This is a genomic window from Yersinia thracica (genome assembly GCF_902170565.1).
Lineage (GTDB): Bacteria > Pseudomonadota > Gammaproteobacteria > Enterobacterales > Enterobacteriaceae > Yersinia > Yersinia thracica.
The window spans coordinates 1-45,567 of record NZ_CABHXX010000032.1; the positions used below are offsets into that span (position 1 = coordinate 1).

A 45,567-nucleotide genomic window follows, 5' to 3' on the forward strand; every position below is an offset into this window, starting at 1 on the left:
TTTAGGTTCAAAAACCGGTCTTAAAGTGGCGCACTTTTAAAGCATAACTGTGGCTCATTTTTAGACCATAATTGACACACTCATGCCCCACAAGAAAATTGGATAGTGGTTTTTACTATATAATTCAATAACATTACCCACTCACACCCCCATATTCATCACGTCTTGATAAGCAGCTACCAGCTTATTACGCACTTGGATGCCGAGCTGTAAAGAGACAGATGATTTTTGCATATTCACCATCACATCATTAAGGCCAACACCGGGCACACCTAATTCAAAATTCTGCCCCAGAGTACGGGCTGTCTGCTGGTTTTCACTGATTTTACCAATAGCCGCTTTTAATTCGCTGGCAAAACCGGCTTCAGCTGGCAGTGTTCTTACTGAACCCGATGCTTGCAATGCAGTCACCTGCAATTGCTGTAAAACCCCTTCAATACCTTGAACAGACATGCTCATCCCCAAAAATGCGTCAGTAGGCCAATAACTGCGTGGCAAATAGGCGCGTTAATGCGGATATTTGCCATCCAGCAGGTATTACTTTTTTCAGGATGACACCCTAACACATCATTTTTGCGCTAAAGCGGCTAAATAGGCCCAAAAATACCGGCTTATTGAGCCATCAAATTTCCACTTACAGCAAATAATGGCATGCCGATATAGTCTAAATAATTCGAGTTGCAGGAAGGCGGCAAGGGAGAGACAAATCGGTCGGGAACCGATTTGAACAGCATTTATGCTAGCCCGCAGGGTGAGCCTCAAGGATGAAGCTCATTAATCCCGATAAGCTTACTGTAGTAAGTGATTCGGGTGACAAATCTGCCAGGAGCAGATTTGAACGCTGTTTGCAGCGGCCTCGCAGAGGCGAGGCCCATGGACGGGCCGAGTAACGAGCGCGGCCAACGCGCATGCGGCTTGAAGTATGACGAGTATAAAAGGGATATCAGCTATTGATGCGTTATCGCTCACAGCACTTGGGAGTCTGTTTTGTTCCAACACATTAGTTACATAAAAAATACTAACTCAAACGTTGTTCAGCTTGGCCAAGGACGTGTATGAATGCCTCGATAACTGGCGGTGAAAATCGTGAGAATAACTTTACGACGACACTGGCACGCCTACGCGCGAATCCGAAAATCCCACTGTTGATTGCAGCGGCTGCGGCCATCGCTATTATTGTCGCGCTGATGTTATGGGCTAAAAGTCCAGATTATCGCGTCCTTTATAGCAACCTGAGTGATCGTGATGGCGGTGATATCGTCACGCAATTGACGCAACTGAATATTCCCTATCGTTTCGCGGATAATGGCGGAGCGCTGTTGATCCCGGCAGATAAAGTGCATGAAACTCGTCTGCGTCTGGCACAACAAGGTTTACCTAAAGGTGGTGCCGTCGGTTTTGAGCTGCTGGATCAGGAAAAATTTGGCATCAGCCAATTCAGCGAGCAAGTCAACTATCAGCGGGCACTGGAAGGTGAACTCGCCCGAACTATCGGCACACTTGGCCCGGTACTGAATGTCCGGGTACATTTAGCGATGCCGAAACCCTCGCTATTTGTTCGTGAGCAAAAATCGCCAACCGCCTCTGTCACACTCGCCTTGCAACCTGGCCGTGTACTTGATGATGGTCAAATCAATGCCATCGTCTACATGGTTTCCAGCAGTGTGGCGGGTTTACCCCCTGCAAGTGTCACTGTGGTCGATCAAACTGGCCGTTTGCTAACGCAATCTGATAGCGCGGGCCGCGACTTAAATGCGGCACAACTTAAATTTACTAATGAAGTGGAAAACCGCTTCCAGCGCCGCATTGAAACTATCCTGGCACCGATGGTGGGTAGCGGTAATATTCATGCGCAAGTCACTGCGCAAGTTGATTTTGCCAGCCGTGAACAGACTGATGAAGAGTACAAACCGAATCAGGCCGCCAACCAAGGGGCGGTACGCTCTCAGCAAGTCAGTACCAGCGAACAACTGGGCGGCACCAATGTCGGCGGTGTTCCGGGGGCGTTGTCCAATCAACCGCCAATAACCCCAGTAGCACCCATTGAAGTGCCTCCAGCGACTCCTGCAGCGGGTGCCGGTGCGGCTGCGAATACCGCCAATGCAGCGAACCGCCCGGCGGCGACCACTACTGCAGCTAAACAGACTGCGACTTCAAGTAATAGCCGCCACGACCAAACCACTAACTTCGAAGTTGACCGCACTATCCGCCACACCCAGCAACAAGCAGGTATGGTGAAGCGCCTCTCCGTCGCCGTGGTCGTCAATTACGGCATGGATAAAGCGGGCAAACCTATTGCGCTGAGCAAAGAGCAATTAGCGCAGGTGGAATCACTGACGCGCGAGGCCATGGGCTTCTCCACTGACCGTGGCGACACTCTCAATGTGGTCAATACGCCATTTAGTGCCACTGGCGAAGATACCGGCAGCAACCTGCCATTCTGGCAGCAACAGTCGTTCTTTGATCAATTGCTTAATATTGGTCGCTATTTGCTCATCTTACTGGTCGCGTGGATCTTATGGCGCAAACTGGTACGCCCATTGATGGAGAAAAAACAAGTAGCGGATAAAGCAACGGCGTCGGTCAATAGCATTGTACAGACCGCGCAAGCGTCTGAAACAGCGAAACAAACTAAAGAAGAGCTGGCCCTGCGTAAGAAAAATCAGCAACGAGTGAGTGCTGAAGTTCAGGCCCAGCGTATACGCGAACTTGCGGATAAAGACCCACGTGTTGTCGCGCTGGTTATCCGTCAATGGATGAGTAACGACCAATGAGCCTGACCGGAACTGAAAAAAGCGCCATCATGCTGATGACACTGGGCGAAGACCATGCCGCAGAGGTATTCAAACACCTTTCCTCGCGCGAAGTGCAGCAACTCAGCACCACCATGGCCAGTATGCGGCAGGTTTCTCACCAACAGTTGGTTGATGTATTGGCTGAGTTTGAAGACGATGCCGAGCAATATGCTGCTCTGAGTGTCAATGCCAGCGATTATCTGCGCTCGGTGCTGATAAAAGCATTGGGTGAAGAACGTGCATCCAGCTTGTTAGAAGACATTCTGGAATCACGCGAAACCACCAGCGGCATGGAAACTCTCAACTTTATGGAGCCGCAGATGGCGGCCGACCTGATCCGCGACGAACATCCGCAGATTATCGCCACTATTCTGGTTCACCTGAAGCGCGCTCAAGCGGCCGATATTCTGGCACTGTTCGACGAGCGTCTGCGCAACGATGTCATGCTGCGTATTGCCACCTTCGGTGGGGTTCAACCCGCTGCGTTGGCTGAATTGACCGAAGTGTTGAACAACTTGCTCGATGGCCAAAATCTCAAACGCAGCAAAATGGGCGGTATCCGCACTGCGGCCGAGATTATCAACCTGATGAAAAGCCAGCAGGAAGAAACCGTTATGGACGCAGTACGCGAATACGACGGCGAGCTGGCACAGAAAATTATCGACGAAATGTTCCTGTTCGAGAATCTGGTCAGTGTCGACGACCGCAGCATCCAGCGTTTACTGCAAGAAATCGACAACGAATCGCTGTTGATTGCCTTGAAAGGTGCCGATCAGGCGCTGCGCGAGCGCTTCCTCAGCAATATGTCACTGCGTGCGGCAGAAATTCTGCGCGACGATCTGGCCACCCGTGGGCCGGTGCGGATGTCACTGGTCGAGAACGAACAGAAAGCCATCTTGCTGATTGTCCGTCGTTTGGCGGAAAGCGGCGAGATAGTCATCGGTGGCGGCGAGGATATCTATGTCTGATAGGATTAATGCCCTGCCCTGGCAGCCCTGGTCACTGAATGACTTTGCCAGCCAACCAGAACCTACCGCTGCCACTGCGCCGCCAGATATCAGTATGTTGTTTACTGATGAGCCAAGAGCGGATACCGCGCCAACGGAAAGTGATGAACAACAAACACTGATAAACTTGCAACTCGAAGCCGAGAAACAGGGCCGTCAGCAAGGGTTTGCCAAAGGGTTGCAAGAGGGCTTGGATAAAGGTTACCAAACCGGTCTGGAAGAGGGGCATCAGCAAGCGCTGGCAGATGCCGAGAAACAGTTGGCGCCGATCACCGCGCACTGGCAAACCCTAGTCGATGATTTTCAAAACACCCTGGATGCGCTGGACAGTGTGATTGCCTCGCGATTAATGCAAATGGCCTTGGCGGCAGCAAAACAGATTCTGGGGCAACCGGCAATTTGCGATGGCACCGCGTTGCTGGCTCAAATCCAGCAAATGATTCAACAAGAGCCGATGTTTGCCGGTAAACCACAATTACGGGTGAATCCGAATGATTTGGCCGTGGTGGAACAGCGCTTAGGCTCGACGTTGAGTCTGCATGGCTGGCGCTTATTGGGTGATAGTCAAATTCACCCCGGCGGATGCAAAGTCAGCGCCGAAGAAGGTGATTTAGATGCCAGCCTGGCGACGCGCTGGCATGAGCTATGCCGTCTGGCAGCACCAGGAGAATTATGATGACCGCCCGCCTTGGCCGCTGGCTTACCTCTTTAGACAAGTTCGAAGAGCGTATCAGCCAATCAACCACCATTCGCCGTTACGGGCGGTTGACGCGCGCCACCGGCCTGGTGCTGGAAGCCACCGGTTTGCAACTTCCCCTCGGTGCAACCTGCCTGATTGAACGCCATGATAACGGTGAAGTTCAAGAAGTTGAGAGCGAAGTGGTGGGTTTTAACGGCCAGCGTCTGTTTTTGATGCCGTTGGAAGAGGTCGAGGGGATTGTGCCCGGCGCCCGAGTTTATGCCCGCATCACCACCGGCGGGGCTTCTGCCAGTAAACAGTTGCCACTCGGCCCAGAATTACTGGGGCGAGTATTAGATGGCAGCGCCAAACCACTTGACGGCTTACCTGCACCGGAAACCGGTTATCGGGCCCCGCTGATGACACCTCCCATCAACCCATTACAACGAACCGCGATTGAACAGGTTTTGGATGTTGGCGTGCGCACTATTAATGCCCTGCTGACGGTCGGCCGAGGGCAGCGTATGGGGTTGTTCGCCGGTTCCGGGGTGGGGAAAAGTGTCTTGTTGGGCATGATGGCCCGCTACACCCAAGCGGATGTCATTGTGGTTGGGCTTATCGGTGAACGTGGCCGTGAAGTTAAAGATTTTATCGAGAATATTTTAGGTACCGAGGGGCGCGCCCGCTCGGTGGTTATCGCCGCCCCCGCTGACGTATCGCCGTTGCTGCGTATGCAAGGCGCAGCCTATGCCACCCGTATTGCAGAAGATTTCCGCGACCGTGGCCAGCATGTGTTACTCATCATGGATTCCCTGACGCGCTACGCCATGGCACAACGCGAGATAGCACTGGCAATCGGCGAACCTCCGGCAACCAAAGGTTATCCACCCTCCGTATTCGCCAAATTACCGGCACTGGTTGAACGCGCGGGTAACGGCGTGTCTGGCGGCGGCTCGATTACCGCATTTTATACGGTACTGACCGAGGGCGATGATCAGCAAGACCCGATTGCCGACTCCGCACGCGCCATTCTCGATGGTCATGTGGTGTTATCTCGCCGTTTGGCAGAATCCGGTCATTATCCCGCCATTGATATCGAAGCCTCTATCAGCCGAGCGATGACCTCACTGATTGATGAGAATCACTACAGTAAAGTTCGCCAATTTAAACAGTTACTTGCCAGTTTCCAGCGCAACCGCGATTTGGTCAGCGTCGGGGCCTATGCCGCCGGTAGCGACCCCTTGTTGGATAAGGCCATCGCCCTCTACCCGCAAATGGAAATCTTCTTGCAGCAAGGTATGTATGAACGCAGCAGTTACGAAGATGCCTGCCAGCATCTGAAGAGCCTGTTCCCGGGTTAATCGCTAACAACCCTGCGGCGTCAAGCACCCAATGTATGCCCAAGTGATTAGCGTTGCAGGTAGGCAGCAAGAGAAAGCACCCCGATGAGCTGACTCTCGTCAGTGATTCGGGTAAGTGAACGTAGCTAACAACCCTGCGGCGTTAAGCACCCAATGTATGCCCAAGTGATTAGCGTTGCAGGTAGGCAGCAAGAGAAAGCACCCCGATGAGCTGACTCTCGTCAGTGATTCGGGTAAGTGAACGTAGCTAACAACCCTGCGGCGTTAAGCACCCAATGTATGCCCAAGTGATTAGCGTTGCAGGTAGGCAGCAAGAGAAAGCACCCCGATGAGCTGACTCTCGTCAGTGATTCGGGTAAGTGAACGTAGCTAACAACCCTGCGGCGTTAAGCACGAAGGGCATTGAGGAATACGATGAAAAGTCAGTCACCTCTCATCACCCTGCGCGACCTGGCTCAAAAGGCGGTCGAACAGGCAACGACCCAATTGGGGCAGGTTCGCTTGTCTTATCAGAATGCTGAGCAGCAACTGAGTATGTTGCTGTCTTATCAGGATGAATATCGGGTGCGGCTGAATGACACGCTGAGTCATGGCATGGCCTCCTCCAGTTGGCAAAATTATCAGCAATTTATTCAAACATTGGAGCAAGCTATTGAGCAACATCGTCATCAGTTGGCCCAGTGGAATGTAAAAGTTGAACAAGCAGTGAAGCATTGGCAAGAAAAGCAACAGCGGTTAAATGCATTTGAAACGCTGAACGAGCGAGCTGAAACCACCGCACGTTTGCACGAGAACCGTTTGGATCAAAAACTGATGGATGAGTTCGCCCAGCGCGCCTCACAAAGGAGTCTACATTCATGAATCTATCTCTCTTGCCTACTGCTATCACTGCAAGTGAAGCCGAGGGCGCAGCATCCTCGACATCTATTGCCGCGCTGTTTACCGACGCGGGATTACCGGCCGATTTTGCCAAACTTTTGGGTGACCAGCTGGGGAAAGAACTCACCGCCCTGGATGCTTCAACCCTGAAATCATCTTTAGCCGCGGCGACTGACATCACCCCTGAAGTTGACAGTAGTCAATCAACCGCCGGTAACAGCAAGTTGAATCAGTTGTTGGCCGCATTGGGAGATATCAGTGCTACGCTACCAGCGGGTTTAACCCATGCAGGACAAACTGGCGATGCCGCGGGCATTAAGAAAACCACCATCAATGACAGCGGTAAGCCGGATAGTGCCAGTGATAAAACTCACGATAAAGTCGACCCCGCCGCATTACAAACCTTGTTGGCAATGTTGCCGCATCAAGTGGCTAACACATTGAGCGGGCAAAAAGCCCCCCTGACTGATACCAACGGCCTGACGAACAATAAAACAGCAGCCAGGCAAGATATTTCCACTCTCACCAGTCTGACCTCACAAGATAAAGGTTTAGCCGCACTGATGGGTGGCACCCTGGGCAGTATGAAAAATGATAAAACCATAAACAGTGACGATGTATTAGCGGGGGTAGCCACGAAAACAAAAATAACGGCTTCATCGGATAAGTTGGCCCCGTTGAGCGGGAAAGATGCTGACACCAGCACGCTCAATGCGAAAACCGCGCCACTGGCAGCACAAGCTGAAACCATCGCCGCTGCGGTGGATAAAACCTTGGTCAATTCAGCTACCCTGACCCATTCTCTTCCCCCGGTATCCAGCCCTGTTCTGCCGACGACCGCCAGCGCCCATATCAGTGCGCCCGTCAGTGGTTATTTAAGTGCGCAACTGGGCAGTCAAGAATGGCAACAATCACTTGGGCAACAAGTGATTATGTTCAGCCGCAATGGGCAACAAAACGCCGAGTTGCGGCTGAACCCGCAAGAATTGGGTGCATTGCAAATCAGTCTAAAAATAGAAGATAAGCAAGCACAATTACACTTCGTTTCAGCTCATAGCCAGGTTCGGGCCGCGATTGAAGCCGCCATGCCAAGCTTACGCACCGCTTTGGCCGAAAGTGGTATTCAGTTAGGCCAAAGTAGTGTCGGCAGTGAAGGTCAATGGCAACAAGCACAGCAACAGAGCCAGCAAAATCAGCAAGATTTCGCCTCGCGCGGTCAGCCAGCTTATGGTGAAGTCGCCTCTGGCGAAGCACAGGTGAGCACACCGCTGGTCACACCAGCCGCATTGCAAGCTCTGGCCAATGGCAATGGTGGCGTTGATATTTTCGCCTAAAAGGCGCTGTTAATTTCGCCAAACGGGAACAAACGGGCAAGCTAGGCCGTTTTTCTCCACCTATTCTGCCTATTGGGATTAAGGATAAGCGGGATAATCATCAGTAATAATTCGGATAGCTTGGTGTCAGTGGCCCCAGGCTGTTATACCCAAAATAATTCGAGTTGCAGGAAAGCGGCCAACGCACATGCAGCTTGAAGTCTGACGGGTATATTGTGATCCACCGGTTTGATACCAAAACAGGAATTTGCCTTCTCCATGTCTCAAAATACCTTCCCGGCCAAGCGTAAGAGTTCAATCTGGGTGATCCTGCTGGTGCTGATTGCGGTGGCAGCAACTGCGGGTGGCGGTTATAGCTGGTGGGCACTCAATAAGAGTCAACCAACCACAGCGAAAGTCGCTCCTGTCATCCCGGTGTTCATGCCCTTGGAGACCTTTACGGTCAATCTAATCACGCCGGATAATAATCTGGATCGTGTGCTGTATATCGGATTAACGTTAAGGCTCCCCGACGACAGCACGCGTGCAAAACTCAATGACTATCTGCCGGAAGTGCGCAGCCGGTTACTGTTACTGCTCTCCCGTCAATCCGCTGATAGTCTGGCGAACGAAGAGGGCAAGCAGCGCTTAGTCGGTGAAATTAAAAACGTTCTTAGCCCGCCAATGGTTAAAGGTCAACCTAATCAGGTAGTCAGCGATGTGCTGTTTACCGCATTTATATTGCGATAATCATTATGGGCGATAGCATTCTTTCACAAGCAGAGATTGACGCACTGTTAAACGGTGACAGCGGGGGTGATGAACCCGAAGCGGTCACTGGCAACGAGACAGACGTTAAGCCTTATGACCCGACGACCCAGCGACGTGTGGTGCGTGAGCGCCTACATGCGCTGGAGATAATCAATGAGCGGTTTGCCCGTCAGTTCCGGATGGGGCTGTTTAACCTGTTGCGCCGCAGCCCGGACATTACGGTTGGCCCGATAAAAATCCAGCCATATCATGATTTTGCCCGCAACTTGCCGGTGCCAACCAACCTCAACTTGATACATTTGAAACCATTACGTGGGACAGCGCTGTTTGTTTTCGCCCCGAGTCTGGTGTTTATTGCCGTTGATAACTTGTTTGGTGGTGATGGCCGCTTCCCGACAAAAGTAGAAGGGCGCGAGTTTACCCACACAGAACAACGCGTGATTAACCGGATGCTACGGCTAGCGCTGGATGCATATCGTGATGCCTGGGCTCCCATCTATAAAATTGATGTGGAATATGTCCGCTCTGAAATACAGGTGAAATTCACCAATATCACCACCTCCCCCAACGACATCGTGGTCACGACCCCTTTCCAGGTGGAAATCGGCGCGTTGAGTGGAGAGTTTAATATCTGTATTCCGTTTGCCATGATTGAGCCATTGCGCGAACTGCTAACCAACCCACCACTGGAAAACTCCCGTCAGGAAGACAGCCATTGGCGTGAAACGCTGGTCAAGCAAGTTCAGCACTCTGAGCTGGAGCTGGTGGCTAATTTTGTTGATATCCCGCTGAGATTGTCGCAGATACTCAAGCTACAGCCGGGGGATGTGTTACCCATAGATAAACCTGAGCGACTGATTGCGCATGTCGACGGCGTGCCGGTGCTGACCAGTCAGTACGGGACATTAAACGGGCAATATGCCCTACGTGTTGAACATTTGATTAACCCTATTTTGAATGCTCTGAATGAGGAACAGCCCAATGAGTGACCCTAAGTTTCCGTCTGATGATGGAAAGGAATCCGTGGATGACCTGTGGGCTGATGCGTTTAATGAGCAACAGGCAGCGGAGAAGCCAGCGGCCACTACCGAAGGCGTATTTAAATCACTGGAAGCACCCGACGCACTGGGTAACCTGCAAGATATCGATTTGATTCTCGATATTCCGGTGAAACTGACCGTCGAACTGGGCCGCACCAAAATGACCATCAAAGAATTGCTGCGCCTGTCTCAAGGTTCAGTGGTTTCTCTCGATGGCCTGGCGGGCGAACCTTTGGATATTCTGATTAACGGTTACCTGATTGCACAGGGTGAAGTCGTGGTGGTCGCGGATAAATACGGCGTGCGTATCACTGACATTATTACCCCATCAGAACGTATGCGTCGTCTGAGTCGCTAATGACCGCAGCACAAAGGGTGGCAATAACAGCAACTGAAGCAACATCGGCAGCTATTGCGCCGGTGGTGGCGAAGACTTCAGTAGCAACGGATACGCCGGTGACCTCGCCGCAAACCCCCGTCACCGGGTTTGCCGCCAGCCACCCCGGCACCGCCACGCAACAAACAGCCCCGGCAATGCCCGCAGGCTCAGTGTTGACCCAAGTCGGCACGGTGCTGGGGGGGATTTTGCTGTTGATTTTATTTGCCGCCTGGCTGGTGCGCCGATGTGGTTTTGCGCCACAAGCTCGCAACAATAAGCTATTGAATGTGCGGGCCAGTTGTCAGGTCGGCCAGCGCGAGCGGGTGGTGATTGTCGAAGTGGACAACACCTGGTTGGTATTAGGTGTCACCGCCCAACAAGTGACGCCGCTCCATACACTGGAACGCCCTCCGGTTGACGAAACCAGCACCGCGCTGTCATCTGACACAGGAAAACCGGCTGATTTTCGCCAGCTATTGAACAAGATCCTGAAACACCCGGAAAAATCGGCATGATGTCTCTGCGTCCGCTCATGAATAAAGTCCCTTTGCTGCTGCTCGCCCTGCTCTGCTCTCCGGCGGCATTGGCTCAATTACCGGGCATTATCAGCCAGCCGTTGGCGAACGGTGGGCAAAGCTGGTCTTTACCAGTACAAACGCTGGTTTTTATCACCACGCTGAGTTTTCTGCCCGCCGCATTGCTGATGATGACCAGCTTTACCCGCATCATTATTGTGCTGGGTTTGCTGCGCAACGCATTAGGCACCCCTTCTGCCCCCCCCAATCAAGTGATGCTAGGTTTAGCGCTGTTTCTGACGTTTTTCATCATGTCGCCGGTGTTTGACAAGGTTTATCAAGATGCTTATCTGCCCTTCAGTCAGGACAAGATAAGTATGGAAGTGGCGATGGATAAAGGCTCACAACCATTACGTGAATTTATGTTACGCCAGACCCGCGAAACTGACCTTGCCCTGTATGCCCGGCTAGCTAATCTGCCGCCATTGGAAGGGCCGGAAGTGGTGCCGATGCGCATTCTGTTGCCCGCCTATGTCACCAGTGAGCTGAAAACCGCTTTCCAAATTGGTTTTACTGTATTTATTCCGTTTTTGATTATCGACCTGGTAGTGGCCAGTGTGCTGATGGCCCTGGGGATGATGATGGTGCCGCCCGCCAGTATTTCGCTGCCTTTCAAGTTGATGCTGTTTGTATTGGTTGATGGCTGGCAGTTGCTACTGGGTTCTCTGGCACAAAGCTTTTATAGCTGAGGTAGATACATCATGACACCAGAATCGGTAATGGCCCTCGGCGTTGAGGCAATGAAAATCGCCCTTGCATTGGCCGCGCCATTATTACTGGCGGCATTGATTAGCGGCTTAATTGTCAGTCTGTTGCAGGCCGCGACACAAATTAATGAAATGACACTGTCATTTATCCCTAAAATACTGGCTGTTTTCGCTACTTTGGTTATCGCAGGCCCGTGGATGCTAAGTTTGATCCTCGACTATATGCGTAATTTGTTTACCAGCCTGCCAACGTTGATTGGCTGAGCATGGTCTCTCTTGATACTACTCAACTCAGCGTCTGGGTCAGCCAGTATTTCTGGCCATTGATCCGCATATTGGCCTTAATCACTACTGCGCCAGTATTAAGTGAAAAGCAGATAAATCGCAAAGTCAAAGTCGGTTTGGCGGTATTAATCACCTTTCTGGTTGCCCCCTCCCTGCCCCCGGTCAATATTCCACTCGTCTCCAGCGGTGCGGTGTGGGTCGCGGGTCAGCAGATATTGATTGGCGTTGCTATCGGCTTGACCATGCAGTTTGCTTTCGCGGCTATCCGGCTGGCTGGTGAAGTGATTGGTTTACAAATGGGATTGTCTTTCGCCACCTTCTTTGACCCTTCCGGTGGGCCAAACATGCCGGTTCTCGCCCGGTTGTTAAACTTATTGGCGATGCTGTTATTTCTCAGCTTTGATGGCCATTTGTGGCTGATTTCTTTATTAGCGGACAGTTTTCATACTTTACCGATTCAGTTCGAGCCACTGAATGGCAATGGTTTTCTGGCATTAGCACAGGCCGGTTCATTGATCTTTATGAATGGGCTGATGCTAGCCTTGCCACTGATTACCCTGCTACTCACCCTGAATATGGCATTAGGTATGCTTAACCGCATGACGCCACAACTTTCTGTTTTCGTTATAGGTTTCCCGCTGACATTGACGGTCGGTATTATTTCGTTGGGCTTAACCATGCCTCTGTTAGCCCCTTTTACCGAGCATCTGTTTGGCGAGTTTTTCGACCGGCTGGCGAGTGTTATCAGTGGGTTGGCGTATTGACTTACACCCAAGTCATTGGCGTTGCCGGTAGGCTGCCAGCAAGTATGAAGGGGATCCTGTGGGGCTAGCCCACAGGTTGAAAGCAGATTATTTATTCAGTTGGAACAGAGATAAGCCCTGCATATTGGTGAATGTGGTGTAAGAGGCCTGTAAGGCGGCCTGCTGCATAACATAGGAAGAGATAGCAGAGTTCCAATCGACATCCACTAAATCACTCAGCCGCTGCTTGTTGATCAAGGTGCGGTCTGCACCCAAACCATCAAGATTGTCCAATTCTTGCAGTTGAGTACCAATTTCCGCTTGGACAGATAACACATTATTCAATGAGTTAGCCATGCCGCGGATACCTTTATCCATCGCCGCATTCACTTGTTCTTTAACCTCATCGGTCGCACCTTGCATGGGTGTTTTGAGGGCATTGAGAACAGTATCTATGGTATTAAAGATATTGTTTTCAGAAGCCACCGGAGCACCATTAGCATCATCAGGTTCTGGTTTGGCATTGCTGGTCAGCGCCATAAAGACACTGTCACCGGTGTGACCGACCGTCATTGACCGATTAGCATCGACTTTTTGCTCAATCGCGACATTACCGCCCATATAAGTCACTTCACCGGTTTTGCTAACAGCAAAAGGCGGCTTATCACTTTGAAAACCACCAAAAATATAGCGGCCATTACCATCAGTGATGTTCGCCTGATTAACCAATTGGTCTTTCAAACCCTGCAATTGAGTGGCATAAGAGGCGCGGTCATCATCACTCAAAATATCGCTCTTGGCACTGATGATGACACTTTGAATTGACTGAATGGTGCTGGTGGCCTGCGCCAAAACCGTGGTTTCCAGTGATGAACTCTGGCGGGCGAAGCTACGTGCCAACGCGTACTGGTTATTCTCCGACTCGGCTTGTGACACCATCACCGCCTGAGATGCCGACATCGGGTCATCCGAGGGATTAACCACGCGCTTGCCAGTGGAAAGTTGTTGGCCTGACTGCATCCAAAGGGATTGAGCATTGGTAATGCCCTGCATATTTTGCTGATACAGCATGCTGGTACTTAAGCGCACGATGTCAGTTCCTTTTAGTAACAGCTTAGTCAGTCGGCCCGCATTAACCGCCATTCTGACTAAACCTAAAATGAGATAAGCAGCGGCAATGCTGCAATGCCGCTAACCAAAACTTAACCGCGCAGACTCAGTAACGCGTTAAACAACGTCGAAGCGGTTTGGATAACTTGGGCATTCGCCAGATAATATTGCTGGAAACGCTGTAAGTCGCCGTACTCTTCATCCAGGTTCACCCCGGAAATAGACTGCTGCTCCGCTGACAACTGTTTGACGATGTTGGCCTGTGCCGTGCTGTTGGTTTTTGCCGTCGCCGTTTGGTTACCGACATTACTGACCAACCCGGCATAAGCACCCGAAAATGTCGCTTTACCGTCGACCAGTTTTTTGGTTTGCAGATCTAATAACGCCTGCGCGTTGACGTTGTCACTCGCGCCGCCATCCTTGGTACCACCCGCAGCAATCATGCTGGAGTCCGTAATGGCGACCTGCAAATTAGCGGCAACATTGGAAACCGTTTTAATGGTGAATTTATCTTTGCCTTCTGGCCCCGACGTGCCGTTAGTGACGCTGACCGCGATACCGTCGAAGTTCAGTGTGGGTTTGCCATCTTTATCCGTTCCGGCCGTGGTCGGAACTTTAGTATTGTCCGACAAGCGCGTAACCTGCCAATCTGTACCATCAAACTCCACCGTGTAATCACTGGATTTGACTTTCGAGGTGTCGGTGTAATTGACGGTTAGGCTGGCATCACCCTGATTTTTCGCATTTTTTAATACAGAAGGCTTCACAAAACTAAAGAAATCTGTGCCCTCATCACCATTGGCATCAAAGCCCGCTTTATGCTGGGTATTAAAGCTATCGGCCATCACCAAAGCTAATTGGCCCAATTGGTTACGTGCGCTATCCAGTGCTTCACTGCGGAATTTCAGTGTTCCGCCGAGCGAACCGCTAGCCAGGCGACTTTCATCAATTTCAATGGTGTCGCTAGTGCCGTGTTTATAGCCTAACGTGAGGCGGGTTGCATCGGCGCTGGAGGGAATGGCTTCCACTTTATAAGCATTCGGCCCTTGCACCAGAGATAAACCTCCGGCAAATGACACATTGTAAGCATCGCCATCTTGCTGAGTGACCGTCACCGCCACAATCTGGTTTAACTCGGTAACCAGTTGATCGCGTTGGTCAAGCAAGGCGTTTGGCTCGCTACCGCTGCTACCGCGCAGGCGGGTAATCTGGTCATTTAACTTGGCGATTTGCTCAGCATAGTTATTAATTTGCGTTGCACTGTCACTTATCTTTTGGTTGACGCCATTATCCATATCACGCAGATATTTATCCGCATTCTGGAATTGGTTAACCAGCCCTTCGGCCTTGCCCAATACCGTTTTACGCGCCGCATCATCGCCCGCGTTACTCACCAGATTTTGCAGGTTGTTGAAGAAATCCTGCATGGTGGTTGAGATGTTATTGGAGGTATTAGCCAGTAAATTATCGATCTGAGAGATTTGCTGATAATAGGTCGTCAGTCCACTGCTTTGGGTTTGTGATGCACGCAACTGGTTGGTAATAAAGGCATTATATTCACGGTTAACACCGGTCACTGCCACGCCATTACCAATAAAACCCGCCGGACTTAATGTCCCGCCATTTTGGGCAAAAATAGTGTTCTGGCGGTTATAGCCAGCCACCTGAAAATTGCTGATGTTGTTACTGACGGTGCTCAAGGCATATTGGGCTGCGCTCAGACCACTCATCGCAGTATTCATTAAACTATTGGACATAAAGAGATCCTTTTACCGCAGGCGATTTACATCGCGCACCTGCATTTATTAATATTGGGATACTGCCTGAGGAGATCTACGCCCCCGCACAGCCTATTCAGAGTATCGGCCCGAGTTTGGAAAACTTGAGTGAAAATATGGGTGTAAAGATCAATCCTCACCAATCCGATAGGCGTTATTGTCGCAGGCAGTTTGGGGGAGGCCAGCGCACAGGCAACGGAGCGTACACGTAGTACGTGACGGCGCCGAGCACTGCCCAATCCCAAAATGACCAGTAAAATAGCCTATTAGAAAAGAGAATCCAGATTGCTGCTATAGGCTTTCACTGCTTGCTCTCCGGTATTCTTCATTTGCTGAATCACATTGACTAATTTTTGGGCATATTGGGGGTCTGTAGCATAACCGGCGCGCTGCAAAGCATGGGCACCTTGTTCAGGGCTTTGAGCGGCAGCCACATTGGCATAGCGCGGGTTTTGGGTCAGTAATTTGACATAATCACTGACCGCCTCGACATAAGAGCCATAGACCCGGAAGCGCGCTGTGGTTTTCTTCGCCACACCTTGCTCATATTCCGTGGTGGTAATTTCACTGACCGGGCCATCCCAGTTACTGCCCGCTTTAATACCAAATACGTTATAGCTGCTTTTGCCATCAGCGGTTGGGATCTCGCGCTGACCCCAACCGGATTCCAGCGCGGCCTGCGCCATAATAAGTTGATGCGGGATGCCACTTTGCTGGCTGGCAATTTGCGCTGGAATAGACAGACGCGCGACGAAATTACCGGTACTTTGCGGCAATGAAACTGGGCTGTTGACTGGCGGTGTCGGCATGGCCCGGCGCACCATTTGCTCCAATGCTTGCGCCGGAAGAGTTTGCAAGACTTCATTATCCAGCATCATTGGCACCGTGCCGGCTGTTTCACTCGGTGAAGAGGTTCCTGAAAGCTGCTCCACCATCATGTCCGCCAGCCCAAGCCCCTTGAGCGACATTTGCTGCGCGATTTGCTGGTCATACATTGAGGTATAGAGCCGGGTCTGGTCACTGTTCATGATGCCCTCTTGCGGCAAGGCGGAGCGCATGCTTTTCAGCATCATCTGCACAAACATCCCCTCCACCTGCTGGGCAACCTTCTTTAGGTTGCCATCAGGATCTCTCGCCGCGTCACGTTTCAAGCTATTCAGTGATTGGGCATCATAGGCGGCTCCGAACATTTCATTGGCGCTGCCGGACATGGCCATCAAATCGCTCATTAGATAATTTCCAATTTAGCCCGTAAGCAGCCGGCACTCTGCATCGCCTGCAAGATAGACATCAAATCAATCGGTGTTGCCCCCAGAGAGTTCAAGGCGCGCACCACATTATTCAGATTCGGGCTAGCATTGACGCGTTGCAATGCGCCACCTTGCTGCTGAACGGAAATCTGGGTATTCGGTGTCACGACGGTTTGCCCACCACCAAAGGGAGTATCTGGCTGACTGACGGTATTCTGTTTATCAATAACCACCGACAAGTTCCCTTGCGCCACAGCACAAGAGTCAAGCATGACATTGCGGTTCATCACCACCGAACCGGTGCGCGAGTTAATTATGACCTTGGCATCACCTGCATCAATATTCACTGGGATGTTTTGAATATCCGCCAGGAAGCGCACTTGCGAACTGTTACCGCGTGGCACCAACACCTGGATAGTGCGAGCATCAATGGCGGTCGCGGAACCAAAACCGCGTTGGCGGTTAATGGCATCACTGACCTGCTGTGCGGTGGTGAAATCTTCAGTATTCAATTGCAGATTAATCACCCCATCAGTGCCAAAGGTGGTGGGCAGCTCGCGTTCAATAGTCGCGCCATTGCTAATGCGCCCGCCGGTCAATTGGTTGACCTGAACACTGCTGCCACCGGAGGAAGCACCGGCCCCGCCCACTAACACGTTACCCTGCGCCAAAGCATAAACTTGATTATCAACCCCTTTTAGTGGGGTCATCAGCAAGGTGCCGCCACGGATACTTTTGGCGTTCCCCATTGAGGACACCACCACATCAATGGTTTGCCCGGTGCGGGAAAATGCCGGTAGCTTGGCAGTGACCATCACCGCCGCCACGTTTTTGAGCTGCATATTGGTGCCCGGTGGCACGGTAATACCCAATTGTGACAGCATGTTGCTGAGACTTTGCGTGGTAAACGGCGTCTGCATGGTCTGGTCACCGGAACCATCCAACCCCACCACCAGACCATAGCCAATCAATGCGTTATCGCGCACTCCCTGAACGGTCACCAAATCGCGAATACGCTCGGCTGACGCTGGCAATGACACCAGCGTGAACAGCACAATAAGCTGCATGATAAATAGGGTGATAAGTGACTGTTTACGCATCAATGGGCCTCTTAGTATGGCGAAACATTAAGGAAGAACCGCTGCAACCAGCCCATGGTTTGCGCTTCATTGATATAACCATTACCCACATACTCGATGCGCGCATCAGCCACCTGGGTTGAGGTCACTGTATTGCTGCCGCTGATGGTGCGTGGGTTGACGACCCCAGAGAAACGAATGAATTCCGTTCCCTGATTAATGGCGATTTGTTTCTCGCCCACCACATGCAAGTTGCCGTTAGCCAGCACTTGATCCACCGTCACCGTGATGGTGCCACTGAAGGTATTGTTAGCATTTGCCCCGCCCTTGCCACCAAAGGTGTTATCACCCGAAATATCCATATCAGCACGTGCATTACCCAGTAATCCTTCCAGATAGCGTGGCGCGGTAGCGACACCAAATTTGCTGGAACCGTTACGGCTGGCATTGGCAGAAGAACTTTTGCTGGCACTGACATTTTCCTGCAAGGTAATGGTCAGTGTGTCGCCGATGTTACGTGGGCGACGGTCTTCAAATAGCGGCTGATAACCATAGTTCATCGGCTGGGCAGCCTGGAAAATAGAGCCATTTGGCAGGGGCGCACTGGCAGGGGCTGGCTGTGCTGACGTCGAGCCATCCACCAGGGGTTTATGCGGAATATACGCACAGCCATTGAGCAATAGCGTCGCCATCAACGGCGCACTCATCCATCTCAACTCACCTAATTTTCGCAGCGGCGATGTATCCATCTCTGATTATCAATCCTGTAACCTGTTAGAGGCTGGCAAGGTCAGCCCCGAATACTCATTATTCTGCGGCTCTCAGGGGGCGCTCTTGCCCCCCGAGAGCGGATTTATAGCTGTGTCAGTTTTTGCAACATCTGATCTGAAGTTGAAACCGCTTTACTGTTGATTTCATAGGCGCGTTGCGTCTGGATCATATTGACCAACTCTTCCGCCACATTGACGTTAGAAGTCTCCACATACCCTTGATACAACAAGCCACCGCCGTTCAGGCCCGGCGTCGTTTCATTCGGCGCACCGGAACTGGCGGTTTCCTGGTACAGGTTTTCACCGACACTTTCCAAACCGCTGTTGTTAATGAAGGTGGCCAGAGTCAGTTGTCCAACTTGCTGAGTGGCAGTTTGCCCTGGCAAGGTGACACTGACGATACCGTCACGACCCACTGTCATTTTCATCGCGTTGGCTGGAATGGTAATCGCCGGTTGAATCTGAAAACCACCAGAGGTCACCAGTTGGCCATTTTGGTCAACCTGGAAAGAACCGTCGCGGGTATAGGCATTGGTGCCATCAGGCATCTGCACCTGAAAGAACCCTTCGCCTTTGATAGCCACATCTTTGGTGTTATCGGTTTTGGACAGGTTACCCTGACTGTGCAAACGCTCAGTGGCCACCGGGCGAACACCGGTACCAATCTGCAAACCCGATGGCAAGGTGGTCTGCTCGGAAGATTGTGCTCCCGGTTGACGCATGGTTTGGTACAACAAATCTTCAAACACCGCCCGCTGACGTTTAAAGCCATTGGTGCTGACGTTCGCCAGGTTGTTGGCGATAACGTCCATATTGGTCTGCTGTGCATCCAAGCCAGTTTTGGCAATCCAGAGTGATCGGATCATCAGTTTATTCCTCTGCGCCTATGCGCTTAGCTGATTGCTAACAGCTGGTTAGCGCGCTGTTCGTTTTCATCCACGCTGTGGATGACTTTCATCTGCATTTCGAAGCTGCGGGCATTGGCAATCATGTCGGTCATAGCTTCAACCGCTTTCACGTTGCTGCCCTCCAGCACCCCCGGCATCACTTTGATGAGTGGATCATTAGCCAGCTGAGCACCACGCGCCTGTTGGGTCGCGGCGGTCAGATGGAACAAACCGTCATCGCCGTGCATCACTTCACCGGCAGTGGCTCTCACCCGTTTGATTTGCCCCAACTGAGCAATGGTATTCGGTGAATCACCGGCGTTCAGTGCCGAGATAGTGCCGTCCGCAGCAATGGTAATCGCCGCCTGAGGGGGGACATCAATCGGGCCGTTGTCACCCATCAATGGATAGCCCTGCACGGTCATCTGCCCGTCAGCTGAAATCTGAATATTCCCGTTACGGGTATAGGCTTCAGTGCCATCGGGCAGTTGAACCGCTAAATAGCCATCCTGCTGCAAGGCCACATCCAACGGACGGCCGCTGTAGTTCATCGTCCCCTGGCTGATATCTACCCCGGGGGTCGACGCCGTGACCATAGTGCGCGTGGGCATACTTGGCCCATCAATAGGTACGGCCCGCATCGCCGCTAGCTGCGCGCGGAAACCCGGCGTTGAGGCGTTAGCCAGATTATTAGCGGTAACCGCTTGCAGTTCGAGGGACTGCCGGGCAGCCCCCATTGCGGTATATATTGCGTGATCCATGAGCGAGTCCCGTCAGTGCGATTAACGCAGGTTAACCAGAGTTTGTAAGATCTGATCCTGGGTTTTGATGGTCTGCGCGTTCGACTGATAGTTACGCTGCGCCACAATCATGTTCACCAGTTCTTTACTCAAATCCACGTTAGAGGATTCCAGTGCGCCGCTGGTCAATGTGCCAAAGCCGCCGCTACCCGCCGTCCCGAGAATCGCGTTACCGGAGGACAGGGTTTCTTTCCAGACGTTATTGCCCTCAGATGACAAACCTTCTGGGTTAGCAAAGTTAACCATCACGATTTGGCCTAGCAATTGGCTCTGCTGGTTTGAATAAGTCCCGACCACCGAGCCGTCGTTGTTGATCTGGAAGCCAGTGAATTCGCCCGCGGCATAACCCGTTTGGTTTTGGGCAACAATGCTGTCCGTACCGGTATTTTGCTGCTTGCTGCCCGCCACATTCAGCGCGAAATCCTGTGCCGGGGCGCCATTAACTATCCCCATTGGGATGGTCAAGGTGAAAGGCACAGTTGTTGGGGTTTCTACCGGTGTGGTGGCCGGTGGGGTTATCACCGGATGGGTGGTTTCAACCAATGCACCGTTAGTGTCAAAACGCATGGAACCGCGTCTCTCGGCCACTTGTGCAGGGGCGGCGCTGCTATCACGGGTGTAAACATCCCAAGAGTTACCATTGATAGAATCTTCGGAGCGCTTAACATAGAACACGTTGATTTCATGGCGGTTACCCAAGCTATCAAAGGTGGTCATGTTATTCACAAAGCTATAGGTATCGGGCTTTTCGGGATCAAACGTCGGGGTAGTGACCCCCGCACTGCTGGTTGTCTCGGCGGGAATAATTTTGTGCGTCGACGTCAAGTTAGCCACCATATTGCCGGAAGTGGTGGCTTTGGCTGGGATCATGCCCTGGGGGATAGACAGCGGAACCGGGTTGGCCCCTTGCTGTACCGTCGGAGGTGTTCCTGTTGCCGGGTAACCGGTCAGGTTGAGGCCCTGCATATTGACGATATTGCGGTTTTCATCCAGCTTAAACTGACCGTTGCGGGCATAGAAGATACCGCCGGTGCTGTCTTGCATGCGGAAGAAACCATTTTGGCTGATAGCCAAGTCCAGACGGCGGTTGGTGGTAGTGGTGGTGCCGTCGTTAAAATCCTGAGTAATCCCTGCAACCTTGACGCCCATCCCGGTCTGAGAGCCGGCGAACATATCGGCAAAAGAAACTGAGCCGGCTTTAAAACCTGAGGTCGCCGAGTTGGCGATATTGTTACCGATCACATCCAGGTTACTGGACGCTGCGTTCAAACCGCTGACTGCTTGAGAAAAGCCCATTTTCTTCTCCGTTAAATTCGGGGTCCGTTACAGACCTAAAGCGTTGATGACATATCAAACGCTGTTTTTAATCATCAAGACCTGAGTAACTCACCGTCTTGTCTGTTGTGTTGTGCTGTTACGATTTACAAAATCTGACGGATTTTATCCATCGTAATGGTACCCGCCATGCCGAGATCCAATTTAGGGCCGTCACTACCCCGAGTGACACCATTAACAATGGCGTAGCTCAAAGGTGTCGCTACCACCGATGCACCGCCGTTAGTCGCGGTGATCGTCACGGTATAAGCGCCGTCCGGTGCATTACCACCGGCCTCCAGTGAGCCATCCCAGGTAAAGGCATGCACACCCGCCGTCAATCCGCCAATCTCTATCGTGCGAACTGCCACGCCGTTACTGTCGCTGATAGTCGCCGTCACTTTGTCAGCGGCTTGCTCCAGCTCAACACCAAATGGTGTAGTGGTCACAACGCCATCTTTGCTACCGGCCAACACATTGGTTCCCGGAATCATCACGCCGCGACCAATCAGGCTGCTAGCTTGCAATGATTGGCTGTTATCAATTTGGCCGGAGATAGAACCCAGAGTGGTATTCAATTTTTCAATGCCGCTCACGGTGTTGATCTGCGCTAATTGCGTGGTCAATTCGTTGTTTTGCATTGGGTTGGTCGGGTCCTGGTTTTTCAACTGTGCCACCAACAACGTCAGGAAACTGTTCTGCAGATCCTGGCTGGTGCTGCCGCTGGTTGAACCGGTGCCGCTAGTGCTGTTAATCCCGTAATCACTATCAGTCAGGGAATTCGTAATAGCCATGTGTACAGGCTCCTGTTATTGACCCAATGTCAGTGTTTTGAGCATCAACGATTTCGTCGTATTCAGCACTTCAACATTGGCCTGATAACTACGCGAAGCTGAAATGGTGTTCACCATCTCGCCAGTGATATCAACGTTAGGCATCCGGACATACCCCTTGGCATCCGCCAGTGGGTTACCGGGTTGAAAGACCAAACGATCTGGCGCTGGGTCATCAACAACTTGTGCAACTCGCACACCGCCGGTTTCTTGCCCCGGCTGAGCCGCAACCTGAAACACCACTTGCTTAGCGCGGTAGGGTTGACCATCCGGGCCGGTCACACTGTCGGCGTTCGCCATGTTACTGGCGCTGACGTTCATCCGCTGCGACTGAGCTGATAATGCAGAACCGGCAATATCAAAAATATTCAGTAAAGACATCCGTCTTATCCTTGTTGTAACACTGACATCATCCCTTTGATCTGACCGCCGAGAATGGTCAAATCGGTCTGATATTTCAGGCTGTTATCGGCAAAATTGGTACGTTCGCGGTCCATATCCACCGTGTTGCCATCCATTGATGGCTGGTCTGGCACCCGGAATAATAGGTCCAGATCAGGCGGCTGAACTGTACTTGCAGGGATATGACGGGCTGACGTTAAACTGAGTGACACCCCGGTTCCATTGACACGTCCTTGCTCCATCACTTTTTTCAGTTGGCTGGAGAAATCAATATCACGTGCCTGAAAGCCGGGCGTATCCGCATTAGCAATATTGGACGACAGGATCTCCTGTCGTTGCGCGCGCAAGTTAAGCGCCTCTTGTTGAAAACGCAGAGCGCCGTCCAGTTTGTCGAGCATAGTCCCCCCCGCAAGGTTAGAATTTGGAGTCGACAGCATAAACGCCGTACCGGGAAGCCTATCGTCAGAATAAGAGCAAAATGCGTCGCTATTTGTCCCCTTAGCCTTGTCGAGCTACGGGTACACTAGTGTGCGAGAGGGGATACCCCGGCATTACCCGGTTGTGTGGACGGAGATAATGTTGTGAGGACGGAGAGAATATTGATGGCAATGAAAAGAAATGACGCCCTAACCTTAGCTTTAGGGCTAGTGTTTATGAGTCAAGCATTGGCACATCAGGCGATGGCAGCAGATTTATCAGCACAGGTAAATCAATTCTTTCGCCAGCAATATCCCGATAAAAGCCGTCAGGTTAATGTCATTATCAAAACCCCGCAGAGCCAATGGCCACAATGCGAGACGCCCGAAATTTCGCTGCCACCCAATGCCCGCCCTTGGGGAAATATCAGCTTGTCGGTGCGGTGCGAGGGTTTACGGCGTTTTATTCAGACCCAAGTACAGGTCAGCGGCCAGTATGCGGTGGCCGCCCGTCAACTGACGGCAGGGGCGAAAATCACGCCGCAAGATATTGCAATGAAACAAGGCCGGCTCGATACCCTGCCCCCTGGCGCGTTATTGGAACCCAGTTTTGCTCAAGGCGCGGTCAGTTTACGGCAAATCAATGCTGGCCAGCCGCTGACTCGCAATATGTTGCGCCGCCTGTGGAGAGTCAAAGCAGGGCAAGATGTGCAGGTCTTAGCGCAGGGCGACGGATTTAATGTTAACGGCAGTGGCAAAGCCATGAACAACGCCGCAGTGCAAGATAATGTCCGGGTGCGCATGGCGTCGGGCCAAATCGTCAGTGGCACCGTGGCTGACGATGGTACAATTAAGATAATGTTATAGTGATTAAAGTTTTTGTAACCTTTGCCGATAACCTTGGTATGCAGTTATTTGCGGGTTAAACAGTGACAATCCCGCTATTCTTTTGCTGAAAGATAAAAATCTTGCGGGTCGATAAACGTCAATCCCGCTATATAAGGGAGCAACACCATATGAGTATTGATCGCACCCAGCCATTATTACCGGTAACACAAGTGCAACCACGGGAAACCAGTGATATTGCGCAGCAAACGCGGAAACAGTCTACCCAGACAAAAACGCCGGTGAGTGGTACTGAGGTTAAATTGAGTGACGCGCAGGCGAAATTGATGCAACCGGGTAGTCAGGACATCAATGTAGAACGTGTCGAAACCTTAAAACAGGCGATTCGTTCAGGTCAACTGACCATGGACACCGGTAAAATTGCCGATGCTTTGCTCAGAAATGTCGCAGATGATCTGAAGAACAGCTAAACATAAAATAATCGTTAACCGTAAAATCGTTAACCGTAAAAGGATAGGTGGTGGTGGAAAGATTACAAACCAATCTGGACCAGCAGCTGGAACTGCTTGAATCCCTGAAAACTGTCGTAGCGCAAGAACAGCAATTACTGTGCTCCGGTCGGATTCAAGGCAGGGTGCTGCAAGGTGTCACTGAACAAAAAAGTTCAATTTTGGCGACCTTGGCTTATCTGGATCAGACCCGGCTCACCACCGAAAAAACGAGCAATATTCAAGCGCCGTACAGCAGCGTGCATGAGTTAGCCGTCCGCTGGCAACGTATATTGGCGCTGGCCGAAGCGCTGCGCTACAGCAACCTGCATAATGGGCTATTACTGCAACAGCATATTGAGCATAACACTCAGGCGCTGGCTGTTTTGAACACACGCCACGGCCAGACACTGTATGGGCCTGATGGTCACTCTAAAGGCGCCAGTTTGCTGGGCCGCAAGATTGGTATTTAGCCCTATTGCGGTGCCGCGCAAAGTGGATACGCCGATGACACCGATATTGCCTGCAATGCGCCGCTAGTCATATCCATGGCGACAAAATCTGTACTGGTCTTTTTAGTCCAATAGTTGCCCGATGGCCATTCAGAGCTATCATAGGTTGTCAAACTCCCCCACTCTCCCCATAGCGTCCCGTCAGCTGCGCGCGAGCCATTAGTGGTGCGCGAGGATTCAATCAGTGCCGTCATATCTGTAGCTTGGCAGATTCTGCTGGCTTGAATATCTGTTTTCAGCGACTGACCGCCAGAATATACCCACAGATTAGGTTTGAACCGATAGGTTGCGGTATAGCTCGGGAACTTTTTACTCTTTGCTGTCACCTTAACGGTGCTGCCATAGGTTTGATAGACAATATTGACCTTACCCTGATTATCCACCGCCACGTTGGGCATATATGATGACGTCCAGTCATACTGAGTATTATTCGCCACATTACCATTCATCACCAATTGGAAGGTGGCTTTATTAAAGATTGTTTTCGGGAAATCTTTATCCGTCGCGAAATTTTCCCCATTGACCGAAATAGCGGTTATTTCAGGCACTGGATCGAGTGTTATTTTTCTCTGTAACCCACTCTGTTCCGTGGTGCCAATTTTAGGTGTGATAGTGACATCCCCAGCTGTATTTCCGGTCACAGTCGCGGTATAGCTGTCTGGCTGCTCGCTAATGGCACTGATATTTACCGCAATTCCACTTTGGATGAAACTAAGATCCTTGATACCACTGATAAAATCATTATTTTTATTATGCGGTACAAATGTAAGAGTAGAGCTCATGGTGCCATCAGCCACAATTTCGGATGCGGAAACAGTAAAGCTTGAGTGAGCAGTATCTAGGGTCGAATCTACTGCAAACTGAACATCAACACTCTGCTGTTGCCCCTCGATATCCAAGGTGACCACAGACACACCCGCAGTCATGTTGGTTAATGCAATACTCGCAGTACCCTTCCCATCAGTTTTTTCCGTGACTTCGCTAGGGAGTGCGCCATTACTGGTTGTAATGACAACTTCTTGCCCTACCACTGGCGCATTATCAAGATTGGCAACAGTAAATTCAACGGTGATCGCGGTGCTACCATCAGCCGGTGCACCATCACCTGTCACCGTCGATGTGACAATAAACTGAGGTTGCTGAACAATAGCGGTCAATGTTGATGGGTTAGAGCTATTTCCATCACCATCGACCGCCGTCGCGCTGATGTTATAGGTGTTGGCCGCCAGTTCGGTCTCATTACTCACTCCAGTGGCCCGGCTTGCGGATGCCACGCGTCGATAAACAGGCAAAACCACACTATAATTCATTGTATCTATGAGGATTATTTTGCCGCCAGCGGCAACTAGCTCAGTATCATTCCAGATAATGCGTTTTGCTGCATATTGATTCTGTACGCGCGCACTAACTTGATAAACCTGGCCCGGCTGGCCAGAGAGCACCGCTGGAGATAATGCCAGTTTGAACATATTCTGTTTCTGGTACTCCAGCACAATATTAGCATTACGCTCGACAAGATTATAACGACTCTCAGCAAGCAAACGCGTCCCGGCGACCTGCGAGGGGCTAAACTGCGAGCGAAAGCTCTCTCCGAAACGATAATCTATTTGTAAGTTCCACTGGGTTTCATGCTGATGACTTTTCCCCATGCGCTGTTCAACCCCGAGAGTTAATAAAGGTATCGGCGTATAATTAAGCCCGGCAGTAAACGCATAAGGGTTGCTTTGCAGATTATCTTTTCCAAACAAAGCGACTCGTTCACCCGTATATTGTTCATAGATTAACTTCCCCCCCAATTGAGGAAGTGTTGGTAAATAAGCTTTGACGCGTAAGTCGCCACCTGCAGCAGGTCGCTCATTATAATGGGCGAAATCTCGGGACGGGTGCCACCCATTAAGACGAAAATAACCATTAGCTGATAGTTGCAAATAGTCAGCCCAAGCCTCAACACCAAAACCAAGACGGTGATTATGTCCCGTCAAATCATTATCATAGAAAGTATTCAGCCCATACAGCCATTTTTCCTGCAACGTACGAACTCCTGCACCGATATTAAGTGTATTTCGGCTGTCTTTATTTCTAATGCCTAACTGACTAAAAAAGAGATATGAATCGGAGTCATACCAAGGGAGAAGCCAGTCAAGAGAGCTTTCGTTAAGAGAGAATTTTTTGTCAAAGTTAACATTAACTTGAGCAGTACCAAACTTAGCTAGCCAATGTTTTATTTCTTGATTTGCCGCATCATTCGCCATTGAACGTGCGATATCAGATGCCCTGCCAGATGATGCCAGTTTTGCTCCAGTATTTAACATCTTATAGGCGACTTCATCATGGTGTGGCAAGGTCTCAAATTCTTCTGAATTAAAATAATAAGGCTCATTCATTGGTATTCCATTAATACTATTTTGCCGTGAAAGCCCAGGGGTAAATATGTCAAATATCAAACTAACTAATATTATTGTCTTAGTGATAACATTAGAAACAGTTAGCTTATTAATAAACACATACATTGACAACCCTCCCGGATTAATACCAACTCAATAATATTCATTAAAAAGACAATAGAGAACCAACAGTAAACACGGCAACCTCAAAATAAAATTCGAATATCACTTCCATTCCTTAAAAAGATAATTAATAGAGTAGCAGAAATTATAAAAGCTCAACTAAAAATCACGCAGCAATTAAAATATAAATTAAATAACATTCAATATATTATTTATCATCCTATTTAAATTAAATATTAATATATTCAGCGATGTTTTTATCAAAATAACTTACGCCATATTGATAAAATAATATCGTCTCATTTTTAGCAATACGATACTCTGGCGTGACTAGGTAAATACTGGCCTAGTTTAAAGGAGGAAATATGGAAAAACAGCGTGTAAGTTTATTATTTAGCTTGGTTTTTGTCGGCGTTATGGCGATGTCTGCACATTCAACAGCCCAAGCCAGGGAGATCAATAGCAGGCCACCCCATCCAATTCCGATATGCTACGGCTGCTTTTCCCCAATAGGATTTTAGCGATAATTCACCAGCACTTGGTTACTAATGACTTGCAGCGGCGGATTTACTCGCCCTTTACCTGCAATAAAGTAAACAAAAGTCAGTTGAGTCGCAGCCGCTTCCCCCGCCAACCCGCGGCTTTGCCCGCTGCCGCCTTCAAGAGGCATACAGCGGGTCGGCGTACACAACTGAACTTGTAAACCATCCGGTGCTGCCGACATTAATTGGTAGCGCCAACCTACTGACACAATCCGCGCATTTTCTTGAGCCAGTGCAACCGGTGATTGCAGCGGTTTGGCGGAAATAGCTACTCCGCGAAAACTCTGTGTAATGCCAATATCATCGGCCACCCACGTCCCTGAAGCAGCTGCATTCAATGGCACTATTGCGAACGAAAGCACACTGCCCAGAATCACGGGAAAAAGACGAGTTAGCATCAGGCTGCTCCTATGGTTGACGTCATACGGATCTGGCGATTATCGCCAATCTCCAAGTTAGACAGCACCACCATCTGCGGTAGGCTACGGCGCAAGAAGCGCGCTAATAATGCACGGAGCGCGTGGTTAACCAGTAATACTGGCGGTGCGCCCAGCATTTCCTGACGTTGCAGTGCTTGTTTGGATTGTTCCAACAGACGGTCAGCCAGACCCGGTTCTAAGCCACTGCCACCTTGAAGTGCCTGTAATAACAAGCGCTCTAATGCTGCATCCAGCCCAATAACCTGAATTTCGCCGGTTCCGGGGAACCATTGCTGGGCAATTGAGCGCCCCAGTGCAACTCGCACCACAGCGGTTAATTCATAAGGATCAGTTTGATTTGGCGCATGCTCGGCAAGTGTTTCAATAATGGTGCGCATATCGCGAATGGATACCCGCTCCATTAAGAGGTTTTGCAGCACTTTATGCAGCGTGGTTAAGGTCACCACTCCCGGGATAAAATCTTCTGTCAGTTTCGGCATTTCTTGTGAAACCCTGTCCAGCAATTGCTGTGTTTCCTGACGTCCGAATAAATCACTCGCATATTGGCTAATCAAATGATTCAAGTGCGTGGCAACAACGGTACTGGCCTCGACCACCGTAAAGCCCTGAATCTGCGCTTGTTCGCGCAATGCACTTTCAATCCATACCGCCGCCAAACCAAAGGCGGGATCATGGGTGGCTTCACCTGGCAGTGTCCCAACAGCATTACCGGGGTTGATCGCCAGCCAGCGGCCCGGATGGGCTTCACCGCTGCCAATCTCGACCCCTTTCATTAATATCCGATAACTGGCGGGCGGGAGTTCCAGATTATCTCTGATATGCACCACCGGCGGTAGATAACCCATTTCTTGAGCAAACTTTTTACGAATACTGCGAATTCGGCCAAGTAACTCACCATTTTGCTGGAAATCGACCATCGGAATCAGGCGGTAACCGACTTCCATACCCAATGGGTCTTCCAACTGAACATCGGACCAAGTGGCTTCAGCGGTGGGTTGATTATCCTGTACCACTGGCGCTTCTGCCGCAGCCGGTTGCTGAGATTGTTTACCGCGCAAACGCCAGGCCAATGCCAACAACGCAGCAGTAAACAGCAGGAATACAAAGTTGGGCATTCCGGGCACCATACCCAGTAACCCCAGTACCGCTGCACTCAACACCATCACCCGCGGGTTGTTGAATAACTGGGTGACCATTTGCTGGCCGACATCTTGATCAGTGCTCACGCGGGTCACAATAACCCCCGCCGCCGTGGAGATAACCAATGCCGGGATCTGCGCCACTAAGCCATCACCGATGGTCAATAATGTATAGGTTTCGGCGGCATGGCCCACCGCCATATCATGCTGGAGAACCCCCACCAACAAACCACCCACCACGTTAATCACCATGATCAGTAGCCCAGCAACCGCATCACCACGAACAAATTTACTGGCACCGTCCATTGAGCCGTAGAAATCCGCTTCCTGGGTAACATCAGAACGGCGCTTTTTCGCTTCGTCTTCACCAATCAAACCGGCATTTAAGTCGGCGTCGATGGCCATCTGTTTACCGGGCATACCATCAAGTACAAAACGCGCGCCAACCTCGGCAATACGCCCCGCCCCTTTGGTGATAACCATAAAGTTGATGATAACCAAAATGACAAAGACCACGATACCGATGGCAAAGTTGCCACCCACCAGGAAATGGCCAAAGGCTTCAACGACGCGCCCTGCCGCCGCTGCACCAGTGTGACCATCCATCAGAATGATACGCGTGGAAGCAACGTTTAGGGATAAACGCAATAACGTCGAGAACAGTAGAATGGTTGGGAAGGCGGCGAAATCCAAAGTGCGCTGGGTAAACATGGCCACCAGCAACACCATAATCGACAGCGCAATGTTGAAGGTAAACAACAAATCAAGGATGAAAGGCGGCAGCGGCAGCACCATCATCGACAAGATCATTAAGATTAAGATTGGCCCGGCAAGAATTTGCCACTGGGTATCTTTGAAGTTGCCCGGTAAACGAAGCAGGGCGGCCAAATTAGCCATTAGTCAGTCTCACTCTCTGTTGCAAAATCCAGACCTTCCGGTACTGGCAGATGTTCAGGTTTTTTCGGGATTAGCCCGCCTTCCCGCTTCCAGCGTTTCAGCTGATACACCCAGGCAAGAACTTCTGCCACCGCGGCATAAAGGGTGGCTGGAATATGTTGGCCCACATCACTGTGCCGGAACAAAGCCCGGGCCAGTGGCGGCGCTTCTAACAAAGGAATCCGATGTTCAGCGCCCAGTTCACGGATACGCAATGCAACCGCTCCCGCTCCTTTTGCCAAGACTTTAGGCGCACTCATTTTTGCTTCGTTGTACTGCAATGCGACGGCATAGTGAGTTGGGTTAGTCACTATGACATCGGCTTTATGCACATCAGCCATCATCCGTCGGCGGGCCATCGCCCGTTGTTGTTGACGAATGCGCCCTTTCACATGCGGGTCACCCTCTTGATCTTTGAATTCATCACGTATTTCCTGTTTGGTCATACGCAATTTTTTAATATGGTTGGTTATTTGGAAAAACACATCAAACGCGACCATCGGCGTGAGGCCTAAAACCACCACTAATCCACAAAAAATAATCAAGTGGAGCGCATCACCTAAAGCCGCCACCGGCGGTGCGGCCATTAACCGCATCATATCGGGCCAGTTATGCCAGAGGAATATTCCAGTCACCCAGCCGACCAAGGTGGCTTTCAAAATGGCTTTCAGTAACTCAGCCAATGCCTGAGAGGAAAACATCCGTTTTAAGCCCGCAATTGGGCTCATCCGCTTGAGGTCAAACTTGATTGATTCGCCGCTAAACAGCACGCCGCCCAACAGCATCGGAACGGCCAGCGCCACTATCACCAATCCGGCAAAAATAGGTATCATCGCTATTAGCGTTTGGCGCAGTAACATGCCAATTTGCCGTAGCATTTGCTTATCATCACTGATGATACCGTGATCAAAATGCAGCCCTTGGGCAATCATGGCGGCCAACTGGCGTGCCATCGATTCCCCCGAAACCCACAGAATAGATAAACCGGCCCCAAGCATCAGCATTGAAGTCAGTTCGCGCGAGCGCGGGATCTGGCCTTTTTCTCGAGCCTTCTCCAGCTTATGGGATGTGGGTTCCTCGCTTTTTTCTGCATCGCTATCTTCAGCCACCGCAATGACCTCTGTAAGCGTAAATATTCCTGTTCAGCCTAAGCGTTCCCATGTCAGAGAAATGGATAAGAGATGAAAATTGCTGCCTAGCATGACAAATATTCAGCCAGCCGATGGATGGAACAAAGCGATAATTGAGGGGTTATTTGCCGGTTCAAGGTGTTCGGTCGGTTTGGTCGGCGTTTATCGAATGACTCAGCAAAAGAGTGGGTAGATGAGAGCTGCCTCTCACCTACCTGGTAAGGTTTTCGGCAGCTTAGAAACCTAAGCTATCGAGCAGGTCATCAACTTGATCCTGGCTGGCAATAACACCCGCACCATTTTTATCCATTTGCGGCCCATTGAGTAAACTGTCAGCGGGTTTTTGCGGTTTTGACGGCATATCGGGAATGTTCTCCATCAATACCATTAGCAACTGTTTCTCAATCTCTTGCACCACATCCATCATGCGCTTGATAACCTGACCCGTCAGATCTTGGAAATCCTGCGCCATCATGATTTCCAATAATTGCGCATTGGTAAATGAAGTGTGTTGCGGCACGACATCCAGATATGCACGAGTATCTGTGACCAAGTCGCGGGCATCTGACAGCTCGATTGGGTTAGCAAACCATTCATCCCAGCGAACTTTGAGCGCCTTAGCCGACGACTCCAGCTCATTCTGGCGCGGCTGTGCTGCTTCAACACAGTTCAATGCTCTTTCAGCGGCCTGTGCCGTCATATGAACCACATAGTCCAGACGGTCACGAGCATCAGGAATAGCTTCTGCGGCTTGAGCAATGGCTTGATCAAGACCCAATTCGCGCAGACTGTCACGTAACATCCGCGTCAATTGGCCAATACGGCTTATTATATCACTGGCCGATGCCGCATCTGTTGCGGGCATTTGATGGTTACTCATCTCGCCTCCTTACATACCCAATTTTTCAAAGATCTTATTGAGTTTCTCTTCCAAGGTAGCGGCAGTGAAAGGTTTCACTACATAACCACTGGCACCGGCTTGCGCTGCTGCGATGATATTCTCTTTTTTAGCTTCGGCAGTTACCATCAGAACTGGCAGAGAACCAAGAGCACCATCACCACGGATAGTTTTTAACAGGTCTAAACCATCCATATTGGGCATGTTCCAGTCAGAAACCACAAAATCAAAACCACCCGTTCGTAATTTATTCAATGCGTCTACGCCATCTTCGGCTTCTTCCACATTGTTAAAACCCAGTTCTTTCAGCAGGTTTCTGACAATACGACGCATGGTCGAAAAATCGTCTACCACTAAAAATCTGAGATTTTTATCCGCCATACCCACTCCTAAAGTTTGTTGCTCACCGCTGAGCGATTAAATACCAAAACCGACTTACACCTGATCTCTCCCCAAAGACATTGGCGTTTCAGCCAGGCAGCAAACAAACGCATCCCGATGAGCTGACATAAGTCAGTGATTCGGGTGCGTGCGTGTGGCTAACACCGCTGCAACGTCAAGGACGAAGGGGATTAGATGCGCAGGGCTTGGCCGCTACTAATCTGTGCCAACATCCGCTGGCTTATCTGATTTAACTCCAGAATTTCATTAACACCGCCCATCCCAATAGCTTCTCGCGGCATGCCGAATACCACACAACTGGCTTCGTTTTGGGCGAGGGTATAAGCCCCTGCGCGATGCATTTCCAGTAACCCAGCCGCACCATCATTGCCCATTCCCGTCAGGATCACACCGACCGCATTGCGCCCGGCATACTGTGCCACTGAACGGAAAAGCACATCGACCGAGGGACGATGGCGATTAACCGCAGGCCCGTCATGGATACGCACCTGATAGTTTGCCCCACTTCGCGCCAGTTCCATGTGCCGATCACCGGGTGCAATATAGGCGTGTCCGGGCAATACCCGCTCACCGTCTTCTGCTTCTTTCACCGTAATTTGGCACAATTTATTGAGTCGCTCAGCAAATGAACGGGTAAAACCCGGTGGCATATGCTGTGTTATCAACAAGGCCGGGCTGGTCGGTGGCAACGGCTGCAATACCGTGCGGATAGCTTCGGTTCCCCCGGTCGAAGCGCCGATCGCAATGAGCTTTTCGCTACTGAGCAACGGCGTATGAGTCAGCATCACCGGCGCATTTTCTGGGCCACGCTGGGGTAACCGAGCTTTCGCCGCCGTGCGGATTTTCTCCGCAATTAATTCGCTGTAAGCCAGCATCCCTTCGCGAATACCCAACTGAGGTTTAGTGACGAAATCAATGGCCCCTAACTCCAGCGCCCGCATCGTTATCTCGGAGTTTTTCCCGGTTAATGACGACACCATCACCACCGGCATGGGCCGCAGACGCATCAGTTTTTCAAGGAAATCCAAGCCATCCATTCGCGGCATTTCAACATCGAGTGTTAACACCTGCGGATTAAATTTTTTAATTAAATCACGGGCAACCAACGGATCGGGTGCCGCAGCAACCATTTCCATGTCTGGGTGACTGTTAATAATCTCTGTCATTAACTGGCGCATCAACGCGGAATCATCAACGCACAATACTCTGATTTTACTCATCACCTCTCCTTGGTCAGTCCATAAACGGTCTGCCCGCGCAAATAGAATTCCCGACTAATCTGACTGAAATTCTCCGAGTGGCCTGCAAACATCAAACCGCCGGGTTTTAGCAAAGGGACAAAGCGACGCAGAATGCGCTCCTGCGTTTCTTTATCAAAATAAATCATTACGTTACGACAAAAAATAGCGTCAAATTGCCCCGGCAATGCCCATTCAGGTGCTAACAGATTCAACTGCTGAAACTGAATCATATTGGCAAGCTCCGGCCGCACTCTAACCATGCCCTGATGAGGGCCGGTGCCACGCAGAAAATAGCGCTGCATTTGTTGTGCCGACAATGAACGCAATTCATCTTGGCGATACACACCGCTGGTGGCTTTCTCCAGCACTTGTGTATCAATATCACTGGCCAATATTTGGCAAGAACCCGACCGATTCCCCAATACATCACAGAGTGTCATGGCGATGGAATAAGGTTCTTCGCCGGTCGAGGCCGCAGTACTCCAAACCGAATAATTCCCTGACCGCTGGCGAGCATGCTCTGCCAGAATCGGAAAATGGTGCGCTTCACGGAAAAATGCCGTGAGGTTAGTGGTCAGTGCATTAATAAATGCCTGCCACTCTGCACTGTTAGGATCGGTCTCCAGCAAAGCCAAATATTGCCCAAAATCATCAATTCCCAGCAATCTTAACCGCCTCACCAGGCGGTTATAGACCATTTCCCGTTTGTGGGAGGCTAGGACAATCCCAGCCCGTTGGTAAATAAGTTGGCAAATGCGTCGGAAGTGAACATCCGAGAGCGGGAGCCGTTGAATCATCTGGGTCAGGGGAGACCCAGACTCTTGGGGTGATGGTTTCATTCGGTCTCACCCCACCATGCCGTCTTTGTTACACCGTTTGACAATCTGGGGTTTCCTTTGCAGCCGCTGTTTTCACAACAACTTGTTTCACAACAAATGGCTTACCACTGTCTGCTGCCGCTTGCCCCTCCCCGCCGTCGCTATCTTGCTCCAAACGAAAAACAGACACTGCATCAGAGAGCATTCCTGCTTGCTCTTCCAGTGCATTAGCTGCAGCTGCAGCCTCTTCTACTAATGCGGCGTTTTGCTGAGTGACCTGATCCATCTGTGTTACCGCGAGTGAAACCTGCTCAATACCTCGGCTTTGTTCATCCGAAGCGGAAGCAATTTCACCCATAATGTCGGTTACCCGGGTCACTGAGCGAACAATCTCTTCCATGGTGGTACCCGCATTTTCGACCAGTGTGGAGCCCTGGCGAACTCGGCTAACCGATTCATCGATTAACCCTTTGATTTCTTTTGCTGCCTGCGCACTGCGCTGGGCTAAATTGCGTACTTCACCGGCCACGACAGCAAATCCACGCCCTTGTTCACCAGCCCGAGCCGCTTCAACCGCAGCATTCAGTGCCAGTATATTGGTTTGGAAGGCAATGCCATCGATAACGCTGGTAATTGCGCCAATCTTCTGCGAACTGGTGGCGATATCATGCATTGTTTTCACCACGCTGCCGGTTAATTCACCTCCTTTTGCTGCCGTCCCCGATGCTTCTTGCGCCAGTTGTGTCGCCTGACGGGCATTATCAGCATTCTGTTTCACTGTCGCCGTCAATTGCTCCATACTGGCCGCAGTTTGCTCCAATGAAGCAGCCTGCTGTTCGGTTCTTGCGGACAAATCATTGTTACCAGCAGATATTTCCTGAATCCCGGTTAACATGGATTCTGTCCCATCGCGAACATGGCTAACAGTGGTGATAAGCGACTGTTGCATGGTGCGCAAACTGGCAAACATCTGGCTGATTTCATTGCGGCCAGAGACAGTAATTTGACCGGATAAATCCCCCTGAGCAATCCTGTCAAAATGGGCGCGCATAATCTTCAATGGCTTGACGAACATGGTTCGTAGCCAGATAAGTGAAGAAATCGCCATCGCAATCACCATCAAAATGGCACCGGCAAATATCCACATGGAGAGGTGGTAAGCCTGTTGGTTCTGGCTGCCAGCATCCGCAACCACTTCATTGGCATACTGCAAATACTGTATAAAATCGGCCTCAAACAGATCTTGGGTTTTCTGAGTGGGCTGATCCATAAAACTCTGTAAATTGCTGGCTTCCAGAAAATCGATTAATTGCCGTAAGGAAACACGTAAATTCTGATAACTGTTTTTTGTCGCGTCTAGCAACTCACCACCGGTATCACTCTCATCAAGACGAGGAACTGCCAAAAACTGATTAAAATACAGATCCGCTTTTTGTAGTGAGCTACGCGCATTACCCATTAGCGCGTTGACTTGCTCCTGAGGGACTTTGAGAGCCGAGCGAGTCGCCGCCCGGTTTAAGGTATTACGCGCCTGAAGTAAGGATACCCAACTGAGGCTTAATGCATCCCGCTGCTGGCTACTGAGATCCACTCGATTTAAATTTTGATAGTCTGAGCGAAAAGCAGTAAATGACAGACCACTTGAAATTAACTGTATCGAGCAAATCAACATCAGTAGCAGGAAAAAGCTGGTAGAAATCCGGATTCGGCCAAACATCGTAACCTCTTCTCAGCCAGCTCGTTGGCCAGCTTCTATTTTTATCTACCCAAGATAATTGGAGTTGCAGGTAGGCAGCCAGCAAACGAATCCCGATGAGCTTACTCCAGTAAGTGATTCGGGTTCGTGAGCGCAGCTAACACCCCTGCAATTTCAAGTATGAAGGGTTGTAGGGGGTTAGAAAGTTTCCCAATTATCTTGCAGGTCACTTCCCAGTGTTTTTTTAGCAGTACCGCTCTTATCCTGTGTCGGCTGTTTGGTTTTTCTCACATCTTTTTTGGTACTACCGTTATCCATATGCAGGACAAATACGGACATGGATTGGGTTAACATACTGGCTTGCTCTTCCAGTGCGGCGGCGGCGGAAGCGGATTCCTCCACCAACGAGGCGTTTTGTTGTGTCACACGGTCCATTTCTGTCACCGCCTGACCCACTTGATCAATACCCCGGCTTTGTTCATCAGAGGCGGAAGCAATTTCGCCCATAATGTCAGTGACGCGGGTCACCGCATTCACGATATCTCCCATGGTTTCACCAGCACTTTCAACCAGCACAGAACCCATGTCGACACGGTTAACTGAATCTTCAATCAACCCTTTAATTTCTTTTGCTGCTTGCGCACTGCGCTGAGCCAAATTACGCACTTCACCTGCTACAACGGCAAAACCACGGCCTTGCTCACCGGCACGGGCAGCTTCAACCGCAGCATTTAATGCCAGGATATTGGTTTGGAAAGCAATGCCATCAATGACGCTGGTGATATCAGCAATTTTCTGCGAACTACCGGCAATCTCATGCATGGTTTGCACCACGTTAGCGACCACTTTTCCGCCTTTTTGCGCGGTTTCTGAAGCACTCAATGCCAGTTGGCTTGCCTGACGGGCATTTTCAGCATTCTGTTTCACCGTGGCAGTAAGCTGCTCCATGCTGGCAGCGGTTTCTTCCAGTGATGCGGCCTGTTGCTCGGTACGAGCTGACAAATCATTGTTACCGGCGGCAATTTCTGATGCACCGCTGTAAATAGCATCGGCACCTAAACGTACATCGCTGACGGTGGTAATCAATTCAGATTGCATATGTTTCAAACTCGCGGCCAAGGTGCCCATTTCATTGCGGCTATGCACCTCAATGTTCTGAGTTAAATCACCATTAGCAATATGTTTGATATGTTCAATCAAGTGTTTCAGCGGGTTAATCAAAATGTGCTGCATACCCAACCAAACAATGACAATTACAGCAAATACCGCAATCAACACGAAAATAATCACACTCATCGCGTAAGTGAAGGAGCGGTTGCTGTCTTCCACGGCAGCGGCGTACAGATGGTCGTTTTGGGTCAGATAAGTGTTGTAATCCTGCTCAAAAGCATTTTGGAAACTGGAGGTGGGCTGATCAAAAAATTCATTGATCTTGCCTGATTCCATCAATTGAATAAGTTCGGTCAATGCGGCAAAGTATTGGTCGTAAGTGAGTTTTAATTTTTTAGCTGATTCTGGGTCTTGTTTGCTATCCAAAGGAATTTGTTCATAGCTTTTAAAACGCTCCGCCGCTACACCCAATGTGCCTTTGGCTGAAGCCAAAAGGTCATTCACTGTCGGGCCACTGCCGGTGTGATTCACATCCATCATGTAGCGGATGCCAGCACGGTTCAGCGTATTACGCGTTTGCAGTAGATTTACCCAGCTTTCATTCAATACCGACTGTTGCTGACGGATAACTTGTAAAACCGCAAAGTTTTCTTTGTCATTTTTCAAGGAGTTGAAGAAAAGCCCGCCGGAAACCAGTTGTAAGGCACCAAATAGCACTAACACCAGCAGCAAGCTGGTGACCACTTTCATACGCTTGAACATGTTATCCCTTCATAAGTACGTCAAAATATAGGTATATCAAAATACGAGTACGTCAAAATATAAACGTTTAATTAACTGTGTTATCGGCACCAAGAGGGGGAACTTTACCGGAGAGAGGGATTATTTTACCGGGGAGATACTGGGTATTAACAATTTGATCTTTGTGTTTAGGCAAAACTCAGAACAGAAGGGCTGACTTGCCCTCCTGCTCGTTTGAAAAGGTGATGATAGTGTTGTGGTCAGTGACTCGGCATCAAATCAAAACCTGACCCCATTAGGCTTAATTAGCCTTTCACCACTGAGTCAAGCAATGACATCTCTTCACTGCTCAGCAACTTCTCAATATCAACCAAAATCAGCATCCGCTCACCCAGTGAGCCTAAACCGGTCAGATACTCAGTCGCCAGCGTCACAGCAAACTCAGGAGCTGGGCGGATTTGCTCAGCGGTCAATGACAACACATCAGATACGCCATCGACCACAATACCGACGACACGCTGACCAAAATTCAGCACGATCACCACGGTATTTTCGTTATAGCTGACACCCTGTTGGGCAAATTTAACCCGTAAATCAATAATAGGAACAATAACGCCGCGTAAGTTAGTGACACCTTTAATGAAAGCCGGGGTGTTAGCGATGCGGGTCACTTGATCATAACCGCGGATCTCTTGGACTTTCAGAATATCAATGCCGTACTCTTCAGCACCCAGCGTAAAAATCAGGAACTCTTGTCCTACCGTTTCGCCTGCCAGCTTCGTGACGGTTGCTAGTCCTGCCATGTTTTTACCCTTTAATCAATAGGTTGAATTTATGTTTTTTTCAAGGCTCTATACCCTAAATAATTCGAGTTGCAGGAAGGCGGCAAGTGAATGAACCCCGATGAGCTTACTGTGTTGTAAGTGATTCGGGTGATTGAACGTAGCCAACGCGCATGCAGCTTGAAGTATGACGGGCATATTACGCGACGACTACATCATCAGCAGTAACACGTTTTTCCCGGTTTAAGGCCTGCAATGCCGACACATCAACAATAAGGGCCACACTGCCATCACCCAATATGGTGGCGGCAGAAATACCGGGGACTTTCCGATAATTACTTTCCAGATTCTTCACCACCACCTGATGCTGGCCAATCAATTGGTCTACCAGCAGAGCATAACGGCGACCGGCACTTTGCAGAATCACAACAATGCCTTGGGTGGCTTCAGTTTTCGCATTTTCAACATCAAATACACGGAACAATTCCACCAGCGGTAAATATTCACCACGCACTTGTAATACGCGCTCACCACCCGCCAGTGGATGTAAATCCTCAGCCAATGGTTGCAGTGATTCCATTACGGCATTCAATGGCAAAATAAACACTTCATCACTGACTTTGACAGACATGCCATCAAGGATAGCCAGCGTCAATGGCAGCAAGATACGGATAGAAGTGCCTTTGCCCGCCTGGAAACTGACTTGCACATGGCCGCCCATTTCCTGAATATTTCGCTTAACCACGTCCATCCCGACACCACGGCCGGAAACATCGGTCACCTGCTCAGCAGTTGAAAATCCAGGCGCGAAAATCAACATCCCGACATCTTCATCACTCATATGCTCATTAACAGCCATACCTTGAGACTGAGCTTTCACCAGAATTTTCTGCCGATTAAGCCCGGCTCCATCATCAAGAACTTCAATACAAATATTGCCGCCTTGATGTTCTGCGGACAGTGTCAGATTGCCTACCGGGGCTTTACCCGCCGTAATGCGTGTTGCAGGGTCTTCAATACCGTGGTCCAAACTGTTCCGCACCAGATGGGTTAATGGATCGATAATGCGTTCAATCAGACTTTTATCCAGTTCAGTCGAACTGCCAAGCAGTGTGAGTTCAACTTGCTTATTCAGCTTACTGGCTAAATCGCGCACCAACCGAGGGAAGCGGCTGAAGACATATTCCATCGGCATCATACGAATCGACATCACTGACTCTTGCAAGTCGCGCGCATTACGTTCCAACTGCCCCATGCTATTGAGCAAATCGCCGTTAATCACCGGGTCTAAGGTACTGGAGCGCTGAGCCAGCATAGATTGCGTGATAACCAGCTCGCCCACCAGGTTAATCAGTTGGTCAACTTTCTCAACCGCCACGCGGATGCTGGTTGACTCACTGGCTTTCGCTTTAGGTTTCACATGCTCGGCACTGGTCGTTACGGCCTTAGCTATATTTTTGATTTCTGCAATCGGGGTGGGGGCGACTGGCGGCACTTGCGCGGCAATCGGGGCGGCGACAGCCACCTCAACCACAGGGTCTTGCGCTGATTCGACCTGCACAAAGCTAATCTGCTCGGGTTCCAGCACAAAACACAGCACGGCGCTGATATCATCTTCACTGACCGATGTAATCAGGGTCGCTTCAAGGCTATCGGCACCTTGGTGGGCATCTTTGACGTCGCCAAGATTGCCCAGTTCTTCCAGCATCAGCGGGATTTCTTGCTCTTTCAAACCAGACAGACGAATGCGCATTCCCCCCTGAACCAACGCCGGAGACTTACTGCTGCCCTTGGTTTCAGCGCTTGGGGCCGCTGCGTGATCCGCTGTCGCAACATGATGAGTGGTTTGCTGTTCTAAAGCTTCGAGTGCCAATTGGCGTAATGCATGACAAATATACTCAAAGCTTTCCGCATTAGGTTCTTGAGAGGTTTTGTAGGCGTCCAACTGTTCCTGCATAATATCTTTCGTTTCCAAAAACAGGTTGATGATATCAGTGCTCAAACGCATTTCGTCGCGACGGGCACCATCCAACAGGTTTTCCAACAAATGGGTTGTCTCTTGTAATACCGAAAAACCAAATGTTGCGGCACCGCCCTTGATCGAGTGAGCAGCACGGAAAATAGCATTAAGTTGTTCATTATCTGGTGCCAACGGGTCCAGCAATAACAGGTGCTGTTCCATGTCTGCCAGCAGTTCATCTGCTTCATCAAAAAAAGTCTGATAAAACGCGGTAATATCCATGCTCACGGTGTCACCTCTACTGTGCGTCGCGGCTTGTCGGAGAGACCGGTGCATTACTTGCAGGTGCCGCTGGCAACGATGTCGTTGGCCCGCGGGCAACTCGAGTAACATTCTCCGTGCTCGATTGTTGTGTTTGTGATGCTGTTGCTGCTTTTCCTGTGGTGCCAGATTGTTCAGTAGGTAGCGCCGCCCCCGTGGCCACAGGTGGTGTCGCAGCAGTATTAGGCGCAGTCACCGCAGGCGTCGTGCCAGTGGAGTCAACCTGTTTTAAGCTTTCCGCTTTTTCTATATCAAGCGCCCGGCTATCTAAATTCTCGTGCTCAATATCATGTTGAGTTTGTTTATTCAGCACCAAAATACTGATACGGCGGTTAACCGGGTCATCTGATGCTTGCTCTTTTAGGCGCATTGTCGACGCCATGCCCACCACGCGTAATACTTTGCCTTCATCCAATCCCCCGGCCAGTAATTCACGCCGTGAGGCATTGGCACGATCGGCCGACAGTTCCCAGTTACTGTACCCTCGTTCGCCCATGGCATAGGGCAAGTCATCGGTGTGACCAGACAAACTGATCTTGTTGGGGATGTCATTCAAGATTGGCGCTATAGCACGTAAAATATCGCGCATATACGGCTCAACCTGGGCGCTCCCCATTTTGAACATAGGTCGGTTTTGACTATCAATAATCTGAATTCTCAACCCTTCGTCCATCATGTTGATCAACAGATGTGGCCGCAAAGCTCTGAGCCTCGGGTCGGATTCAATTAATTGGTCCAGTTTTTCCCGTAATTTATTAAGCCGATACTCTTCTTTGCGGCTCTCTTCGGAATCAATGTGCTTACGCACTTCACCCACTTGCTGGGTCGGGTCATCACCGCCGCCGGGAATGGGGCTGGTGCTATCACTGCTTTTTTCACCATGGGTCAGTGCGACTTTCAATGGCGTACGAAAATACTCGGCAATTTGTGTCAGCTCTTGCGGGCTGGAAACCGACAGCAACCACATCACCAGAAAGAAGGCCATCATTGCTGTCATAAAGTCTGCATAAGCAATTTTCCATGATCCGCCATGATGGGCTTGGGCATGTTTGGCTTTGCGCTTTCTGACCAGAATAACGGGGTGGTTCTGATGCTTCATGCGTCCTCTTCTGTCGCTTGCTGTGCCGGCGCTTTCACTCTGCGCACATGCTCTTCCAGCTCAATGAACGATGGCCGTTCCGTGGTATAAAGTGTTTTACGACCAAATTCCACGGCAATTTGCGGGGCATATCCGTTCAGACTGGAAAGCAAAGTCACCTTGATGCACTGCATCATTTTGGTGGTTTCTGCGCTCTGTTGACGTAGCAATGTCGCCAATGGCGAAATAAATCCATACGCCAACAAAATACCCAGGAATGTCCCTACCATTGCATGGGCAATTAACGCCCCAAGCTCTGCGGCCGGTCGGTCTGCGGATGCCAAGGCATGCACCACCCCCATCACCGCGGCAACAATACCGAATGCAGGTAAAGAATCCCCGACCATCGCCAGACTACCCGCAGGGACTTCGCATTCTTGCTCATGAGTTTCTATCTCTTCATCCATCAAAGCTTCGATTTCAAAAGCGTTCATGTTCCCACTGACAATTAACCGTAAATAGTCGGTAATAAATTCCACCAATAACTTATCGGCCAAAATCCTTGGATAATTAGAGAAAATTTCACTTTCCAGGGGACTTTCTATATCCCGCTCGAGTGAGAGCATGCCCTGTTGGCGGGATTTGGCTAATAAGCGGTACAACAGCGCCATTAAATCCATATAGAGGACTTTGTTATATTTAGAGCGGCGCATCAGTTTTGGCATGGCCTTCAGCGTAGCTTTTATCGCTTTACCATTGTTGCCCACAATAAACGCGCCAATACCCGCTCCGCCGATAATTAAAAATTCAGCGGGTTGATATAATGCCCCCAGGTGACCACCGACAATGATGTAGCCGCCAAAAACCGCCCCTAAGACCACGATATAACCCAAAATAACTAACACGCGATATCCTTAGCAAAGTGTGTGGGTGGAAGGTGAGGCGTTAGCACCCTTTGAGTGCTATAAGTTGCCAATAACAGGCGACAGGGACGGTATCCATACCGCTGCTGTCACCCAAAATTCTAACAACTCAAAGAAACTCAAACTGCGCGTCTAACCTGCTCATCCAGCAGTTGTGAAGTTATATCGGCAGATTGCGGAGAAAGTTTACGTTTTTTTACTGCGCGGGAAGGTGGCTGGCAGAGACTGCAAACAAAGCTGTTTCGCGGTTGATGTGCATGGGTGATAAAAGTCCCACCACAGCAGTTACAACCAGAAAGCTGCAACATGCCACTATCGACGAACCGAACCAAGGTCCAGGCTCGCGTTAATGCCAATAATGGCGGTATTCCGGACTGTTCAGGACACTGTTCGAGATAAAGACGATAAGCCTTGATGACGGCCTCAACACCGGTGCATTGACCACTTTTTAGCAAAAAACTATAAGCGTTATAAAACATCGATGAATGGATATTCTGTTCCCAGGTCATAAACCAATCGGTCGAAAACGGTAACATACCTTTAGGCGGAGGACTGCCCCTCAGCTCTTTATAAAGCTTAATTAAACGCCCTCGGCTGAGTTGCGTTTCGCTTTCTAACATCTGCAAACGCGCGCCTAAAGTTATCAACTCCATGGCTAAATGGATGTCTTTAGCTTCCTGAACAATACTTTTCTCAACCATCGGTCATGCTCTTTTCTTAGGCGCACTACCGTCTTTTAACGATAGCTCGTGGAGTAAATGACTCGACAATAAAATTCCTGTGTGGATTTGCTGCAAATCATCCACACGAGATTCTTTCGTCAGATGATGAATTGTATTGTGATCACTGAAACGAAAATGACAAACCAATTGGTTAGTCTCAGCTAATTTAACCATCTGCGGTAATGTTAACTGGGCTAGCGCGTCGGCCATAGTATCCGTAATACCCAAGCGAAACATCGCTGAGGCTTTCTCATCGTTAATTAACCGCTGTGCTAAGAGCAAATATGACAAATTAATATCATAAATATGTTTGAGTAATTCAGACGTACTCATTTTATACATCCCGACTGATTATGTTTTAAAACATAAGTTGGATGATAGAATTCTTCACCCAAGACCTGGGATCCTTCCCGTTATACAGTTAATTAAAACCTATAGAACTAAAAGTAATAGAAACCTACTGGTGCTACATGACAAAAAATACCGTTTTGTATGAAATAACATGCCATCTGCCTGACAGTTTGATTTGTGTTGCTTACTGCTCTGATATTGCACCTTCGACATGAAACTTTTCTTACAAAATATTAGGAATATTCCTAAAGAGGCCCAACTCTACTCCCGAATCGTTAGCACATACAATGTGACTAGCGATTCATTTTAAATGTAATGTGACCGACATCACAAAAATAAAATATAAAATGGAGATGCCTCTCTTTTTTTGGTTGTTTTTTGACCTGCGCGGCGTTCAAAAAATAGCCGAAAGTAAAAAAATAGCTAAAAAACTAAGGATATAGGCCCTATTCTTAGTGTTTTTAGATCAGTTCGAACAAAAACACTTCCAAAACGAAATAACAGGATATAAATCTGTCATAACAGTAAATCATCAGAATTAAGATCTGACAAGTCACTTTATAGTTCGGTACCTCTATGGGTAACTACCCAGAACCATATTGGTTTAACGAATATTTATGCCGTGTTAAAAAGTGCCTTTCATCGTTTATTTATTAACCTATCTGTTTATTTAGGTTAAAAGTACCGAAAACGTGTATTAAAAAAGGCAACAGAGGTAACCATATGTTTCACCGTTATTCACCCTCACACATTTTCATCAAAAATATTTTCAACCCAGGTTAATATCAATTTTTTAATAAGGGAATTACTC

Annotated in this window: 43 protein-coding genes and 1 pseudogene; 16 read left to right on the forward strand and 28 right to left on the reverse strand. The window is 49.9% G+C overall.

Going from position 1 to position 45,567, the window contains the following annotated elements:
• Window positions 1-141: 141 nt before the first annotated feature.
• Window positions 142-453, reverse strand: a complete 312-nt coding sequence (gene fliE / locus FTA91_RS04840) for a flagellar hook-basal body complex protein FliE (protein WP_050114387.1) — start codon at window positions 451-453, stop codon at window positions 142-144.
• A gap of 602 nt (window positions 454-1,055) precedes the next feature.
• Between fliE and fliF the strand changes: the two genes are divergently transcribed.
• From fliF to fliR, 13 genes are all read left to right on the forward strand, one after another.
• Complete coding sequence (fliF, locus tag FTA91_RS04845) at window positions 1,056-2,774, forward strand: flagellar basal-body MS-ring/collar protein FliF (RefSeq protein WP_145533832.1); 1,719 nt, start codon at window positions 1,056-1,058, stop codon at window positions 2,772-2,774.
• Window positions 2,771-3,763, forward strand: coding sequence for a flagellar motor switch protein FliG (fliG, locus tag FTA91_RS04850; RefSeq protein WP_038633724.1), 993 nt, complete (start codon window positions 2,771-2,773; stop codon window positions 3,761-3,763). The genes fliF and fliG overlap by 4 nt, the downstream gene beginning before the upstream one ends.
• Entirely contained in the window at window positions 3,756-4,478 is a 723-nt protein-coding gene (gene fliH / locus FTA91_RS04855) for a flagellar assembly protein FliH (protein ID WP_050114390.1), read from the forward strand. The genes fliG and fliH overlap by 8 nt, the downstream gene beginning before the upstream one ends.
• Complete coding sequence (fliI, locus tag FTA91_RS04860; protein WP_050114391.1) at window positions 4,478-5,842, forward strand: flagellar protein export ATPase FliI; 1,365 nt, start codon at window positions 4,478-4,480, stop codon at window positions 5,840-5,842. The genes fliH and fliI overlap by 1 nt, the downstream gene beginning before the upstream one ends.
• A gap of 414 nt (window positions 5,843-6,256) precedes the next feature.
• Window positions 6,257-6,703, forward strand: a complete 447-nt coding sequence (gene fliJ, locus FTA91_RS04865; RefSeq protein ID WP_050114392.1) for a flagellar export protein FliJ — start codon at window positions 6,257-6,259, stop codon at window positions 6,701-6,703.
• The gene (locus tag FTA91_RS04870; RefSeq protein WP_186377340.1) at window positions 6,700-8,055 is read left to right on the forward strand and encodes a flagellar hook-length control protein FliK; all 1,356 of its coding nucleotides are present in this window, start codon (window positions 6,700-6,702) and stop codon (window positions 8,053-8,055) included. The genes fliJ and FTA91_RS04870 overlap by 4 nt, the downstream gene beginning before the upstream one ends.
• Before the next feature lie 258 nt (window positions 8,056-8,313).
• A complete protein-coding gene (gene fliL, locus FTA91_RS04875; RefSeq protein ID WP_049556569.1) occupies window positions 8,314-8,784 on the forward strand; it encodes a flagellar basal body-associated protein FliL in 471 nt (156 codons plus the stop codon).
• A 5-nt stretch (window positions 8,785-8,789) separates the two neighbouring features.
• Complete coding sequence (gene fliM, locus FTA91_RS04880; protein WP_038633734.1) at window positions 8,790-9,794, forward strand: flagellar motor switch protein FliM; 1,005 nt, start codon at window positions 8,790-8,792, stop codon at window positions 9,792-9,794.
• The gene (gene fliN, locus FTA91_RS04885) at window positions 9,787-10,203 is read left to right on the forward strand and encodes a flagellar motor switch protein FliN (protein WP_050114394.1); all 417 of its coding nucleotides are present in this window, start codon (window positions 9,787-9,789) and stop codon (window positions 10,201-10,203) included. Before fliM ends, fliN begins: the two co-directional genes overlap by 8 nt.
• Entirely contained in the window at window positions 10,203-10,739 is a 537-nt protein-coding gene (fliO, locus tag FTA91_RS04890; RefSeq protein WP_050114395.1) for a flagellar biosynthetic protein FliO, read from the forward strand. Before fliN ends, fliO begins: the two co-directional genes overlap by 1 nt.
• Complete coding sequence (gene fliP / locus FTA91_RS04895; RefSeq protein WP_038633743.1) at window positions 10,736-11,488, forward strand: flagellar type III secretion system pore protein FliP; 753 nt, start codon at window positions 10,736-10,738, stop codon at window positions 11,486-11,488. The genes fliO and fliP overlap by 4 nt, the downstream gene beginning before the upstream one ends.
• A 12-nt stretch (window positions 11,489-11,500) precedes the next feature.
• Entirely contained in the window at window positions 11,501-11,770 is a 270-nt protein-coding gene (gene fliQ / locus FTA91_RS04900; RefSeq protein WP_004392156.1) for a flagellar biosynthesis protein FliQ, read from the forward strand.
• Window positions 11,771-11,772: 2 nt separating this feature from the next.
• Window positions 11,773-12,555: a flagellar biosynthetic protein FliR gene (fliR, locus tag FTA91_RS04905; RefSeq protein WP_050114396.1), complete on the forward strand. Its 783-nt coding sequence runs from the start codon at window positions 11,773-11,775 to the stop codon at window positions 12,553-12,555.
• An 87-nt stretch (window positions 12,556-12,642) separates the two neighbouring features.
• Here fliR and flgL read toward each other — a convergent pair whose 3' ends face one another.
• The 11 genes from flgL to flgB all read right to left on the reverse strand — a co-directional run bounded on the left by flgL (window position 12,643) and on the right by flgB (window position 23,155).
• Window positions 12,643-13,623, reverse strand: coding sequence for a flagellar hook-associated protein FlgL (flgL, locus tag FTA91_RS04910; protein ID WP_050114491.1), 981 nt, complete (start codon window positions 13,621-13,623; stop codon window positions 12,643-12,645).
• 113 nt (window positions 13,624-13,736) lie between these two features.
• A complete protein-coding gene (gene flgK, locus FTA91_RS04915; RefSeq protein ID WP_050114397.1) occupies window positions 13,737-15,401 on the reverse strand; it encodes a flagellar hook-associated protein FlgK in 1,665 nt (554 codons plus the stop codon).
• A gap of 287 nt (window positions 15,402-15,688) precedes the next feature.
• On the reverse strand, window positions 15,689-16,651 hold the full coding sequence (flgJ, locus tag FTA91_RS04920) for a flagellar assembly peptidoglycan hydrolase FlgJ (protein WP_050114398.1): 963 nt from the start codon (window positions 16,649-16,651) through the stop codon (window positions 15,689-15,691).
• On the reverse strand, window positions 16,651-17,772 hold the full coding sequence (locus tag FTA91_RS04925) for a flagellar basal body P-ring protein FlgI (RefSeq protein WP_050114399.1): 1,122 nt from the start codon (window positions 17,770-17,772) through the stop codon (window positions 16,651-16,653). Before FTA91_RS04925 ends, flgJ begins: the two co-directional genes overlap by 1 nt.
• Before the next feature lie 11 nt (window positions 17,773-17,783).
• Entirely contained in the window at window positions 17,784-18,500 is a 717-nt protein-coding gene (gene flgH / locus FTA91_RS04930; RefSeq protein WP_050114400.1) for a flagellar basal body L-ring protein FlgH, read from the reverse strand.
• 104 nt (window positions 18,501-18,604) lie between these two features.
• Entirely contained in the window at window positions 18,605-19,387 is a 783-nt protein-coding gene (gene flgG / locus FTA91_RS04935; RefSeq protein ID WP_050114401.1) for a flagellar basal-body rod protein FlgG, read from the reverse strand.
• 26 nt (window positions 19,388-19,413) lie between these two features.
• Entirely contained in the window at window positions 19,414-20,169 is a 756-nt protein-coding gene (locus tag FTA91_RS04940) for a flagellar basal body rod protein FlgF (RefSeq protein WP_050114402.1), read from the reverse strand.
• 21 nt (window positions 20,170-20,190) lie between these two features.
• Complete coding sequence (gene flgE / locus FTA91_RS04945; RefSeq protein ID WP_050114403.1) at window positions 20,191-21,504, reverse strand: flagellar hook protein FlgE; 1,314 nt, start codon at window positions 21,502-21,504, stop codon at window positions 20,191-20,193.
• Between the two features lie 125 nt (window positions 21,505-21,629).
• A complete protein-coding gene (gene flgD, locus FTA91_RS04950; RefSeq protein WP_050114404.1) occupies window positions 21,630-22,316 on the reverse strand; it encodes a flagellar hook assembly protein FlgD in 687 nt (228 codons plus the stop codon).
• Between the two features lie 15 nt (window positions 22,317-22,331).
• Window positions 22,332-22,736: a flagellar basal body rod protein FlgC gene (gene flgC, locus FTA91_RS04955; RefSeq protein WP_038633767.1), complete on the reverse strand. Its 405-nt coding sequence runs from the start codon at window positions 22,734-22,736 to the stop codon at window positions 22,332-22,334.
• 5 nt (window positions 22,737-22,741) lie between these two features.
• The gene (gene flgB, locus FTA91_RS04960) at window positions 22,742-23,155 is read right to left on the reverse strand and encodes a flagellar basal body rod protein FlgB (protein ID WP_049556589.1); all 414 of its coding nucleotides are present in this window, start codon (window positions 23,153-23,155) and stop codon (window positions 22,742-22,744) included.
• A gap of 204 nt (window positions 23,156-23,359) precedes the next feature.
• On the opposite strand from flgB, the gene flgA reads away from it, so the two are divergent.
• The 3 genes from flgA (at window position 23,360) to FTA91_RS04975 (ending at window position 24,980) form a co-directional block, all read left to right on the forward strand.
• Window positions 23,360-24,040: a flagellar basal body P-ring formation chaperone FlgA gene (flgA, locus tag FTA91_RS04965; RefSeq protein ID WP_145533829.1), complete on the forward strand. Its 681-nt coding sequence runs from the start codon at window positions 23,360-23,362 to the stop codon at window positions 24,038-24,040.
• A 149-nt stretch (window positions 24,041-24,189) separates the two neighbouring features.
• Window positions 24,190-24,489 (forward strand): flagellar biosynthesis anti-sigma factor FlgM, encoded by a 300-nt coding sequence (gene flgM / locus FTA91_RS04970; protein ID WP_050114406.1) that lies wholly within the window; start codon window positions 24,190-24,192, stop codon window positions 24,487-24,489.
• 50 nt (window positions 24,490-24,539) lie between these two features.
• The gene (locus FTA91_RS04975) at window positions 24,540-24,980 is read left to right on the forward strand and encodes a flagella synthesis protein FlgN (RefSeq protein ID WP_050114407.1); all 441 of its coding nucleotides are present in this window, start codon (window positions 24,540-24,542) and stop codon (window positions 24,978-24,980) included.
• A 2-nt stretch (window positions 24,981-24,982) separates the two neighbouring features.
• Here FTA91_RS04975 and FTA91_RS04980 read toward each other — a convergent pair whose 3' ends face one another.
• From FTA91_RS04980 to flhD, 16 genes and pseudogenes are all read right to left on the reverse strand, one after another.
• On the reverse strand, window positions 24,983-27,529 hold the full coding sequence (locus FTA91_RS04980) for an inverse autotransporter beta domain-containing protein (protein ID WP_145533827.1): 2,547 nt from the start codon (window positions 27,527-27,529) through the stop codon (window positions 24,983-24,985).
• A 514-nt stretch (window positions 27,530-28,043) separates the two neighbouring features.
• Complete coding sequence (locus tag FTA91_RS04985; RefSeq protein WP_050114409.1) at window positions 28,044-28,466, reverse strand: flagellar protein FlhE; 423 nt, start codon at window positions 28,464-28,466, stop codon at window positions 28,044-28,046.
• Window positions 28,466-30,544 carry a flagellar biosynthesis protein FlhA gene (flhA, locus tag FTA91_RS04990; RefSeq protein WP_050114410.1) on the reverse strand — a complete coding sequence of 693 codons (2,079 nt, stop codon included), beginning with the start codon at window positions 30,542-30,544 and terminating at the stop codon, window positions 28,466-28,468. The genes FTA91_RS04985 and flhA overlap by 1 nt, the downstream gene beginning before the upstream one ends.
• The gene (gene flhB / locus FTA91_RS04995; protein ID WP_032820652.1) at window positions 30,544-31,692 is read right to left on the reverse strand and encodes a flagellar biosynthesis protein FlhB; all 1,149 of its coding nucleotides are present in this window, start codon (window positions 31,690-31,692) and stop codon (window positions 30,544-30,546) included. Before flhB ends, flhA begins: the two co-directional genes overlap by 1 nt.
• Before the next feature lie 256 nt (window positions 31,693-31,948).
• Complete coding sequence (gene cheZ, locus FTA91_RS05000; protein ID WP_038633791.1) at window positions 31,949-32,593, reverse strand: protein phosphatase CheZ; 645 nt, start codon at window positions 32,591-32,593, stop codon at window positions 31,949-31,951.
• Window positions 32,594-32,602: 9 nt separating this feature from the next.
• The gene (cheY, locus tag FTA91_RS05005) at window positions 32,603-32,992 is read right to left on the reverse strand and encodes a chemotaxis response regulator CheY (protein ID WP_032820649.1); all 390 of its coding nucleotides are present in this window, start codon (window positions 32,990-32,992) and stop codon (window positions 32,603-32,605) included.
• A gap of 191 nt (window positions 32,993-33,183) precedes the next feature.
• The gene (locus tag FTA91_RS05010) at window positions 33,184-34,233 is read right to left on the reverse strand and encodes a protein-glutamate methylesterase/protein-glutamine glutaminase (RefSeq protein WP_050114411.1); all 1,050 of its coding nucleotides are present in this window, start codon (window positions 34,231-34,233) and stop codon (window positions 33,184-33,186) included.
• Window positions 34,233-35,093 carry a protein-glutamate O-methyltransferase CheR gene (gene cheR, locus FTA91_RS05015; protein ID WP_050114412.1) on the reverse strand — a complete coding sequence of 287 codons (861 nt, stop codon included), beginning with the start codon at window positions 35,091-35,093 and terminating at the stop codon, window positions 34,233-34,235. The genes FTA91_RS05010 and cheR overlap by 1 nt, the downstream gene beginning before the upstream one ends.
• Before the next feature lie 28 nt (window positions 35,094-35,121).
• On the reverse strand, window positions 35,122-36,789 hold the full coding sequence (locus FTA91_RS05020; protein ID WP_050114413.1) for a methyl-accepting chemotaxis protein: 1,668 nt from the start codon (window positions 36,787-36,789) through the stop codon (window positions 35,122-35,124).
• Window positions 36,790-37,088: 299 nt separating this feature from the next.
• Window positions 37,089-38,640: pseudogene (locus FTA91_RS05025) on the reverse strand (methyl-accepting chemotaxis protein); the annotation flags it as partial.
• 284 nt (window positions 38,641-38,924) lie between these two features.
• Complete coding sequence (gene cheW / locus FTA91_RS05035) at window positions 38,925-39,422, reverse strand: chemotaxis protein CheW (protein ID WP_005164488.1); 498 nt, start codon at window positions 39,420-39,422, stop codon at window positions 38,925-38,927.
• 178 nt (window positions 39,423-39,600) lie between these two features.
• Window positions 39,601-41,643 (reverse strand): chemotaxis protein CheA, encoded by a 2,043-nt coding sequence (cheA, locus tag FTA91_RS05040; RefSeq protein ID WP_186377341.1) that lies wholly within the window; start codon window positions 41,641-41,643, stop codon window positions 39,601-39,603.
• A 16-nt stretch (window positions 41,644-41,659) separates the two neighbouring features.
• Window positions 41,660-42,781, reverse strand: coding sequence for a flagellar motor protein MotB (gene motB / locus FTA91_RS05045; protein ID WP_050114416.1), 1,122 nt, complete (start codon window positions 42,779-42,781; stop codon window positions 41,660-41,662).
• Complete coding sequence (gene motA / locus FTA91_RS05050; RefSeq protein ID WP_038633811.1) at window positions 42,778-43,665, reverse strand: flagellar motor stator protein MotA; 888 nt, start codon at window positions 43,663-43,665, stop codon at window positions 42,778-42,780. Before motA ends, motB begins: the two co-directional genes overlap by 4 nt.
• 137 nt (window positions 43,666-43,802) lie before the next feature.
• On the reverse strand, window positions 43,803-44,384 hold the full coding sequence (gene flhC / locus FTA91_RS05055; protein WP_050114417.1) for a flagellar transcriptional regulator FlhC: 582 nt from the start codon (window positions 44,382-44,384) through the stop codon (window positions 43,803-43,805).
• A 3-nt stretch (window positions 44,385-44,387) separates the two neighbouring features.
• Window positions 44,388-44,738 (reverse strand): flagellar transcriptional regulator FlhD, encoded by a 351-nt coding sequence (flhD, locus tag FTA91_RS05060; RefSeq protein WP_038633816.1) that lies wholly within the window; start codon window positions 44,736-44,738, stop codon window positions 44,388-44,390.
• Window positions 44,739-45,567 lie beyond the last annotated feature (829 nt).

Excerpts from the sequence above, each read along its gene's own strand:
- fliE (WP_050114387.1), bottom strand. The coding sequence starts at position 453 with ATGTCTGTTCAAGGTATTGAAGGGGTTTTACAGCAATTGCAGGTGACT.
- fliF (WP_145533832.1), top strand. The coding sequence starts at position 1,056 with ATGAATGCCTCGATAACTGGCGGTGAAAATCGTGAGAATAACTTTACG.
- fliG (WP_038633724.1), top strand. The coding sequence starts at position 2,771 with ATGAGCCTGACCGGAACTGAAAAAAGCGCCATCATGCTGATGACACTG.
- fliH (WP_050114390.1), top strand. The coding sequence starts at position 3,756 with ATGTCTGATAGGATTAATGCCCTGCCCTGGCAGCCCTGGTCACTGAAT.
- fliI (WP_050114391.1), top strand. The coding sequence starts at position 4,478 with ATGACCGCCCGCCTTGGCCGCTGGCTTACCTCTTTAGACAAGTTCGAA.
- fliJ (WP_050114392.1), top strand. The coding sequence starts at position 6,257 with ATGAAAAGTCAGTCACCTCTCATCACCCTGCGCGACCTGGCTCAAAAG.
- FTA91_RS04870 (WP_186377340.1), top strand. The coding sequence starts at position 6,700 with ATGAATCTATCTCTCTTGCCTACTGCTATCACTGCAAGTGAAGCCGAG.
- fliL (WP_049556569.1), top strand. The coding sequence starts at position 8,314 with ATGTCTCAAAATACCTTCCCGGCCAAGCGTAAGAGTTCAATCTGGGTG.
- fliM (WP_038633734.1), top strand. The coding sequence starts at position 8,790 with ATGGGCGATAGCATTCTTTCACAAGCAGAGATTGACGCACTGTTAAAC.
- fliN (WP_050114394.1), top strand. The coding sequence starts at position 9,787 with ATGAGTGACCCTAAGTTTCCGTCTGATGATGGAAAGGAATCCGTGGAT.
- fliO (WP_050114395.1), top strand. The coding sequence starts at position 10,203 with ATGACCGCAGCACAAAGGGTGGCAATAACAGCAACTGAAGCAACATCG.
- fliP (WP_038633743.1), top strand. The coding sequence starts at position 10,736 with ATGATGTCTCTGCGTCCGCTCATGAATAAAGTCCCTTTGCTGCTGCTC.
- fliQ (WP_004392156.1), top strand. The coding sequence starts at position 11,501 with ATGACACCAGAATCGGTAATGGCCCTCGGCGTTGAGGCAATGAAAATC.
- fliR (WP_050114396.1), top strand. The coding sequence starts at position 11,773 with ATGGTCTCTCTTGATACTACTCAACTCAGCGTCTGGGTCAGCCAGTAT.
- flgK (WP_050114397.1), bottom strand. The coding sequence starts at position 15,401 with ATGTCCAATAGTTTAATGAATACTGCGATGAGTGGTCTGAGCGCAGCC.
- flgJ (WP_050114398.1), bottom strand. The coding sequence starts at position 16,651 with ATGAGCGATTTGATGGCCATGTCCGGCAGCGCCAATGAAATGTTCGGA.
- FTA91_RS04925 (WP_050114399.1), bottom strand. The coding sequence starts at position 17,772 with ATGCGTAAACAGTCACTTATCACCCTATTTATCATGCAGCTTATTGTG.
- flgH (WP_050114400.1), bottom strand. The coding sequence starts at position 18,500 with ATGGATACATCGCCGCTGCGAAAATTAGGTGAGTTGAGATGGATGAGT.
- flgG (WP_050114401.1), bottom strand. The coding sequence starts at position 19,387 with ATGATCCGATCACTCTGGATTGCCAAAACTGGCTTGGATGCACAGCAG.
- FTA91_RS04940 (WP_050114402.1), bottom strand. The coding sequence starts at position 20,169 with ATGGATCACGCAATATATACCGCAATGGGGGCTGCCCGGCAGTCCCTC.
- flgE (WP_050114403.1), bottom strand. The coding sequence starts at position 21,504 with ATGGGCTTTTCTCAAGCAGTCAGCGGTTTGAACGCAGCGTCCAGTAAC.
- flgD (WP_050114404.1), bottom strand. The coding sequence starts at position 22,316 with ATGGCTATTACGAATTCCCTGACTGATAGTGATTACGGGATTAACAGC.
- flgC (WP_038633767.1), bottom strand. The coding sequence starts at position 22,736 with ATGTCTTTACTGAATATTTTTGATATTGCCGGTTCTGCATTATCAGCT.
- flgB (WP_049556589.1), bottom strand. The coding sequence starts at position 23,155 with ATGCTCGACAAACTGGACGGCGCTCTGCGTTTTCAACAAGAGGCGCTT.
- flgA (WP_145533829.1), top strand. The coding sequence starts at position 23,360 with ATGGCAATGAAAAGAAATGACGCCCTAACCTTAGCTTTAGGGCTAGTG.
- flgM (WP_050114406.1), top strand. The coding sequence starts at position 24,190 with ATGAGTATTGATCGCACCCAGCCATTATTACCGGTAACACAAGTGCAA.
- FTA91_RS04980 (WP_145533827.1), bottom strand. The coding sequence starts at position 27,529 with ATGTATGTGTTTATTAATAAGCTAACTGTTTCTAATGTTATCACTAAG.
- FTA91_RS04985 (WP_050114409.1), bottom strand. The coding sequence starts at position 28,466 with ATGCTAACTCGTCTTTTTCCCGTGATTCTGGGCAGTGTGCTTTCGTTC.
- flhA (WP_050114410.1), bottom strand. The coding sequence starts at position 30,544 with ATGGCTAATTTGGCCGCCCTGCTTCGTTTACCGGGCAACTTCAAAGAT.
- cheZ (WP_038633791.1), bottom strand. The coding sequence starts at position 32,593 with ATGAGTAACCATCAAATGCCCGCAACAGATGCGGCATCGGCCAGTGAT.
- cheY (WP_032820649.1), bottom strand. The coding sequence starts at position 32,992 with ATGGCGGATAAAAATCTCAGATTTTTAGTGGTAGACGATTTTTCGACC.
- FTA91_RS05010 (WP_050114411.1), bottom strand. The coding sequence starts at position 34,233 with ATGAGTAAAATCAGAGTATTGTGCGTTGATGATTCCGCGTTGATGCGC.
- cheR (WP_050114412.1), bottom strand. The coding sequence starts at position 35,093 with ATGAAACCATCACCCCAAGAGTCTGGGTCTCCCCTGACCCAGATGATT.
- FTA91_RS05020 (WP_050114413.1), bottom strand. The coding sequence starts at position 36,789 with ATGTTTGGCCGAATCCGGATTTCTACCAGCTTTTTCCTGCTACTGATG.
- cheW (WP_005164488.1), bottom strand. The coding sequence starts at position 39,422 with ATGGCAGGACTAGCAACCGTCACGAAGCTGGCAGGCGAAACGGTAGGA.
- cheA (WP_186377341.1), bottom strand. The coding sequence starts at position 41,643 with ATGGATATTACCGCGTTTTATCAGACTTTTTTTGATGAAGCAGATGAA.
- motB (WP_050114416.1), bottom strand. The coding sequence starts at position 42,781 with ATGAAGCATCAGAACCACCCCGTTATTCTGGTCAGAAAGCGCAAAGCC.
- flhC (WP_050114417.1), bottom strand. The coding sequence starts at position 44,384 with ATGGTTGAGAAAAGTATTGTTCAGGAAGCTAAAGACATCCATTTAGCC.
- flhD (WP_038633816.1), bottom strand. The coding sequence starts at position 44,738 with ATGAGTACGTCTGAATTACTCAAACATATTTATGATATTAATTTGTCA.